This window comes from Ruegeria sp. BC3 (assembly GCF_056539265.1).
Genome location: NZ_JBQFUP010000002.1, coordinates 573068 through 630738 on the forward strand (window position 1 = coordinate 573068; position 57671 = coordinate 630738).

The window sequence follows — 57671 nt, forward strand, 5'->3', positions numbered from 1 at the left end:
CGCCGGCCACGCAAACCGAACAGAGCCATGCAATCGGCACAACTCTCACTGCCGTTGGAGGGCTGAAAACTGCGTATGAGGAAGAAATCCGACCTGCCCACCAAGATCTGCGCGACATGCGGACGCCCATTCAGTTGGCGCAAAAATGGGAAAAGGTCTGGGATGAGGTCCGCTATTGCTCGGACCGGTGCAGGCGCGCGTCATGAATACCCCTTCTCTGCCCGGCCTTGAACCGGTACCGCAGCCCGTGGAGTGGGCTCCCACCAGGGCCGCGGGTCTGGCGCGTCTCAGCCAGTTTGCGCCGCAAGCGGGTCGCGCGTACGCGGCAACGCGCAACTATGATTATGGGCCCGGAAACCGCAGCAACATCTCGGCTTTGTCCCCGTGGATCAGGCACCGCCTTGTAACGGAACAAGAGGTGCTGACAGCGGCCTTAGCCCGGCATAGTCCCGCGGTCTGCGAGAAATTCGTGCAAGAGGTCTTTTGGCGCAGCTACTTCAAAGGCTGGTTGGAGCAGCGTCCCAGCGTATGGGCCGCCTACCTAAACGGGTTGGATAGTGCACGCGCCACCATTGGCGCAGATTACCAAGACGCGATAGCAGGTCGAACCGGGATTGATTGCTTTGACGCGTGGACCCATGAGTTGCGGGAAACCGGGTATCTGCACAATCACGCCCGGATGTGGTTTGCCTCGATCTGGATCTTTACTCTGCGCCTGCCTTGGCAGTTGGGTGCAGAATTCTTTTTGCATCATCTGCTAGATGGAGATCCGGCCTCGAACACACTCAGTTGGCGTTGGGTCGCCGGGCTGCATACCAAGGGCAAGACCTACCTGGCCCGGCCCGACAATATCGCGAGATACACAAATGGTCGCTTTGATCCCACAGGCTTGGCCACTATGGCGGAGCCATTGACCGAACCTGAGGATCACCCGCTGAGACCGATTCCCCCATCATTCGCCCCGCCCGAGGGGCCGTGTATGCTGTTGCTCAATGCCGAAGACCTGTGCGGCGCAGCGTTGATGCCCCCTGACCCAGATGGGGTTCTTGGTCTGCTAACGCCCGACGGTAGTGTTCTGGCGAATGACTTCGTTGCCGCCGGCTTGGAAAAGGCTTTGGCAGACTGGGGACAAACGCCAATCACCAGCGAAAACTGGACCCAGCCGCTGGTCGAGGCCGCTGCGCGATCCGGCATCCGAAGGATCGTCACGGCCTACACACCGATTGGACCGGCCCGATCGCAGTTGGACGCTGCCGAACCAGTTCTGATGTCCGAGGGTATCGAGCTGGTTCGCGTCAGACGGGCCTATGACAGTCTGGTTTGGCCTCATGCCAAACGCGGTTTCTTTGGGCTGAAAAAACAAATCCCAAACCTGCTGAGGAACCTTGGCCTTTCAAATTAAATCCGCGCCAGCACCTTTTGGGCACTGTCCAGATACTCCTGCTGCTTGGCCTCGTTCATGCGATCCCAGGTCCGGTAGGCGTGTCCAAGACGCGGGTTACCGCGCAACTTGTCCGCGTTCCGCACCAAAAAATCCCAGTACAGAGGGTTGAAGGGACATGCGCCCTCGCCCGTCTTTTGTTTCACGTCGTACCGGCAGGCAGCACAATGATCGGACATCTTGTTTATGTAATTCCCACTGGCTGCATAGGGCTTGGACCCCAACAACCCACCATCAGCGAACTGGCTCATTCCGATCACATTTGGCGCTTCGACCCATTCATAGGCGTCTGCATAGACCGCCAGGTACCACTCGTGCACCTCGACAGGGTCAATGCCGGCCAACAAGGCAAAGTTGCCGGTCACCATCAACCGTTGGATATGATGCGCGTAAGCCTCGTCGCGTGTCTGGGCAATGGCTGCAGACATGCAGGCCATGTCCGTATCTGCGGTCCAATAGAAGGCAGGTAGCGGGCGTTTTGCTTCAAGGTAGTTTTCCTGAATATACCCCGGCATTCGCAACCAATAGATACCGCGCACAAATTCGCGCCAGCCAATGATTTGACGAATATACCCCTCTGCCGCGTTCAGTGGTGCATGTCCTTCATAGTAGGCCCGTTCGACGCACCGACAGATCTCAAGCGGTGATAACAGGCCTGCATTCAGGTATTGAGCCAGAACCGAGTGGTACAGAAACGGCTCGTCACTCAGCATCGCGTCCTGGTAGTCGCCGAACTGGGGCAACGCGACATCGACAAAATGGTCCAGCGCGGCCAATGCGCCCCGTCGCGTGACGGCGAACCAGAATGGGGTCAGGGTTCCGAAGTGATCCGCAAATTTCGCTTCGACAAGGCTCAGAACCTCTTGGGTTATCTCGTCCGGGTCCGCATACAGAGGTCGAGGCATAAAGAGATCGGATTTGGCAGGTTTACGGTTTTCGGAGTCAAAATTCCATCGTCCACCTTCCGGCGCGTCCCCAGACATCAAAAGCCCGGTCTTGCGGCGCATCTCGCGGTAAAAATATTCCATCCGCAACTGCTTTCGCCCCTCGGCCCAATCCCGAAACTCCTGATGGCTGGCCACAAAACGGTCATCTGGCAGCACGCTCAAACCCTCAGAGCCTGCAAAGGCCTGTGCCAATCGGTACTCTCCGGGTTCAGTCACAACCGCACGTGAAATGTTCAGGTCGCTTTGCGCGCGCGCGATTTCACCCGTCAGGCTGTGTGTATTGTCTGGATCGTCCAGCCGCACATACCTTACCGGCCACCCCGCAGCTTCAAGCTCGGCCGCGAAATGGCGCATGGCCGACAAAACAAACGCAAGCTTTTTCTTGTGATGCCGCACATATTGCGCCTCATCCATCACTTCGGCCATCAGGACCGTGTCGCGATCTGCTGAACCAGCGCGCAGTGCGGCAGAATTCATCGAAAGCTGATCGCCCAGTACAACGATCAATGTGGGGCGTTTTAACGGGTTATTGTCCATCCCGTGAAGGGTAGGTCCGGCCGATCCAAAACCAAGCCATTCGCACAGCCGTTTTCACGACAAAAAATCCGATCCAGCGTTTTGTTCAATGATCTCCTGAACCAGCGGGTTGGGAAAACGGCGACGCAGAGTGATGGCGTAGAAACTTTCCTTGATGCGCGGATGTTCCTTGGCCTCTTTCAACCGACCGGAGTTCAACTCGTCCGTCACAACGATCGGCGCTACCAACGCCAGACCGATATCCTCGCGCGCCAAAAGGCGCATCATGGCCATATCGTCCACTTCGGCAGCTATTTGAGGACGCACGGAATAGCGGCTGGCCATGGCGTCGAAGGCGGTGCGCACACTGCTGTCGGTTGTCGGCAGGATGAACGGTTGCTCGGCAAGCAACTCTTGGATCGGCAGGTCAGTTTCCAGCCGTTTTGGCGTTCCGACAATGCTGACATCCTGTTCGCCAATATGGTGTGTCTCATACGGTGTCAGGCTGTCATCCGGGGGAGGGCGGTTCATCAGAACCAGGTCCAGGTTCAAAGCCTCCAAGCCTTCCAGCAACTCGGCCGGACTGCCGGACCGCAGGATCACTTCGACGTCCAAACGGGACAAAATCGGCCTGAGGAAACCAATCTGAAAGTTGCGTGACAGGGTTGCCAGCGCACCGACACGCAACGCTTTGCGGGTTTGCACAGTGCCCGTCAGCGTTGCCACAAGTTCTTGACCAGTCGAGAATATCGCGTCCGCATGGTCTAGCGCGATGCGCCCTGCTTCGGTCAGGTGCAACTGGCGACCGCGTCGTTCAAACAACGGGTGACCTAGCCGTTCCTCCAGCTGTTTGATCTGAACCGACAGCGCGGACTGAGACAGGTTCAACCGCTGCGCAGTGCGCGTCAGGTTGCCGTCATGCGCGACGGCCCAAAAGTACCTCAGATGATGATAATTGAGCGGCATTCGTTCTTTTTAATAGAACAATAAGTCGCAAACAATGAATTTTTATTAGCAGACTTTCTGTCCTATCTGCGTCCAAAGGCTTTGGCCCAAGAAACGCAAGGAACCCAAACATGGCTTATCTCTTTCTACCGCTGATGGGTCCGTTGATCCTGATCGCTGCGGCGTATCTGGCGACGCGGAAACCAGGAAAATACCCCGGCAACATCCCGGCTATCACCGAGGCAGCCGCGTTTGCGGCTTTTGCAGTCTCAGCTCTGGCGGCTGCACTGGTTGCCGTTAACGGATCGGGGACCTCGGCGCTGATCGGGGTATTCGGAGTGGGCCTGTCCGTACGTCTGGATGCGGTCAGCGCGATCATGCTGGTTCTGGTCAGCTTCATTGGCTGGGTCGTACTGCGCTATTCCAAGACCTACATGGATGGAGAAGACCGCCAGGGTGCTTTTACCGGCTGGATGTCCGCGACCCTTGCTGCAGTCTTGCTGCTGGTGATGTCCGGCAACCTTGCACAGCTGTTCCTCGCATGGACTCTGACGAGCCTGTCGCTGAACAGGCTGCTGCTGTTCTATCCCGAACGCGCAACAGCCCGGCGGGCAGCGCGTAAGAAAGCCCTTGTCGCCCGGATGAGCGAGGGTGCCCTGGCTGTGGCCATCGTCCTGTTGATTGCCGCATCCGGAACGACCGACATCACAACCATCCTGACAACGGCCGAACCTAACTGGCTGACCATGGGTGCGGCCCTGCTGATCGCCATCGCGGCGGTGCTTGCATCAGCGCAGTTCCCACTGCACGGATGGCTGACCGAAGTGATGGAGGCCCCTACCCCAGTATCGGCCCTGCTGCATGCGGGTGTAATCAATGCGGGTGGTTTCCTGTTGATCCGGTTCGCGGATGTGATGCTGCTGGCCCCGGGTGTCATGGCGCTGCTGGTAATGTTGGGTGGTTTTACCGCTCTGTTTGGGGGGCTCGTCATGCTGACCCAGCCTGCGGTGAAGACATCTCTGGCCTGGTCGACCATCGCGCAGATGGGTTTCATGGTTATGCAATGCGGCCTGGCTCTGTTCCCGCTCGCGCTGCTGCACATCGTGGCCCACTCCCTGTACAAGGCGCATGCCTTCCTCAGCGCTGGTGAGGCTGTTCGCAATGTCGCTGCGATCCGCCGGCCGGGTCCGATCGCCGTACCCAGTGCGCGGAACGTTCTGCAGGCCTTTGTCACTTCGATCGTGATTTATGGCATCGTCGGCACCTTGGTCGGGTTCGACGGCAAATCGGTTCAGGCGATTGCCCTCGGTGTCATCCTGATTTTCGGCGTGGCCTACCTGCTGGCCCAAGGTTTCGCGGACTCAGCCCCGCGTGAGTTGATGCAGCGTACTGTGATCTATGCGCTGGTAACCTCAGTCAGCTATTTCGCCCTGCAAGTGATCGCTCAGCATCTGACCGCTGGCACACTTCCTGCAACGCCAAGCCCCGGACCCCTGGAATGGGCCCTGATCGTCCTCGCGCTGATCAGCTTTGGCTGTGTTGCCGTGGCTCAATCGACCTTTCCACTCTGGGCCTCGCACCCGGCCGCCGCAGGTCTTCGCGTCCACCTCACAAACGGCCTCTACGCCAATGCCATCTTCGACAAGCTTCTGGACGGTTGGTCCAAGCGGTCCGCAGCCTGAGAGGAACTCAAAGATGTTTGCAAAACTTGAAACCTACCCCGCCCCGCTGCTGGAACTTGTCACCGAAGCCAACCTGGCCGCCAAGGCTGTTCCGCCGCTGTTCCCGCTGTCCGCAAGCGTCGCAGTGAACCCGTTTCTGGGTCAGACCAGCGAGCCTCTTGCTGTGACCGCAGCCCGCCTGGCGCGCGTTGGCGGTGAACGGATCACGCCGACACGGGCGCATTGGGCCGCTAGGATCAACGCGGGCGAAATCACCGAAGCGGACCTGATCGATGCCGTATCAGCGTCGAACGAACCCTTCGCCCAGCCGACTTTGCAAGACATAAAGGATGCGCTGAACACCGACACGTCAGAGCCTCAAGCCCTGCCGACAGTTGCAGAACTTGCCGCAGACGTTTCCGGGATAGACTGGCCCGGTCTGATTGACGACCGGATCGGCGTTTGGGCCGCTGGTCATTTCGATCAGGGTCAGGCGTTGTGGCAACAAGCCAATGCAGGTGGCGCGTTCCAATCCTGGCGTGATTTTGCCTCGCGCGATCTGACACCCGAAATTCAAGGTCTGAAAGGGTTCTGCGCCTTTGTCGCCGAGACCAACCGCTCGCACTGGCGCGCCATCGGTCGCGCCTCGGAACGGCTGACCGTTGACACCGATGCGGCCTCTACCGCCTTTCACCGCTGGCTGATGACGTTGGGCGGGTGGGCGCAATACGGTCGTTTTCACCTTTGGCAGGCCGAGTTGAACGGCACAGAAGACAGCACCGTTACCGAGCTTTTGGCGGTGCGAATGGTCTTCGATGAGGCATTGTTCAACCTGTACGAAGACCAGATCGCCGCGCGGTGGGCCGAGGTTGTCGAGGCACACCGCACACCCGTGACCCCGTCCAAGGACTTTGTGATTGATGCGATCCTTCAGGATGCAGGTGAACGGTCGCAACAGCGGGTACTGGCCGACAAACTGGGTCAGGGCAAACCCCGGACAGTGAATGGGCGCTCGGACGTTCAGGCAGCATTTTGCATAGACGTCCGGTCCGAAGTGTTTCGCCGGGCGTTGGAAGCACAGGATGCAAACATCGAAACCATTGGCTTTGCCGGTTTCTTCGGTCTGGCCAGCGCGCACAAGGCTGCTGGTTCTGACGTGACCGAAATACGGGGTCCTGTGCTGCTGCAGGCAGGCGTGACCTCGCAAGCCAATGAACCCGTAAAGGCCGATCTGGATCGTCGATACACAGCGCGGGCCAAGCGCGCCTGGGGTCGGTTCAAACTGGCCGCGGTTTCGTCCTTTGCCTTTGTCGAGGCGACCGGGCCACTCTATGCAGGCAAGCTGGTCAAGGACTCTCTGGGTCTGAGCCACAACTGCAAAGCCGATCCCGCCCCAAAGCTGGACCCTGCAATTGACTTTGAAGCACGCGTGGACATGGCAAAATCGGTGTTGTCGGCGATGTCGTTGACCGACAACTTTGCCAAGATCGTAATGCTGACCGGCCACGGGGCACACGTCACCAACAACCCGCACGAAAGCGCGCTGCAATGCGGGGCTTGCGGCGGCTATGCAGGCGACGTGAACGCGCGCCTTCTGGCCGGGCTGTTGAATGATCGTGAAGTTCATGACGGTCTGCGAGACGCAGGCATCGACATCCCGTCGGATACGGTTTTCCTGCCTGCACTGCACCATACGACCACGGATGAGGTCACGCTGTACGACCAGGACTTGCCGATGGGCATGTCGACCCCGGGCGTTGCTCAGCTGCGCAAACACCTAGACGCGGCGGGCAGCCTTGCGCGCGCGGAACGGATGCAGCGTTTGCCGCGCGCGACGGATGCGACAAACGTCCTGCGCCGGGCGCGCGACTGGGCCGAGACCCGCCCCGAATGGGGTCTGGCCGGCTGCCGCGCCTTTGTTGCCGCTCCGCGCGGTCGTACAGATGGATCAGACCTGTCCGGGCAGGCTTTCCTGCACAACTACGATTGGCGGCGCGATACTGAGTTCGGCGTTCTCGAGTTGATCATGACCGCTCCGGTCGTGGTCGCCAGCTGGATCAGCCTGCAGTACTACGGCTCGACCGTTGCACCAAACCTGTTCGGCGGCGGCAACAAGCTTTTGCACAACGTGGTCGGGGGCATCGGTGTGCTGGAAGGCAACAATGGCGCGCCGCGCGCGGGTCTACCTTGGCAGTCTGTCCATGACGGCAACGCTTTCCAACACGATCCGCTGCGCTTGTCCGTGATTATCGAAGCCCCACGCGACGCCATGTCCGACATCCTGTCCCGGCATCCTGGAGTTCGCGAGCTGTTCGACAATGGCTGGCTCCACCTGATCGCAATGGACGACGAAGGTAAGCTAGCCTGGCGTTACAACGGAGATCTGAAGTGGGTCCGTTCCAATGATCGGACCGACAACGCGCAAGCCATCGCTGCGGAATAAATTCCGCACCGAATTCAACAACGGGTGCCATGCTTGATCGGCATGGCACCCGCAATTCGTTTTGCCAGTCATCAAACAGCTGGAGACTCCGACAGGAACACAGCCTTTGTCCGCAACACGCTACCCAATCCCAAAATGCACTCGCCCAGCACAAAACCCGTCGCCAGCGCCTTTGTTAGCGATCCGGAGATGTGTCCCCTGATAGTGTTAAGCCCGTGCTTGAATGAGCCGTCAGAGTACGCGGGACAGGAAAGCTTTGGTGCGCGCCTCGCGGGGTTCGGCAAAAAGAACCTCGGGCGGGCCTTGTTCCAGAATACGGCCAGCATCCAGGAAACAGACCTTGTCCGCCAGTTCCCGTGCAAAGCCCATCTCGTGCGTCGCCAGAACCATGGTCATGCCCTGTTGACGCAGATCACGAAGCACATCCAGCACCTCGCCCACCAGTTCCGGGTCTAACGCACTGGTGATTTCATCGAACAGCATAATCTGAGGTTCCATCGCCAGAGCGCGGATGATTGCCACCCGCTGCTGCTGGCCGCCTGACAACTGATCCGGGTAGTGTTCCATTCGTTCACCAAGCCCAAAGCGCGTGAATAATTCAGTGACCCGCGGCCTCAGATCGTCCCTGCTCAGACCGCGCACTCGGCGAGGGGCAAGCATGACATTCTCGACCGCCGTCATATGGGGAAACAGATTGTAGCTTTGGAACACAATGCCAATCTGCTGGCGCACCGGCTGAGGGTCCAGACCGGGTTCAGAGATGTCCTTGCCATCCAGCCAGATTGTCCCGTCATCAATCGGCTCAAGCAGGTTCATGCAGCGCAAAAGCGTGGACTTGCCCGATCCGGACGCGCCGATCAGGCACACCATCTCACCCTCGGCCACATCAAGGTCAATACCCTTGCAAACCTCGTGATCGTCGAACCGCTTGCGCACGCCGCGCAACGAAAGCTTTGCCGTCATGTGCGCGCCTTGTTCTGCTTGTTCATGAGGTAATCCGCGTATCGGGTTGCCGGAATTGTCAGGATCAGAAAAATCAACGCCGCGCCTACATATGGCGTGAAATTTGCATAGAGGGATTTGTAGACACCTGCCTGACGGAATACCTCGACCGGGCCAATAAAGGACAACAGGGCCACGTCCTTCTGCAGCGCGATAAACAGGTTCATATTGGCCGGAACGACGTTCCGAATGGCCTGCGGCAGAACCACATAACGCATGGTGTCACGATCGCTTAGCCCCAACGAAGCGGCTGCCGATCGTTGCGATTTGTGAATCGAGTCGATACCTGAGCGGATCACCTCGGCCACATAAGCCGAATACACCAGAACCAGCGCCAAAGTGCCCCAAATGTATGGGCTGTTCCACGGTCGTGGAAGTCCCAAACCGGGGATACCAAAGCCAATGATGTAGATAACCAAAACCACAGGAAGGCCACGGAAAACGTCCGTGTAGGCTATTCCAAACAATCGCAGGGGAAACAGCGCCGGCGCGCGCGTGTCGCGGCACAGTGCGATGGCCAGCCCTGTGATTGCGATCAAGGGGGCCGACCAGGCAAAGATCATCACGTTCAGAAAAAACGCCTCAAGCAACCCGGGGAAAGTCGCGACAAAGACCTTGCCGTTGAAAAAGGCGCGCTGAACAGCGTCCCACCCGGGGGCAAGCGGGACGAGAACAATCAGCGCCAACACCACACTGACCGTCGAGATCAGTGCGATGCGGTTCGAGCGTCGCCGGACTCCGGCCTCGTACAGCTCTCGGCGCGTGGGCACCGAGGCCACGTGTTCAACGGGCCTGTCTTGCACCGGCGATTTGTCCATTTACTTGATAACCGGAACGCCGGTTGCCTCAGACAGCCACTGCGCTTCAATGGCGGCCAGCTCACCGCTTTCGGTCAGCTCTGTGATGGCAGCGTCCACGCATTCCTTCAGCGGATTGCCCTGCTCCATCAACAGGCCGAACTGATCCGGGCTTTCCGATTGCTCAGGTGGGAACTGGCCCAGCAGCGTGCCGCCTTCCACAACAACCGCCGACAGATAGAGCGCGGTCGGCAGATCGTAGATCGCCGCATCGATCTGACCGGCCATGATGGCCGCGTTCACGTCGGCGTTGTCATTGTACAGAAGCGGCTCATCCGTTGGCTGGATGATGTCTTTCAGCATCGGGATCGCCGTGGTCGTGGCCACGCCGCCCCATTTCAGACCCTTAAGACTGTCCAGCGTCGCCTCTGCACCGCCGTCGACCACATTCTGCGTGGTCAGAACCGCCATGGCAGATGTGTAATACGGCAGGCTGAAATCGACCATTTCCTCTCGTTCGGGTGTGATCGAGTACTGCTGCATGTTGAAGTCAAAGTTCTTCGCGCCGGGCTGAATCGCCTCATCAAAGCTCGTGCGCACCCATGTGACGTTGTCCTGGCTGAAACCCATTTTATCAGCGATCGCGTATGCGACCGCGGCTTCGAACCCTTCGCCGCCTTCGGGGGCGTCGTTCATGACCCATGGGTAATAGGCCGGGTTCCCCGTGGCGATTGTCAATGTGCCGTCAGTCAGTGTCTTACCCGCAGCACAGGTTCCGTCACCGGCGGCAAGCACCGAGGTTGTCGACAACGTCAAGGCCAGAGCCATACCAGCAATCAGTTTCATCCAATCGTCTCCCTGTTTTCAATCGCCCACAGGTTCTTATGAGCACAGGGATTTGTCTAGGCCAACGTGGTCAAGCGAACAAGTCGAGAAAACTCAATTTGCCACAATTGCCCACCGCTGTACTGCGCAGGCTGCGACGTAAAAACTATTTTCTTCGAGGATGTTAAGTTAGCTGTCACGGATCGGAATCGCCCATCCCCGGACCCGGACCAAAGCTGGATTTGGCCGAGTTTTCAAAACCGTTGACCTACGTAAGTGTAGAGCTGATAATCCCCTTTGTCGTTCCGGGCCCAGGCTACGGAAAAATCAATCGGGAATTTCTTAGACACGCGATATCGCCAACACCATAGGCTGAATGAGCGCCACCGGTGGACAAGTTGAAAAAACTGTCCCCAGTTTGGCCAACACCATCAAAAACCGTGGCACCAAAACGACGCCATATCTGATGGCGGTACTCAATCTGCAGCGAAGCCGAGCGCAAATCCAGAAACTGGGTGACCGGGAACCCGCGAAAGGCATCAGTACCCCCAAGCAACACTGGTCAAAAAACGGAGTGTCCGCACTGGCGGCTCAGGTCGAGGCGCGCGCTGCGATGACCCCCTTGGGGACCGGGTTAAAGTACTTGGTGAAATTCACAAAAGCCTCGGAATAGTCACCCGTTATCCCTTCGAGAGTGAAGTTAAGTGAAGTCACGACCTTAAGGTTGAAACCCTCTATCGGATACAAGGTGTCATCTCGCATGTCCCAACGTACCACTAAAGCCGGCGAAACGATCCGTTCCGAAACCCGACCGATGTGTCCTCTTACGAGGCATCGAACGGTCCAAGGCTGCGTTCAATCGTCGTTGATCCCGCTGAGACCGAGTCAGAAAATCCAAAAATATGATTGTTGTCATTGCGATGACCACGAGCAAGACAAGCGCAGTCCATTCGTTTCGAACCCAGTTAAAGCAGGATAACCTGAAGTGAAACAAGACTAGAATTCGCCTGGTAATGCAGTGTGTTCAATGTGACAAGAACTCCGGCGAGAGACAGGCAGATCAACCAGCGTCAGAGAAGCCGGTTTCTACCATTCTACGCGCCCGCATCCAAATATGCAGAAGTACCCCGGCCAAATAGAAGACAGCAACACTCAGCAGAACGCCTTGCAGGTCTGCACGCGCAAGTATGAACAACAGGATCGGAGTGCCCAATAGATTCCCGATGTTTCCCATTTGGGCCATCGCTCCGTTCGCCATCGCGCGGTCGGCCAGAGTGGTGTTCAATTCCGGGATGGAAACAAAGCTTGCTCCTTGGACCAACCCCAGAACTGCGAAAAGCGCCACGCTTAGGACGGGCACTGGTCCGCCCAGAAACACGCCTGCAATCACTGCGATTGCCAGGGCAAAGCCGACAATAACAACGCTCACCCCAGTCAAGCGGGTCAGCAAAAACGGAACGAAAACAAGGGAAACCAGAATACTGACCAAAGGCATTAGCCCCGCGACCATCGCCCGAACATCCTGAGGCAACAGAGCAGGCAACAACGCCAGCAGTGACACAAAGGTCAGCGTATAACAAAGCCAACCCAAACCCGGCGCGGCAATCCGGGGGGACCGGTAGGCAGCTATGTGTTTGTGAGCAAAAGATTTCAGGCCAGTAGCCTCAGATTCAGACAGGCGTGGGGCGCTCGGCAAAACCATGGCGAGGCAAAGACCCAGTGCAACCATGGCGCCCCCGTGAAGAACGAACAATGCATCAAGCCCGTGCGCCGCGACAAACGGAGTTCCGAGCCAGGACACCAAGGCAAAGGCGACGCCAAAGAATGTACTCCAGAGTGCAAGGGCAAAGTTTCGAAACCGATCAGGGCTGATTTCGGCGATCAAGGTGGGCGCAGCAACTACAATCGCCAGATGGGACACACCCTCCAACAGCCTGCTGAACAACATCGTCGAAAACACTGGCATCTCGGCCTGCCAGACCGAAAGACTTCCGCCCAGAAGCAGTGCCAGAACCAGAACCGGTTTGCAGCCAAATCGGTTTACGACAACACCTGCGGACATTCCGGCGATAGCGCCAATGGCACTGATAAAGGTCAACACCCAGCCAATATGCGGCCCCACCCCCGCATATTGCTGACGAAACAGTTCAAACGGAACAGCGATTTTGGCGAACTGCGCTGCAGCGGCAAGCCCAGCCAGCCAAAGCAGTAAGATCAAAAAGAGAGCGCGGGGTGTTGCAACAGACATGCCCAACCGATACGCGCATCACCCCGTAGATGACCACGCCTAAATTATGCGCGAGGACGGTTTCTGATATCAAACCCGCTGACGAGACGGACCGGCGTACCATCTGCCAGGTAGAGCCGCTCGCACCGGAGTCCTCCGGCACTGATGCGGATATGGTCATGAACTGCTTCAGTTGTCACAAAGCAGACGGGCGCCGGGGTTTCTACAGCCCACCAATCAGACTGCTCGAGCGCACGTTCCGCCGAACGAATCTCGTCAGTGGCAAAGGTCAAATCACGCCCGGACTCTGTTCATTTCGCCAATTCGCGGAACTTGCCTCTTAATCCTGCTGCTACAGCCCGTTCTTGCCATCCAACCAATACTTCGCAACGGAATCTTCACAACTTCCCGCCGTGAGGCTCATCCTCCACATATCTGCGCAGCGCGTTGATATCCGAAATCTCAGCGTGGCTCCGATCGATCTTGACACCAACCGTCTTGAGCCTGGAAAACGCCCGACTAAGGCTTTCGGGTTTCATACCCAAACGACCAGCGATCAGCATCTTGTCATAGGGCAGCGATACATCACAGCGACCATCTACTTCGTCGCAAAGATTCAACAGAAATTCTGCAACCCGCTGTGCGCCTGTCTGCGCCTTAAGCTGTTCGAGCTGCGCTACCAAAGAATGCAGATGGGTGAAGGTCGACGCCAGAATCGAGATTCCGATTTCGGGATCCTCTTTCATCAACGAAATCAGGATCGGGCTGGGGATATGCATCACCTCACAGGCTGACACGGCCTCGGCTGAAACGGGATACGGTACGTTCCGCAGGGCGACAGCCTCGCCGAAGCTGTCACCGCGTTTGAAAACACTCACGACCGCCTCTGCACCGGTTGGCGTCATGCGAAAAAGCTTGACCCAGCCGGCCAGCACGACGTGAACGGCTTTTGCAGTCTCTTCCTGCAAAAATATTGTCTCGCCGCGATCATACTGTCGCCAGATCGCGTGACTCAGCAGTGTTTCGACATGCTGATCTGGCAAGCTGCGCAGCAGAAGCGACTGACGCGCGATCGCCTTTTGGGCTTCATGAGGCACGAAAACTCCCCCCGTATCTTTTCCGCAGCCGAGAAACCACGGCCCGTCCTTACCTGTCTTTAAGCTATGTCAAACCGGTCGAGACTGCACCAAGCTTTTGATGCCGTGTTTACTTGACAATAGTCATGTTGCGGCTCGTTTGCCTGACCTATCCTCGGTTCGAAGCCAGTAATCCGGGGAGCCCGCAAGATGGACTACGAGCGATTTTTTTCTCAGAGCCTTGATGGCCTTCGGGGTGAAGGAAACTATCGGGTGTTCATAGATCTGCAACGCCGCTGTGGATCCTTCCCGAATGCGCGACAAACCGATGGTGCGGTGCAAAGGGATGTGCGTATCTGGTGCTCGAACGACTATCTTGGCATGGGTCAGCACCCGGCGGTGATTTCGGCGATGCATGATGCGCTGGACCGTTGTGGCGCAGGCGCGGGCGGGACGCGGAACATTTCCGGCACCACCCATGACCATGTGATGCTTGAGGCCGAACTGGCCGATCTGCATGGAAAAGAAGCCGCGCTTTTGTTTACCTCGGGCTATGTCTCGAATTGGGCGGCGTTGGGAACACTGGCGGCGAAAATTCCCGGCCTGATTGTGTTCTCGGACGCATTGAACCATGCTTCGATGATCGAAGGCATCCGCCATTCGCGGGCGCAAAAGGTGATCTGGAAGCATAATGATCTGGATGACCTCGAGGCAAAACTGGCCGCCGCAGACCCGGATGCACCCAAGATAATTGCCTTTGAATCGGTCTATTCCATGGATGGCGACATCGCGCCAATCAAAGAGATTTGCGACTTGGCCGACAAGTATGGCGCGATGACCTATTTGGATGAGGTGCACGCGGTTGGACTTTACGGCCCCCGCGGCGGCGGCATTGCCGAGCGGGAAGGTCTAATGGATCGCCTGACCGTGATTGAAGGCACGCTGGGCAAAGCGTTTGGAGTGGTCGGCGGATACATCGCAGCGTCCGCCGTGTTGTGTGATTTCGTGCGTAGCTTTGCCAGCGGATTTATCTTTACCACCGCCCTGCCCCCGTCTATTGCCGCCGGGGCTGCGGCCTCGATCCGGCATCTCAAACAGTCGAATGCCGAGCGCGACCTGCAAAAGTCCCGCGTGGAGCAAGTCCGCGAACGGCTGGATGCCGAAGGTATTCCACATCTGCCCAATCCCAGCCACATCATCCCGGTGATGGTCGGCGATCCGGTGAAGTGCAAGTTCATCTCGGACACGCTGCTTGAGGAGTTCGGGATTTACATCCAACCGATCAACTACCCGACCGTGCCGAAAGGGACCGAACGTCTGCGGATCACCCCCTCGCCCGTCCATACGGATGCGGATATCGACCATCTGGTCGGCGCGTTGTCTGTCCTTTGGCAGCGCTGTCAGATTGCGCGGATGCCAATGGCGGCACAGTAACCAAAGCCTCCCTTTGCTTTGCAGACTGCCGTCCCTGTTTGGGGGCGGCTTTTTTTAGATCAGGTAGAGCCCGAAAATCAACACCGAGAAGATGGTGAGCACCATTGTGAACCCGCGCAGCCAGCTTGGTCTGCGCGCCAGGTCAAGGTATTGCGCGAGAATCACCCGCGCTTTGATCAGGGCGAGGGCTAACACACCGGCAGCCACCAACTTAGGGGAATGCAAGAGTGTTAACAGCGCCGACGTCAGGCTGAGCGCCAGCAACCCAAGCCAAGCGCTGGTGAGAGGGTCAGGACGCCTCCGGCGGCCGTATTTGACCCGAGAAGAAACACTGCGCATCGCGATTATCCCAACAGGTAGATCACAGGGAACAGCATGATCCAAACCAGATCGACCATATGCCAGAACTGAGCGCCCGCCTCGATGTTGTTTGGATCGTCACGCCACGTGATCAACAGCAAGACCGCAACTCCGGCCAGCACATGCGCGGCATGAAAGCCCGTAAGTAGATAGTAGAACAGGAAGAACGGATGGGTTTCATAGGTGATCCCCTGCGCGGCCTTACCCATGTATTCCACGCCTTTGATGATCAAAAACACAATCCCCAGCACCGCAGCACAAAGTAAGGCCAGCCGAGCTTTCAGGCGGAAATTGGTTCGTCGCCAGTGCAAGGCTTGCGCGGCCAGATAGCCCGAAGTGACCAGAACAGCAGTATTGAAGGCGGCCCCGGTGCGATAAAGATGCGATTGCGCCTCGGCAAAACCTGTGGGGTCGGTCAGCCGCACGCCCATGAATGCGATAAGGCCTGCGCCAAAGACCAGCAGTTCAGAGATGATCAGAACCCACATCAGCAACTCGCCCGGCAGCTCGTCAATGAGAGAGCTGTCGTTCATGCGCCGACCAATTGGCGGTAGATCTGCGGCAGAGCCATAGTCAGGCGGTGCGGGTCGGGTATGACAGCGAAACCACCCTGTCCGAACATGCGGGGGAACCAGCTTTTGCCGGTTTTGTCGATGGTCACGCCAAAGACCGATTGTCCGGCGCGGCGGGCCTCGCACACGGCTTGTCGCGTGTCTTCGATCCCGTGGCGGCCTTCGTAGTGGTCCAGATCGTTGGGTTTTCCATCGGTGATGACCAGCAGCAGGCGGCGCTTGCGGGATTGCTCCGCCAGATCGGCCGAGCAGTGGCGGATCGCCGCGCCAAGCCTTGTGTAATGGCCGGGGCGGAGGGATGCGATGCGTTGTTCAACCGTTGCACCCATCGGTTCATCAAACCGTTTGCAGCGTTGCACATAGACCCGTTGGCGTTTCAGCGAACTGAAGGCATGGATGGCGAAATCGTCCCCGCATGCGTTCAGACCCCAGGCGAGCGCGGCCAGCGCTTCGCGTTCGATGTCAATCACGGCGCGGCCCGTCACGGCGCTCTCGGTCGAGCGGCTGACATCCAGCAGGATCGAGACAGCCAGATCGCGGGCTTCGGGACGGGATTGCATCCAGATGCGCTCATTGCCTTCGCCGCTGGCGAGGCGGTCTGTTTCTGCGCGCACGGCAGCTTCGATATCCAGCTGATCGCCGTCCAGATGGCCGCGCGTCATGACGCGTCCGGGGCGCAGCGCTTCAAACTGGCGTTTGACGGCACGGATGCGGCGGGCGGTGGCGGGGTCTTTGCCAAACTCGGCGGCATCCTCTCGGATATCGGCGTCCGACAGAAGAACGTTGACGTGATCAGGCAGGTATTGACCGGTACGCACGTCCCATTCGGGATAGAGTATACGGCCTGAAAGGCGCTCACGATTCACATCCTCGGGTGCCAAATCCAAATGCAGTTTCAACTTGGTTGGCGGTGCCTTGGAGATTTGGCCCAACCCGATCTCTTCCTGATCGTCGACAGCCTTTTTGGCGTTGTCGGGATCGTCGTCGTCAATCCGACGATTGATGTTCAGGAACTCGGCCCAGCTGAGAATGGCTTCGAACTTGTGCAGGATGAAACTATCGCTGCGGCTAGCCTGATCCGACTTGCGACGACGTGCGCGGTGCGTCTTCTCACCGGACTCTTCTGGAGGCCCGTCGGTATCTGGGTTTTCCACCTCGTTATGTTCGGAAAAGCCGACGGGGCGCAGTTCGGGCCACAGGGGAACGGGACGAAAATGCTGATAGCCACGCGGGGCGATCAGATCACTGTCCAGCGACATCATTCGTTCGGCTTTTGCGGATAACGGTTTTGGATCACCCAGCATGTGGCGGACCAGTTCCTCAACCGCTGCTTCAACAGGAGGCAGGTCTGGAGTTTCACGGTGATGCAGAACGCCCTTGCACAGCTCGGTGTAAAGCGGGCGCATCCCGGGCGCGTTGCCCAGCGTAGCCTCGACCATCTGTCGGGCTGCGATCAACGCGCGCAGGTCAGCACGCAGGGGGTCTTTTTCGTCAATGCGGGTCCCGGCATGGGCGACCACAGCGGCCAGCCAGACGTAAAGCGCGCCATTGGCTTCCCGCGCGGGGAAAACCGCCAGCCGGTCTGGCAGGCGTAGAACCTCACCATCAAAGGAGGCGCGCGGCATCAGCTCGGCCTCGGTTCCCAAACGGCGGCGCCAGCCCAGCCGGTGGCGTGAAATCTCGGGTGAGACCGGGCGCAATTCGACGCCCGGACTACCCCCAAGTCCTCTAAAGAGGACGGCCAGCCGCCCCGCGACCTCTGAAAGGTCGACCGCGGCTCCAACATGCACCTGGGGTGCATCGAGACGGCTGGCAAGGGTGTGCCACAGTTTCCCGATCGTTTCTTCGGGTTCCCATGGCTCAAAGTCGATCTTGACCATCGGCCGGCCTCACCCAAAGACAGCCGTGACAAGATCGAGGAGCCCGCGTTTGATATCCTCGTCATCGGTCAGAGGTTCGATCATCGCGGCGAGGATGGCGCGGTCGGTGGACATGCCCTGTGCGATCAGCGTCGCGGCATAGACGACCAGACGGGTGGACACGCCTTCCTCAAGGTCCTGACCCTTGAGACCCCGCAGTTTGCCTGCAAGGCGCACCAGCGGCTTGCAGCGTTCCAGCACAAGCCCGCTTTCCTGCGCGACGACTTCGGCCTCCATCTGAGGCGACGGGAAATCGAATTCCAGCGAGATAAAGCGTTGCCGTGTCGAAGGTTTCAGGGTTTTCAGGATATTCTGGTATCCTGGGTTATACGAGGCCACCAGCATGAAGCCAGGGGTGGCCTCAAGCTCTTCGCCGGTGCGGTCGATCGGCAGAATGCGCCGGTCGTCTGTCAGCGGGTGCAGCACGACGGTCACGTCCTTGCGGGCCTCGACCACCTCATCAAGGTAACAGATCGCGCCTTCGCGCACCGCGCGGGTCAGGGGGCCATCCACCCAGACGGTCTCGCCGCCTTTCAGAAGGTAGCGCCCGATCAGATCGGCGGCGGCCAGATCATCGTGGCAGGCCACGGTGTAAAGCGGACGGCCAAGACGGGCAGCCATATGGGCCACAAAGCGGGTCTTGCCGCAACCTGTTGGTCCCTTCAGCAGGACAGGCAGGTTGTTTTCACTGGCGGCGGTGAATACGTCGCATTCATCGCCCTGAGCGAGGTAGAAGGGGGCGTTTGCCGCCCCCTCGTTCAGTTGCATGGAGCCATCCATTTCCATCACTCCGCAGGGGTTTCGGCGGCGCCGGGTTCAATGACCTCTTTCCGGGGAACCCAGATCGAGTAGATGAACAGCAGCGCGCCAAGGACCACGACCACACCAGATCCAAGCCGCATCCAGTAGAAGATCGCAATCTGGTCCTGTACGTCCATGAAGTAATCGCCGACCACACGTTGCATGTGCGTCTGAACGGTTCCACCGAAGGTCAGGACAAAGGTCATGAAGACCATGCCGCTGGTCATCAGCCAGAACGAGCCCATGTTCAGCACTTGGTTGTATGGATCACGGTTTTTCAGGATCGGCATGGCATAGGTGAAGATTGCCAGGTTGAGGCAGACATAGGCGCCATAAAAGGCGAGGTGACCGTGGGCCGCAGTGATCTGCGTACCATGGGTATAGTAGTTCACCCCGTGCAGCGTGTGCAGGAAGCCCCAGACACCGGCTCCGAAGAAGGCGAGCGTGGCACAGCCCAGCGACCACAGCAGCGCGGCCTTGTTGGGGTGGTCCCGGCGGCCCTTCCAGACCATGACGAAGGCAAAGGCCATCATTGCAAAGAACGGGATGACTTCGAGGCTGGAAAATATCGATCCGATCCACTGCCAATACGCAGGCGTGCCAATCCAGTAGTAGTGGTGGCCTGTCCCAAGGATGCCCGAGAACAACGCAGCCGCGACAATGACATAGAGCCATTTTTCGACCACCTCACGGTCAACACCGGTCAGCTTGAGCATAAGGTAGGCCAGGATCGAGGCCATGATCAGTTCCCACACGCCTTCGACCCACAGGTGGACGACATACCACCAGTATTGCTTGTCGAGCGATAGGTTGCCCGGGTTGTAGAAGGCAAACAGGAACAGCAGCGCCAGACCCCACAGACCCAACAGAAGGATGTTGGTGATGGCAGTCTTCTTACCCTTCAACACGGTCATCGACACGTTGTAGAGGAACATCAGCGCGGCAACGACGATGCCCGCCTTGACCCATTTGGGTTGCTCAAGGAACTCTCGGCCTTCTTTACCCAACAGCCAGTTGCCTTCGAACAGGTTGAAGACATAAGTGACCACCACGCCCAGCGTCCCGACCACAAGAATGATCAGCTGCAGATAGGCCAGCGTGGGTGAATGGATCTCCCGCTCGGATTCCTCGGGGATTAGGAAATAGGCCGCGCCGAAGAAGCCCAACAGTAGCCAGACGATCAGTGAGTTGGTGTGCAGCATCCGCACGATGTTGAACGGCAGAAGCTCACTCAGGAAGTTCGGGAAGACATAGATCAGACCGGCCAGCAGGCCGCCGATCACCTGTATCGCGAACAGGGCCATAGCTACCGCAAAGTAAGCATAGGCGATTTTTTGGGTTTCGTATTTCATTGCTCCGTTCCCTTTCTCAGCCAGCCTCGTTGGGCGGCCAACCCTGGGCGTCGATATTGTCCGTCCAGATCAGAAAGTTGGTCAGGTCACGGATATCTTCGTCGCTGAGGTTGAAGTTGGGCATCTGCCGACGACCGGGAACGCCGGTCGGCTGCGCCTCCATCCAGCCTTTGAGGGCTTCAAAGGCTGATTCCGGGTCGTCCAGCACTCCCCAACGGGTCATCACATTTGCAACTTCAGGCGCATAGTAGGCACCCTCGCCCATGATCGTGTGACAGTTGATACACGCGTGCTTTTCCCAGACATGTTTGCCACGGATCACACTTTCATCGAGCTTCGCCGAATTCTCGGAGTTCACGATATACAGGTGCGAATGGGCCGACAGGGCCAGAAAGATGAGGATAAAGAACAGTGACCCGCCATAGAATATGTTGCGCGCCATGCTCTTGGTCATGACTTCTCGCATTGCGCTCTCCTTTGCGCAGATTAGCTAGTGTGCTCAGCATGGCGGCTGGGGCGCAGTGACTCCTTAACGAAAGTCAAGACTATGGAAATGAAGTCAGATCAGCCCGATTTCACAGCCTTCGGGCCGGTTAACGCGGGCCACATGGAAATCAGGTACAGCGCGAAGGCTACGACCCATAGGCCGTCCGACAGCAGCATGGCAACCAGGTATCCGGCGTTCAGTTCAGCCCCGATCCAGCGAGACAACGCAGCCGCAGCCATCAACCCATAGGCCACTACCATCGGCGCAGGCGCAACAAGCGCGCGACCGCTATGTCCAAGAGCAGCGCGGCTCATGACGGCGAGCGTCATTCCGCCAACACAGCCGATACCAAGAATGTGAAGGGCGGCCACTTCGTTCCCAATGCCAAGCACGGCCACTCCCCAAAGAATCAAACCAAGCGCCAGCATGGCCAGACCGAGATGCAGCGCCAGCAGAATCGGTTGCCGGGCAGCCCAGACCGTACGCCAGCGCGCCATGCGCAGGAATTGCACAAAACCCAAGGTCAGCGCCAAACCACCGGCAACCGGCCCGATGCCCAATCCCAACGCACCCAGCGGCAACAGCAAGGCCAGACCCATGCCCAACCTGTCGAAAGCCGGGACCGAGACCGGCCAGCGGGCGTCAGGCACTTCGGCGCGTTTCATTGCGTTGCGGGTGAAGGCAGGAGTAATGCGGCCGCCCAATATGGCGATCATTGCGCAAAGGGTCAGAAGCCCCGCCCTCAGCCCGGGTTGCAACGTGTCATTGCTGGCCCCCATCCATTCCAGATGGGTCATCAGATTGCCAATCCAAAGGAAGCTCAGTAAAGCCAGAAAAACCATGTTCTGCGGCTTTGGGCGTTTGATCAGCTGCGTCAGTATCTTGGCAGCCAGAATCGGGACAAAAGCCAGATCGACCACGGCGACCATCGCCGGAGGAAGAGTGCCTGAAAACCACATCGCCATCCGACCAGCCAGCCAAAGCCCGGCAACAATGGCAATGAACGTCGCACGGGCCTCGGGCGCACCGGTCCAGTTTGGAACGGCGGTCAGGAAGAAACCACCCAGCGCAGCGGTGGCATAGCCAAAGATCATCTCATGCGCGTGCCACATAGGCGGGGTCATGCCGTAATCCGGTGCCAGATAAGGCACCGCCAGCCACAAGCCCCATACCAGCCCGACAAACAGGCCGTAGAGGCCGGCAGACAGGAAAAAAACTCGAAACCCCTCACCAAAAACGCGGGTGATGATTGCGGGCATGGCTGCTCTCCTTGGCGGTTTTCCCAGCCCTAGCATCCAGCCCGCACGCGTGACTTAACCAAAATCAAAAGCGCAAAAACATGTTTTCGAAACCCGAAATTTCCTAAGGTTTTTTGGCTCTTTTTTCCGATCCGCCAAAGGATTTGCATCCCCAGCGTTGACTTTCGTCAAGGAGCAGCCACGCGCAATGTCTCACCCTTGGACCTGCCTCACCAGCAAATGGAGAGTGATCATGTCACTTGGAATCAGCTACAACAAAACCGGCCGCGCCTTCGGGGTCGGTTTGGCGATGCTGCTGGGCAGCGTCGCTGCGCCAGTCTTCGCCGAAGAGCCAACCCTGAGCAAAGAAGCCTTTGAATCCTCAAAACAACTATACTTTGAACGCTGCGCCGGTTGCCACGGCGTGTTGCGCAAAGGGGCGACGGGCAAAAGCCTTGAGCCTTTGGTGGAAACAAAGAATGCCGATGGCACCGTGACCGAGTCCGGCACGCTGAAACTGGGTCAGGACCGGCTAGAAAAGATCATCGCCTGGGGCACCGAAGGCGGGATGAACAACTTCTCGGACGTTATGTCCGAGGACGAAATCCGCGATATGGCGACCTACATTCAAATGGAGCCGCCCAAGCCGCCAGAAATGTCGCTGGAACAGATGATGGCGACCCGCAAGGTCTATGTTGAACCCGAAGATTACCCGGCTGAGCCGCTGCATGGCCGGAACTGGGAAAACTTCTTCGTGGTCATCGAACGTGACGTGGGCAAGGTGGCCGTGATCGACGGTGACACGAAGGAGGTGCTTGCGCACATCCCGACCGGTTACGCCGTACACGTTCTGAAAGCGTCCGAGCACCATAAACTGGAAGAGCCTGAAAACCCGGGTCGCTTCTGGTACACTATGGGCCGCGACGGCAAGATGACCAAGATCGACCTGTGGCAGAACCCCGAAAACATGCTCGTGGCCGAGGTGACTATTGGTTACGACGCCCGCGACGTGGCCGTGTCAGGTGACGGTAAGTACGTGATCGGTGGGGCCTATTGGCCGCCGCATTTTGCAATCGTTGATGCCCACACGATGGAGCCAAAAAAGGTCGTCTCAACTCGCGGCTACAACGTGGACGGGGATTATGTGGAAGAGGCCCGCGTGGCCGCAATCTACACCACCCCGAACGAGCCCACATGGATCGTGGCGGTCAAGGAACTCGGACAGTTGTGGCAGGTAGATTACACCGACCTGGACAACCTGCGGATCGACAAGATCGACAGCGCCAAGTTCCTGCATGATGGGTTCTTCGATCCAACTGGTCGTTTCTTCCAGATCGCCGCAAACGCGTCGAACAAAATGGTCGTGGTCGATACCGAGACCCACAAGCTTGAAGCGCTGATCGATACCGCGCCGTTGCCACACCCTGGCCCGGGCGCCAACTGGGATGACCCGAATTGCGGTCCTGTTGCCGGTACCACCCACTTGGGGGAAGGCACCGTGACTGTTTGGGGCAACGACCCCGAAGGTCACCCGGACCAAGCTTGGCAGACCTGCTATGAAGTCGAAACGGACGGCCCCGGCCTATTCATCCGGACCCACCCTGAATCGGATTACATCTGGGCTGACCAGACCAAGCACCCCGAGCCTGAGATCCAGCAATCGGTGCAGGTCATCGACAAGGCCACCGGTGAAATCGTGAAAACGATCCAGATCACCGAAGAGGAAGGCAACGTCGCGGTCCACTTCGAGTTCAATCAGGATGGTTCCGAGGTCTGGGTTTCCAAATGGAACCGCTCAACCTCGAAAGAGCCGAACGGTGAGATCGTGATCTTCGACGCCAAGACGCTGGAAGAGATCGGCCGCGTGAAGGGTCTGTTTGCCCCGACCGGCAAGTTCAACGTCTACAACCGCTCGAACCACGTCACCTGACGAGTTCGCAGCCCAAATCGGAAAGGGCGGGCCCCTCGCCCGCCCTTTCCTTGTTTTCCCCATCAGCCAATCGCACCGGTCTGACACGCCGGGCCATTCAAGACAGCCATAACGGAGCCCGGATATGACCTCCGAACCGGAAAAAAAACCACCGATCTGGCGCCGGTATTTCCTGTGGGGAATGCCCCTAGCCGGGATCGCCGCAGCCTTCGCCGCCGGCATCATCTTCTGGGGCGGGTTCAACACCGCCATGGAAGCTACAAACACCAAGGAATTCTGCATTTCATGCCACGAGATGCGCGATTTCGTCTATGAGGAATACACCGGCACGATCCATGACGTGAACCGTTCGGGCGTGGGCGCGGTCTGTTCAGACTGCCACGTGCCCAAGGATTGGACCCACAAGATGATCCGCAAGATCAAGGCGTCCAAAGAGTTGTATGGCAAGATGGTCGGCAGCATCAACACGCGCGAAAAGTTCGAAGCCAAACGAGTGCATTTGGCCATGAATGAATGGGAGAGGATGAAGGCCACGGACTCGCGCGAATGCCGCAACTGTCACGATTTTGAATCGATGATGCCTGAATTCCAGAAACCTCGTGCGCGGCAGCAACACCTGAACGCGATGACCGTGGGACAGACATGCATCGACTGCCACAAGGGGATTGCGCACTCGGATGCCCGCGACCGGGCAGACGAAGACTATCTGGAACATTTAGAAGCCCCGAACCCCGCTTTCATTCGCGAAATCCCGGCCGAATACCTGGCAAGCCTGGAGCGGATCGAAGCCAAAGAAGCCGCCGAAGCCGAGGCCGAAAAAGCCGCGCGCGTGGCCCAACAGGAAGCTGTGCAGGCTCAGATCGCGGCAGCCGTTGATGCAGCGGTTGCAGAAGAGCGGGCCAAAGCCTCGGGCGAAGAAGCGGCTGCACCGGCTGGTGGCGGCACCGATGTCGGTACGAATGTCGATTGGGCTGCGGTGCCAAGTGCGGATATGAAGCTGTTCTATCCCGGTCAGGCCTCGTTCGAATGGGTCCAGAACGGCAGATCCCACGGCGGTGCGCGTCCTTTGACCAAAGGGGGCGATCAGTGCACGACATGCCACGCGGCAGAGTTGGATGCGATTGGCAACAAGATCGTTGCTGGTGGTGAACTTGAGCCTACCCCAATCCCCGGCAAACGTGGCGTGATCGACGCTACCGTTCAGGCGGCGCATGACGATGCGAACCTCTATATCCGCCTGCAATGGCCGGATGCCGCTCATAACCCCGCGCCGTTCGTGGACGGTGGAAAGATGGACCCCGACAACCAGATCAAGGTCGCCATGATGATCACCGGCACCGGGATTGAGTTGGGCGATCAGGTGGGTTGCTGGGCCTCGTGCCACGCCGACAACAGCTTTATGCCTTTTGATCCGGGCGCGGATGCGATTGCTGCAAATGGCGATGTATCCGGTCGTCTGACCAATCAGGACACGGTGACCAAATACATTAGCGAAAGCCGGACCGAGGTCGAAATAAAAGGTCGTCGCGGCAAACCGTTGGGCGGTTGGGACAAGCTGCAAGCCGCCGAACAGATTCAGCAATATCTGACCGATGGCACCTATCTGGACCTGATGCGCGTCTACGCGGACGGCAGCGCCACAAATGGCTACCTGCTGGAACAGCGTGTGGTCAATGATGGTGAGATTGCCGCCTCGGCGAGCCTCGACGCTGGCGTATGGACCGTGGTCTTCACCCGTCCGCTGAACTCGGGCGCGCCGGGGGATGTCCCGCTGGAGGCCGGCCAGACCTATACGGTCGGCTTTGCCATCCACGATGACTTTGCCGCCGCACGTTTCCACCACGTGACGTTGGATACCAGCCTGGCGCTGGACGACGACAGCGCCTTTATCAACGTTGTCAAACAATAATGGAGAGGGGCCGGGCGATCCGGCCCCTTTCGCATAGAAGAGGAGATTTGGACAATGAAACCCCAACACCTTCTTCCTGCTCTGCTGCTTCTGGCCGCGCCCACATGGGCAGATGAGACCGCCGAACTGTGCGCAGAGGCCGAAGAGCGTTATGTCGAGCTGTTTGGTCAGCCCTCATCCGCCGTTGAGGATGCCGAGGTGGTTCTGATGTACAAATACACCTTTTGCCCGGTCGAGTTGACCGTGAAACCGGGCACAACGGTGCGCTGGGTCAACGTGGACAAACGCACCAGCCATTCGGTCCTGTTGAAAGACGGCAGCGAACCCGAAAGTGACCGGTTGTTCCCTGAGGAAACCGTTGATCTGACCTTCCTTACCCCCGGCCCGCAACAATACCTATGCGGCCCGCATTGGGAGACGCAGAACATGATCGGCATGATCACCGTCGAACCCTGAGCAGAGACAAACACAGGCAAAACAAAGGAGCGTGGGGCCAAATCCCGCGCTCCTTAACTTTAGTCAAGGAGGTTCTTTTTTGGTTGCGGCAGTCTTGGCGCATGACACGCCCGGCTCACCCAGCAACGTCACCAGATCGCGCAGGACGTCCGGGATCCGAAGGCATTCAGACCAAGCGAGTTTGCACATGAGCGGTAAGGTTTTTCTGATAGGCGCAGGCCCCGGTGACCCCGAATTGATGACACTGCGCGCGCTGCGGATGCTGCAAGAGGCGGATGTGCTGGTTTATGACCGTCTGGTCTCGGCGGATATTCTCAATCTGCACGCTGATGGCGCGCGTCTGATCCCGGTCGGAAAAGCGCCCAAGTGCCATACGGTGCCGCAAGATCGCATCAATGAAATTCTCGTCGAAGAAGCCCGCGCAGGTCACATTGTAGCCCGCCTGAAAGGCGGCGATCCGATGATCTTTGGTCGTGGTTCGGAAGAGGCCGCGTTTCTGATGGCACACGGCATTCCGGTCGAATACGCGCCGGGGATCACCGCCGCGCAGGGCGCGTCCTGTTCCACCGGTGTTCCGCTGACCCATCGCGGGCTGGCGACTTCGGTCCAATATGTCACCGGGCATCGGCAGGCTGACAAGGTGCTGGACCTGGATTGGAAGCGGCTCGCCGACCCGGATTCAACGCTGGTCATCTACATGGGCGTTGCCAATATCGGCCAGATCGCCATGGGGCTGATGACCGAGAACCTACCCGGATCCACCCCAGCCTTGGCCGTCGGCAAAGCCACCACTCCTGATGAATGCCGATTGGTATCGCGGCTGGATCGATTGGCAGCGGATGTGCGCGAGGCCGGGCTGACAGCACCCACGCTCTTCATCATCGGCAAGGTCGTCTCGCTTTATGCCGAACGACCCGTGACCGAATTGCTGGAGCAAGCACATGGCTAGACTTGGCTCCGGAAGACCTTCGCAGACGCCAACTGTGCGAGGACGCAAGGGTTGGACTGCCCGCGCTGTTCTCACTTCTGTCGTGCTTTTGGCCACCACCGCTTTCGCTGCCGATACGCTCGACCCGAACGCCTTGAAACGCCTTGTCCATCACGATTGCGGCTCGTGCCATGGTCTGTCGCTGAAAGGTGGTCTTGGCCCCGATCTGAGGTCTGAAACGCTTGGACATTATGACGCCGAAGTTCTGACCGGGGTGATCCTGGATGGCATCCCCGACACCGCGATGCCCCCGTGGCGGCCGTTGATCAGTGAAGAAGAGGCCGAATGGATCGCCCACTACCTGCTGGAACAGGAGGAACAATGAGACACGTAATTCTCAGCCTCGCAGCCACGCTGCTGATGACAACAGCGCAAGCGGAACCTACCGCGACCGGAGACCTTGGGCTGGTGATCGAACGCGCCAAAGGCTCAGTCCTTCTTGTTGACCAATCAGACCGCGCCGCTCTGGCCCGGATCGAAGGGCTGGGCGATCTGTCCCATGCCTCGCTGGTCTATTCGCCGGATGAACGGTTCGCCTATGTTTTTGGGCGTGACGGCGGCCTGACCAAGGTCGATATCGTTGTCCGCCAGATCGTGAACCGCATCGTGCAGGCTGGCAACGCAATCGGCGGCGCAATTTCGGATGATGGAAAACTGGTCGCCGTGTCGAATTATGAGCCCGGCGGCGTCCGTGTGTTCGACGCGGAAACGCTTGCGATGGTCGCCGACATTCCCACCGACAGCAAAACCATCGGTCTGGTCGATGCCCCGGGCCGTCGGTTTGTTTTCACCATGTGGGACACGGGCGAGACATGGATCGCCGATTTCGCCAAAGGCGACCCCATGATCACCAAAATCCCCGACATGGGCAAAAACCCATATGACGCGCTGATCACCGCCAATGGCCGCACCTATATCACCGGCCTGTTCGGCGAGGACGGCCTGACCGCGCTGGACCTGTGGGCCGAGACGCCTGAACCCATCCGCGTGTTGCCCGATTACGGGCGCGGACAGGAAGAGATGCCCGTCTACAAAATGCCCCATCTGGAAGGCTGGGCCCTGACCGGGCGCGAGTTCGTCCTGCCCGCGATCGGCCATCACGAGGTTCTGTGGATCGACGCCGACACCCTGACCGAAACCGGGCGCACCAAAACCCACGGCCAGCCGGTCTTTGCCATGGCGCGACCCGACGGGCGGCAGGTTTGGGTGAATTTCGCCCACCCTCTGAACGACACCATTCAGGTGATCGACAGTGTAAGCAAAGAGATCATCCGCGAAATCAAGCCGGGCCCAGCGGTGCTGCATATGGAATTCACACCCCGTGGCCACGAGGTTTGGATCAGCGTGCGCGATGCCAACAGAGTCATGATCTACGACACTCAGACCTTTGAAAAGCTGCGCGAGATCGATGCGGACAGCCCCTCGGGCATTTTCTTTACCGCCCGCGCGCACAGAACGGGGTTATAGGCGATGGACCATATCACCGACCCGATCGACCGCCGACTGCTGGACGATTTTCAGCGCGACTTTCCCGTGACCGAGCGTCCGTTTCAGGTTCTTGCAGATGCGCTCGGGCTGGACGAGGCTGAAGTATTGGACCGCCTGACCAGAATGCGCGCGGCCGGGCGGATCACGCGTGTGGGTGCTACGATCGCGCCGGGCGCCGTATCCGCAAGCACGCTGGCCGCTGTCGCCGCCCCTGATGAACGATTAGAAGAAATCGCTGCCCTAATCGACGCGGAACCCGGCGTGAACCACAATTATCAGCGCGAGGACCGCTGGAATCTGTGGTTCGTCGCCACCGGCCCAGATCGCGCGCATGTGAACGATACGCTGGCCCGTATCTCACACCGCTCTGGCCTGCGCGTGCTCGACCTGCGTCTGGTGCGGCCGTTCAACGTCGATCTGGGGTTCCGTATGTCGGGCAAAACCAGCAACGTCCCAGGCCCGCGTCGGGTGGATCGGGATGCCATGCGCGAAGGCGACCGTTCGTTGTTGCAGGCGCTTAGCTCGGGCCTGCCGCTGGTCATTGATCCATACGCCACCCTAGCCCGTTCCTTGGATCGCGATGCGGGGCATCTGATGACCCGGATCGATGCCCTGCACGCCGCCGGCATCATCTCACGCCTTGGGGTGATCGTTCGGCACAGAGCGTTGGGGTGGTCGGCCAACGCTATGGTCGTTTGGGACATGCCAGCAGAACAGGTCGGCGCGGCGGGGCCGGCGCTGGCTGCTTATCCGGGCGTTACGCTGTGTTATGAACGCAACCCGGTCGAAGGGGTCTGGCCCTATCGCCTTTACTCGATGATCCACGCCCGTTCACGCAGTGAAGCGCGACAAACTCTGGCCGGTGCCGCCGCCCTGCCAGAACTGTTCGGCGCGCAGCACAAGGTATTGTTTTCCACCCGCTGCTTCAAACAGACCGGCGCGCTCATCCAACCGAAGGAGGCCGCCGCATGACGCTGGACAAGACAGACCGCGAAATCCTGAACCGGATGCAAGAGGATCTGCCTTTGGTATCGCACCCCTACGCTGTGATTGCCGAGGAACTTGGCATCCCGGAAAATGAACTGCTGAACCGTCTCAACCGCATGAAGGACAAGCGCATCATCACCCGTTTCGGCCCGTTCTTCGACGCCGCTGCGATGGGCGGCGCATTCTGCCTGTGCGCCATGGCCATCCCGCCCGAGGATTTCGAAACTGTCCTGACCAAAGTCAATGCACACCCCGAAGTTGCCCATAATTATCAACGTACGCACCGGCTGAACATGTGGTTCGTACTGGCAACCGAAACGCCCGAGGGGATCGAGGCCACCGCCGATGCGATCGAACGGGAAACGGGGATCGAGGTTCTCTGTTTCCCCAAACTTCAGGAATTCTTCATAGGTTTCCGGGTGGCGGCATGATCGACGCGAAAGACAGAGAGATTATCGAGGCACTGCAAGGCGGCCTGCCTATTGTGCCCTCTCCTTATGCCCAGGTCGCAGCAGATCTTGGTTTGGACGAAGACGACTTGCTGTTCCGTCTGGCCGACATGAAATCGCGTGGCGTGATCCGCCGCATCGCCGCCGCTCCAAACCACTACAAACTGGGGATGACATCGAACGGCATGACCGTCTGGGATGTTGAGGACAGGTGCGTCGCTGAACTAGGCGAACATATCGGCGCGCTGCCCTTTGTCACCCATTGCTATGAACGCCCACGCGCGCTGCCCGACTGGCCTTACAACCTTTTCGCCATGGTCCACGGCACAGACCGCAACGAGGTTGAAGAAAAGCGCGCGCAGATCGCCGCCATTCTGGGCGGTGCCTGCCGGGCCAAAGATATCCTCTATTCCACGCGCATTCTGAAAAAGACCGGGCTGCGTCTGAAAAAGAAAGGCTGAGATATGTTCCGCCTGACCGAATATATGCACCAACTCGTGAAACCGACCCCGGTCCGAAAACGCCGCCCCGGCCCGGCGAAACCGGTTGTGATCTGGAACCTGACGCGCCGATGCAACCTGAAGTGCCGCCATTGCTATACCGTGTCGGCGGATGTGGCCTTTCCCGGCGAGCTGAGCCACGAGCAAGCCATGGTCACGCTTGAGGATCTGGGCCAGTTTCGCATTCCGGCCCTGATCCTATCGGGAGGGGAACCGCTGGACCGGTTCGATTTCTTCGACATCGCCAATCGTGCGCGTGAATTGGTGCCGATGCTGGCGCTGTCGACCAACGGCACGCGGATTTACGACGAAACCGCAGATATGATCGCCGATGTGGGGTTCAATTACGTCGGTATCTCACTGGACGGGATCGGCGCCACCAACGACTGGTTCCGCGGAGTCGAAGGTGCCTTTGCCGACGCTCTGCGTGGGGTACGCGAATGCAAGAAACGCGGCATTAAGGTTGGATTGCGGTTCTGCCTGACCGAAGGGACCCAACACCACCTGCCCGACCTGTTGCAACTGTGCGATGACGAAGGAGTAGATAAGTTCTACTTGTCGCACCTCGTTTACGCCGGGCGCGGCGACAAGAACCGGGGCGAGGACGCAGAACATCAGCGAACTCGCAATGGTCTGGATCTGTTGCTGGAGCGCGCGTGGGAGGCCGCCTCGGGCGGGCGACCGCTGGATATCGTGACCGGCAACAATGATGCAGATGCGGGCTATTTTCTGAATTGGGCCCGTGCACGGTTCGATGCCGAAAAAACCAACCATGTGCGCAAACACTTGATTGCCTGGGGGGGCAACTCCAGCGGATTGGGTGTAGCCAATATCGACAATCTGGGGCGCGTGCATCCTGACACGTATTGGTCGGATTACACGCTCGGAAATGTGAAGACCCATCCATTTTCCGACCTTTGGACCAATGATGATCCGATGCTAGCGATGCTGCGCACCCGCCCGCGCCCGCTGAAAGGACGGTGCGGGGCGTGTCAGTTGAAGGATGTTTGTGGTGGCAACACACGCATCAGGGCCTTGCAACTGACCGGCGATCCCTGGGCCGAAGATCCGGCCTGTTATCTGTCAAATCAAGAAATCGGTGTGGATGATGCAGGCGAACGTCTGCAGGTCACGCCGTTCCGGGGGAAACGTCATGATCCGGCGCATCAATTCTTTTGACATTCTGAAAATCGGCTCACTGTGTTCCTTGTTGCTGGCCAGCACCGCATGGGCTGATGCCCTGTCGGACTACGCGGAACACTGCGCCTCATGCCACGGCGAAAACCGTCTGGGCGGGGTCGGACCAGCGCTGATCCCCGAGACGCTGAAACGGATGCGCGGCCCTCGCGTCGCGGCTGTGATCGCCGAAGGCCGGGCAGCTACTCAGATGCCCGCGTTTTCGCATGAGTTGGACGCGTTGCAGATCGAGGAATTGGCGGGCTGGCTGAAATCTCCGCTGGAGAATGATCCCGAATGGGGTGAGGTCGATATCATGGCCAGTCGCATTCTGGACGAAGACTATGTGGCCGTAGGCGCGCCCGTTTGGGACAGCGACCCGATGAACATCACATTGGCGGTTGAGACAGGCGATCACCATATCAGCGTTCTGGACGGTGATACGTTCGAAGTACTGGACCGGTTCGAGACCCCATTTGCCGTGCATGGCGGGCCGAAATTCAGCCCCGACGGCCGCTATGTTTTCATCATGTCGCGCGATGGCTGGGTTCAGAAATACGACATTTGGGCCTTGCAGCAGGTGGGCCGTGTACGCGCAGGTCTGAACAGCCGCAACATCGCCATGTCCGGGGATGGCAAATGGGTGGCTGTGGCGAATTACCTGCCGAACTCGCTGACGCTACTGTCGACTGACGATCTGTCGGTGGCCAAAGTCATTGATGTTAAGGGTAAAAAGGGTACGCCCAGCCGGGTTTCCGCCGTCTATCAGGCCCCTCCGCGCGAAAGCTTTGTGCTGGCGCTGAAAGATGTGCCCGAGATTTGGGAAGTCTTCTACGGGGCCAACCCTCCGCAATTCGGGCTGGGGCATGACTTCCGCATTGAAGGCCAGTTCAAGAACCCTGATCCCTTCCCGGTGCGCAAGATCACGACGCCCGATTATCTGGACGATTTCTTTTTCGACCAGAGCTATGAATACGTCATGGGTGCCTCCCGCGATGGCAAGGGCGGACAGGTGATTGATCTGGTGATTGGGCACAAAGTGGCTGATCTGGACCTGCCGGGAATGCCACATCTGGGCTCGGGGATTACCTGGAGACATGGCGACACGACCGTAATGGCCACGCCGCATCTGACTGATGGCACCGTGTCGGTGATCGATATGGAAAGCTGGGAAACGGTTAAACGGATCAAGACCGAAGGGCCGGGCTTTTTCATGCGCAGCCATGAGAATTCGCCTTATGTCTGGGCCGATGTCTTCTTTGGCCCCAACAAGGACGCCATGCATGTGATTGACAAGCAAAGCCTTGAGATCGTGAAGACTTTGCGCCCTGCCCCCGGCAATACCGTTGCCCATGTGGAGTTCACTAAGGATGGCAGCCATGCGCTGGTGTCGATCTGGGAAGATGACGGCGCGGTGATCGTTTATGACGCGCAGACGCTGGAAGAGGTTCGCCGCCTGCCAATGCGCAAACCGTCTGGGAAATACAATGTCTGGAACAAAATCACCTTCTCGGAAGGAACCAGCCACTGACGGCAAATGGCCGGTCTGGAAACTGGCTATCCTGCTTTATCCGGCGACGGCGTTGGCCGTCGCCATCAACCTTTTTCTGGCCGGATTGATCGCCCATGGCTTGGGGTTCGGCGTGATCGAACCCGTAACGGCATTGATCTGGTCAATCCCTCTGGGCCTCCCTGCAACCTGGCTGGCCGGGCGGTGGCTGCGCGGGTTGATGGATGAGGCAGACAGTTGATTTTGCGGGCAAACCCAGAATTTCGCTACACCTAACCTAAGTCAAGTAACGACTCGGTCGTTTCCCATAACACCTAGGCATAGCTTCCCGAGTCGGAGACTCCATGCCTGCCTTGATCCCTTTGCACAATCTCCCTGCCCGTGCGTTTCGCGCGGCGGCTGGGTTGGCGGGCATATTCCTAATGTTGTTGCAGACCTTTGGACCGGCGCTGGCGAGTCCCGGCGAAAGTGTCTGGGTGGAGATCTGCTCGGAAGGCGGCGCGGTCTGGGTCGAGGTTTCTCTTGAGGAGGATACCGACAACCAGACCGCGACCTGCCCAAAATGTGCCGATTGCGCGCTTTGCGCCATTACCAACGCGGCCCCTGTGCCCGAGTTGGCGCGGGTGGGACAATTCGGAATCGTCCGTATCGTACAATCTCAGACCGTTAAGTCTTGCGCAGTGCACAGCACTGATCTGCTTTGGCCCGAAACCCGAGGCCCCCCGCCCTCACCCCGAGAAATAACTGAACGCGCCCTGCGTGCGTCCATGGCTTCCACCCTAGATTTCGGAGGTGCGCCATGGTCGTAAATCGCGCATTCCAATGCCTGCTGGCCCTCGCTCTGTCCTGCCTGATGGCGATCAGTGCCCATGCCGACAGCCTTGCCAGCTTCCTGCCTGAAATAGAACCCGCCGATCTGGCCCCCGGTGCCGATGCCTTTGGTCCGGTCCGTGATGACATTCCGGTTGCCCCAGTCCTGAAGGACGGTGAGACCGTCGCCTGGGCCTTTCTGACCTCTGATTTCGTGGGCACCACCGGGTATTCCGGCAAGCCGATCCATGTCGTTTCTGGCATCGATCAGGATGCAGTGCTGACAGGCGTGCAACTGGTCAAACACTCTGAACCCATCGTGCTGATCGGCATCCCCAATTCGCGCATGGTCGAGCTGACCGAAGGCTATGCAGGTCTGGACCTGAAGCGTGAGGCCGAAACCGGCGGTGAGGGGCATGACCTCGACATCATATCGGGCGCAACGGTCACGATTATGGTGATCGACGACAGCCTTGTGCGCGGCGGCATCAAAGTCGCGCGTGCGCTGGGGCTGGGCGGGCTGTCACCCCTGCAGGCCGATGGGCCAAAGCGCGAGGTCGATCTGGCGCAGGATGCTGTTTACGACTGGAGCACCCTGTCCGGGGACGGCTCGGTGCGGCGGCTGACGTTGGACATAGGTCAGGTCAATGCGGCGTTCGAGGCGACAGGCGATCAGCGCGCCATCAAACGGCCTGAGCCGGGCGAACCAGATGACACCTTCATCGACATGCATATGGCGCTGGTCTCGGTGCCGTCGATCGGCAAATCGCTGCTGGGCGAGGCCGAGTACCAGAACCTTGTCGACTGGCTGGACGAAGGCGAGCAGGCCATTCTGGTTTTGGGTCGCGGAGCCTATAGTTTCAAAGGCTCGGGCTATGTTCGCGGTGGTATTTTCGACCGGATCCAGTTGATCCAGGGCGACAATTCGGTGCGGTTCTTCGACAAGCAGCAGCGCCGTCTGGGCGAGGTTGCAGCCCCCGATGCCCCGAGTTTCACGGAACTGGACATCTTCAAGATCCCCGCCGAGGCCGAGTTCGATCCGGCCGAGCCGTTCCGCCTGCAATTGCTGGTACAACGCGCGGTGGGTGCGGTCGAGAAAACCTTCCTGACCTTCGATCTGGGATACAAGCTGCCCGAACACTATCTGCTGCCAGTCACCGCGCCCACGCTGGTCGATGATGCCACTGGCGAGGCCGCCGCAAAGGCCGCCCTATGGCAGCGCATCTGGAAAGATCGCGTGGTCGAGATCGTGATCCTGGGCGCAATGCTGCTGGTGCTCACGGCCACTTTCTTCTTCCAATTCCATGCCACGATGAACGCACGGGTGTTCTACTGGTTCCGCATCGGGTTCCTGACGATGACGCTGTTCTTCATCGGCTGGTACGCCAATGCACAGCTGAGCGTTGTGAACCTTATGGCGCTGGCAGGCAGTTTGCGCACCGGGTTCTCATGGGACGCCTTCCTGCTGGACCCATTGGTGTTTATCCAGTGGTTCGCCGTCGCCGCGGCGCTGCTGTTCTGGGGGCGCGGGGCCTATTGTGGCTGGCTCTGTCCGTTTGGCGCCTTGCAGGAGCTGACCAACAAGATCGCTCGGGCGCTGAAGGTTCCGCAATGGACCCTGCCCTGGGGTCTGAACGAGCGGCTTTGGCCTGCGAAATACATGATTTTCCTCGTGCTCTTCGGCATAAGCTTTGTCTCGATCCCACTGGCCGAGAAATACGCCGAGATCGAGCCGTTCAAGACCGCGATCATCCTGAAATTCATGCGCGACTGGCCATTTGTGGTCTTTGCGCTGACCCTGCTGGGGATCGGGCTGTTCATCGAACGCTTCTACTGCCGCTATCTCTGCCCGCTGGGCGGAGCGCTGGCCATCCCCGCCCGAATCCGCATGTTCGACTGGCTGCGCCGCTACAAGGATTGCGGCACCCCCTGTCAGACCTGCGCCAACGAATGCCCCGTTCAGGCAATCCACCCCACTGGTGAGATCAACCCGAACGAGTGCGTCACCTGCCTGCATTGTCAGGTGCTCTACCAGTCCGAGGACAAATGTCCCGTCGTTATCCGCCAGCTGAAGCGGCGGGCCAAGACAGGGTCGGTCCAAATGAAGACCCCGCTCGGACAACCGCCGGCGAACCATCCGAACGCCAAACCGCAAACCGCTTCCTAAAAAGGAGGAACGATCATGTCGGACAACGAAAACAAACTGAACATCACACGCCGTGGGATGCTGGGGGCAACCGCCACTGGCGCGGTAATTGCCGGAACCGGGCTTGGCTCGACCCTGATGACCGCGCGCGAGGCCAGCGCTGCCGCGAACGCGCATCTGGAGCCCGGCGAGCTAGACGAATACTACGGCTTCTGGTCCTCGGGCCAGACCGGCGAGCTGCGCATTCTGGGTGTGCCTTCGATGCGCGAACTGATGCGTGTGCCGGTATTCAACCGCTGCTCGGCCACCGGCTGGGGTCAGACCAACGAGTCGTTGAAGATCCTGACCGAAGGCCTGCTGCCCGAAACCAAGGAGTTCCTGGCCGCGAATGGCAAGGTCACCTATGACAATGGCGACCTGCACCACCCGCATATGTCCTTCACCGATGGCACCTATGACGGCCGCTTTCTGTTCATGAACGACAAGGCCAACACCCGCGTGGCCCGTGTGCGCTGTGACGTGATGAAATGCGACAAGATCATCGAGATCCCGAACGCACATGACATCCACGGCCTGCGTCCGCAGAAATACCCGCGCACCGGTTATGTCTTTGCCAACGGCGAACACGAAGCACCGCTGGTCAACGACGGTCAAATCCTCGACGATCCGTCGCAATACGTGAACATCTTCACCGCCATTGACGGTGATACGATGGAGATCGCATGGCAGGTGATGGTGTCGGGTAACCTCGACAACACCGATTGCGACTATCAGGGCAAGTATGCGTTCTCGACCTCGTACAACTCGGAAATGGGTATGAACCTGGCCGAGATGACCGAGAATGAGCTGGACCACGTGGTCGTGTTCAACCTCAAAGGTATCGAGGACGCGATCGCAGCGGGCAACTATCAGGAGCTGAACGGCGTCAAGGTCGTAGACGGCCGTAAAGAGGCGGGTGGCAACCTGACCCGCTATATCCCGATCCCCAACTCGCCGCACGGTGTGAACGCAGCACCCGACAAGAAACACATCATGATCAACGGCAAGCTTTCTCCGACCGTGTCCGTGATCGATGTCGAGAAGGTCGACGCGCTGTTTGCCGACAACGCCGATCCGCGCTCCGCCATCGTTGCTGAACCGCAGCTGGGTCTTGGCCCGCTTCACACGGCGTTCGATGGTAAAGGCAATGCCTACACCACCCTGTTCCTGGACAGCCAGGTGGTGAAATGGGACATCGCCAAGGCGATCGAAGCTTATGGCGGTGCCGACGTCGATCCGATCCTCGACAAAGTGGACGTGCAGTATCAGCCGGGTCACAACTCGACCTCGATGGGCGAGACCGCCGAAGCTGATGGCAAGTGGCTGATTTCGATGAACAAGTTCTCGAAGGACCGCTTCCTGAACGTAGGTCCACTGAAGCCGGAAAACGAGCAGTTGATCGACATCTCGGGTGACAAGATGAAGGTGGTCCATGACGGCCCAACCTTTGCCGAGCCGCATGACTCGATCCTTGTACACCGGTCCAAGGTGAACCCGGTCAATGTCTGGGACCGCAACGACCCGATGTGGGAAGATGCCCGCAAACAGGCCGAAGCCGACGGTGTCGATCTGGATTACGGCGCGGAAGAGCCGATCCGGGATGGCAACAAGGTGCGGGTCTACATGACTTCCGTGGCACCCGTGTTCAGCATGGAGAAGTTCACCGTCAAACAGGGCGATGAAGTCACCGTCTATGTCACCAACCTGGATGACGTGGACGATGTGACCCACGGCTTCTGCCTGTCGAACTTCGGTATCGCGATGGAAGTTGCGCCGCAGGCCACCGCCTCGGTCACCTTCATTGCCGACCGCCCCGGCGTGCACTGGTTCTATTGCCAGTGGTTCTGCCATGCGCTGCACATGGAAATGCGCGGCCGGATGTTTGTTGAGCCGCGGAGCGCGTAATCATGCGTTGGCCCCTGCTCATACTGCTCCTGCTCGGCTCGCCCCTTTGGGCGGCGGATTGGGATGTGCCCAACCGGGCAGGGGCCATCAATGAAACACTGGCGCGGGCGGCGGATGGAGACACCCTCCGCCTGAGCCCCGGTGTTTACTCTGAGACGCTGGTTTTGGACCGGCCCATTATCCTTGACGGGCTGGGGCAGGCCACCATTGATGGACAAGGCCAAGGCAGCGTCATCACCGTAACCGGACCGGGTGTGATCGTGCGCGGGCTGACAGTGATCGGCTCTGGTTCGGACCATGACGGGATCGACAGCGGCATCCAGCTGACCAAGACGGCCCACGCACCGGTGGTCGAGGATAACGTGCTGCTGGGCAACCTCTATGGCATCGACATTCACGGAGCCAAGGACAGCATCGTGCGCGGCAACCGGATTGAAGGGCGGCAAGACCGGCGGATGAATGACCGCGGAAATGGCGTCTATGTCTGGAACGCGCCGGGGGCTGTGGTTGAGGACAACGACATTCGCTATGGCCGTGACGGGATCTTTGTGAACTCGTCGAAAAAGAACACCTTCACCGGCAACCTGTTCCGCGATCTGCGCTTTGCCGTGCATTACATGTATGCGGACGACTCGGTCGTCAGCGAAAATGTCTCGATCGGCAATGATCTGGGCTATGCGGTGATGTTCACGACAAATGTGAAAGTCGCAGACAACGTCTCAATCGGTGACCGCGAACATGGCGTGATGCTGAACTACGCGAACAAGAGCGTCATCACCGGCAACGTAGTGATAGGTGCCAAGGAAAAATGCACCTTCCTCTATAACTCGAACAAGAACAAATTCACCGACAACTGGTTCCAGGGATGCGGCATCGGCATTCACTTTACCGCCGGGTCCGAGCGCAACCGGATCTTCGGCAACTCATTCATCGGCAACCGGACGCAGGTGAAATACGTCTCGACCAAATGGGTCGAGTGGTCGGAAGACGGGCGCGGGAATTACTGGTCCGATTTCGCCGCCTACGATGTGGATGGCAACGGCATCGCCGATGCCCCCTATCGCCCCAATGACAGTATTGACCATGTGCTGTGGACCCAACCCGCAGCCAAATTGCTACTCGGCTCCCCCGCCGTGCAGTTGGTGCGCTGGTCGCAATCCGCTTTTCCTGCCCTGCTGCCGGGCGGCGTGATGGACAGCAACCCATTGATGCAAGCCCCTGAACCCCCAGCTATGAAAAAGGTGCCTCATGACGGATAAGGCCCTGACGATAAACAACGTCTGTAAGAACCGAGGGAAAACCCGCGTTCTCGACGATATCAACCTGTCTCTTGCCCCCGGCCAGCGCGTCGCGCTGCTGGGCCATAACGGCGCGGGAAAGTCTACCCTGATCAAATCCATTCTCGGCCTGACCCCAATCCACGGCGGAGCCATTCGGATCGGAGACGCAACCCCCGGCAGCGCTCAAGCGCGGCGCGAGACGGCCTATTTGCCCGAGGCGGTGTCGTTTCACCCGGCCCTAACTGGACGCGAGCAACTGACCCTGTTTGCACAGCTTTCCGGTGCCAATACCGATGTGATCGGCCTGTTGGATCGCGTGGGTCTGAGCGACGCACTGGACCGCCGGATCGGAACTTATTCCAAGGGGATGCGACAACGTCTGGGTCTGGCGCAGGTTTTGCTGGGCCAGCCGAAAGTGGCGCTGCTGGACGAGCCGACCAGCGGGTTAGACCCGATCTCGCGGCAAGATCTCTATGCCATCATTGACGAACTGGCCGCGCAGGGCACGGCGGTTCTGATCGCCTCACATGCCTTGACCGAAGTCGAGGCCCGCACCGACCGCATCGCCATCATGCACAAGGGTCGGATGGTCGCCGATGACACACTGGCCAACCTATCCGCACTGGCTGGATTGCCGATCCGCCTGCGAGTCCGCGCCAGCGCAAACCCCGAAGTGCTTGCCGTTGAATTGGGCGGCAACCGGATCAACGGCGCGTCGGTCGAACTGTTGTGCGCTCCGGATGACAAGATGGCGGCCCTTCGCCGCATCGCCGGGTTGGGCGACGCGGTGGCGGATGTGGAAATGACCCCGCCCAAGCTGGAAGACCTTTATCGCCACTACGCTCAGGAGGAGATGCAATGACTCGCTTCCTCGCCATCACCCGCACTGAAATGCTGATCCTGCGCCGCAACCGCTGGCTTTTGATTGCCACGCTGATCATGGTTCTTTTCGCGCTGGCCCTGACCTTTGCTGGCAGTGCTCCAACAGGCACGCTGGGCGTCGACATGCTGACCGTCTCGGTCGCCTCGATGACCACGTTGTCGGTCTACCTCGCGCCCTTGCTGGCACTTATGATTTCCTTCGACGCCATCGCGGGCGATGTGGACCGGGGCAGCCTGTCGCTGCTGCTGTCCTACCCTGCTGGGCGCGGAGAAATCCTGTTGGGCAAGTTCACCGCCCACCTTGCGGCGCTGGCCTTCGCCATGACCGTTGGTTTTGGCACCGCTGGCACGGTGGCCGCGTGGTTCGGTGGCGCGGGATCGGAAAGCCTGACGGCTTTGGTCCGCCTCATCCTCACATCCATCCTGCTGGGCGCCGTGTTTCTGGCGCTGGGATACCTGCTGTCCGCTCTGGCGAGGGGCGCAACGGCGGCGGCAGGTCTGTCGGCCGGGCTCTGGCTGGTCTTTGTCGTCCTTTATGATCTGGGCTTGTTGGGAGCCGTCGTCATGGATGAGGGCGGCACATTCACCCAATCCGTCTTTCCTTGGGTGATGGTTGCCAACCCGGCCGACGCGTTCCGTCTGTGGAACATTGCCGCGACCGAGGGCGTTGCGATGGCGTCCGGCATGACCGGGGTCGCGCAGGCCCTGCCGGTCTGGGCCGCGCCCGCATCGCTGCTGATCTGGCCCGTACTGGGCTTTGCCCTGGCGCGACTTGCTTTCCGGAAGTTTGAGCCATGAAACACCTTACCCTGATCGCGCTGATCGCGTTGAGCGCTTGTAAGGAAGAAGCCGCCGAGGCACCTGACCCAGTCGATCTGACCCCGGATGCGTTAAGCTTTTTCTGCCAGATGAACATCGCAGAACACGGCGGACCTAAGGGGCAGATCCACCTGGAAGGTTACCCTGCCCCACTATTCTTTGCACAGGTGCGCGACATGGTGGCCTATCTCAAAAGCCCTGAACGGGATGCCGAAATCACTGCCATCTATGTCAGCGATATGAGCGCGGCGCCCAACTGGCGACAGCCCGGCATTTCCAATTGGATTGCAGCCGACAGTGCGACGTTTGTCGTTGGCTCGAATGTCGCGGGCGGAATGGGCGCAAGGGAAGTGGTACCGTTTTCCAGCCCCGCTGACGCCACTGCCTTCATTGACCAATATGGCGGCTCCGCTCTGCCCCTGTCCGACATTCCCGACACCGAAGTGCTGGGCCCCGTTGATCTGAATCTGCAACTGGAGACCCCCGCATGAGCGTTCTCACACGTCGTCGTTTCCTGACGATCTCAGCCGCCTGCGCCGCAATGCCCACCACGACGGTTGCTGTCGCACAATGGCGCGGTATTGCACTGGGTGCACCGGCCAGCTTGCGGCTTGAAGGTTTGACCAACACCGAAGCTGCCCCGATCTTTGCTGCCGTTGAAGCCGAGTTGGACCGACTGGAGGCGATCTTTAGCCTTTATCGAACCGAGTCCGAATTGAGCCGTCTGAACGCTTCTGGACGGCTGAAACACCCTTCGCCCGAGCTGTTGGGCCTGCTTAGCCTCTGTGCCGTACTGCACGACGTATCAGAGGGCGCATTTGATCCGACAATTCAGCCTTTGTGGAACGCGCTCGCCAAAGGAGCTGGTGAATTGGAGCTACAAGCGGCCCAGGACGCGGTTGGCTGGAAGAAGGTGTCGGTGGCAAGTGATGAAATCAGGTTACATAGCTCGGGTATCGCTGCCTTGACGCTCAATGGCATCGCGCAAGGAGAAGTCACGGACCGCATCGTTGACTTGCTACGGTCGATCGGCCTGCAGAGTGTGTTGGTGAATATGGGTGAAATTGCCGGCCTTGGCTGGCAAAACGACGGCGCTGACTGGCAGGTAGGTCTGGCTGGCCCGAATGACGTAGTGCTCAGCAGCATCGAACTGCAAAACCGAGCCGTGGCAACATCAGTCCCCGGTGCGATGCGCATGGCGGAAATGTCGGGACATATCTTTGATCCAAGATCTCTTGTGGCGTTTCACGAGGCTGTTTCAATTTCAGCTCCTACCGCCGCCTTGGCGGACGGGTTATCTACCACTTTGTGCGTGACCCCGACCGAGCGGATCAATGCCATCATGTCCCGGTTTCCGGACGCCAAACTTGAAATGTTGGTTTGAGCAGCTTGGCCTGACGTGTCTAAGTTAAGTGTTAGGGATGTGTTGCAAAGAATTGTGCTCGTTGAGCGGTTTCAGCAATCACTTGTGAGATTTTTGACAAACTCAGCGAGTTGCTAAAATGGGCAGATTTTGGGCGACTATTTGCACTTGCGGGTCATATGCGGCACTTCGACTCCGTCGAGTATTACCGATGCAGAATTAAATGCTTTGAACCCCAGCAGTGATCGAGTGCGACGCTTGATAGATCAGTGATCCTGTTCGTCGATATCGTTCAAGTTTTTTCGCTTCACAGGCGCTAACGGCACGAAGGTCAATGGTCAAATCATAGCGATAGATCCCTGATCACACCAATCCCGGCTTTCAACTAATTTATTTCCCATTCGCAGTTGAAATGCATAAACCTCGTAATGCGCATTAACTTAACTAAATGCGCATTACATGACCTTGGCTTTTTTGGCTACGGTTGGTCTGCTGATGGATACAGTGTCTCCTTCGGCTTTCTTGACGGCGCTTCTCGGGCTACGTCAGATGCCTTGCGAGTTGGACTAACAACTCTTGAGCTTCCTCTTCAGACACACCTGAAAGTTGTATCTTGATGCGAACTTCGTCCGGTGAAAGCTCTCCGAGCAAAACGCCGCCTCCTTCCAGTCCAATTGGTGTCAGGGGTTTAACCTGCTGCGGGCGACCTCCTCGTGCCCTTTTAGCCGCGGGTTGCGAAGAAGAAGTCATCGCATTTTCCAAAACGGCCCATTCCGCCTTTGGATCAAGAACGTCCGCCTCTGCGAGGGCTTGACGAAGTTTCGTTTGCGCCCCAGCTCTCAGCGCGGACGCCAACTTCAACCCTGCTTTCTCGGAAAGAGCCACAGGGTGCTGCAGTAGGTCCCCCAACGCCTCATGAACCATTGCAAAGCTGCGCACCTTTGAGCGTTTGGCTTTCGATGCTGCCGCGAAAAGCACATCAACGGCGGCTTCTGTCGACTCGAATATCCCCTGCCCTACTGCCAAAACCGCGATGCGCCCTCGTTCATATGGGCTCAGGTTGGAACGCAGTTCGTTTTCTTCGACCATCGAGATGTAGGCGCCCTGCCCTGACCCCGCCTCTCGGACGAAAGCTGGGATCGACAAAAACCGATCATCGGTTTGTGCAAGGCGACGGAACGCGTCCAGGCGTCTGAAGCCCGAGATCAGCCCAAACCCCTCGCCATCTCTTGTCACTTCGATCGGTGTTCGCAATCCATGGGCCCGCAGCGACTCAAGAAGCTCCCCCATGGCCTCTTCATCTTCGACCATGCGATCCCGCCGGATGTATTCGGCATCGATCTGGTCCAAAGGCAACATTTCGGCCACTAAGCCCGCGCTCTGAGCATCTCTCCAAAGTGAAGCGTCATTTTGGTCTTTCGCCAACGCGACGCGATCTGTGACCGACGTCATACCGTTCAACGAAGCCGCTTCGGCCGCCACTTGTGCAATCGGTGGAGGTGTCGACGTTGCGTCGAATGGGTTGAGTGAGGGTTTCGCGGCGAAACCTGCCTCTAGTTCTTCCAACTTGGCCGTGTCGGGTGCCGTTAACCGTCTGCGTTTAGCCATCTGCCTGTTCTCCCAATTGAGCATCCCGCCACCAGCAACCAATCAATACCTCTTTGAACTCGGCATATGTTCGGTCAAAGGTTTCTCGTCCTCGCACATAGGTCTCGCGGTTAAAATCTCTGTAGTCCGCTTCGTAGATACCGTTCACTTGCTCACCCGCCTGCCCGACTAGAGCCGTGAAATCCTGTCGGTACGCATTCATAAAATCGCCAAAATAGGCCTGAATAACGTTCGCCATGTCAGTTTGCTGGCTTGCGTCGAAACGCGTGATAATAGCTCTCACGACGTCCCATTCGAATTTGAGCTCAGGAAGACCAGCAGCTCTCTGTGCTGCATTCTCTCCATCTTCGATACTTGCAAACGTCGTGTACAGCATATCGAAGAACCGACCAGTTGAGTCGAATTCCAGGAAGGATGCGCCGAGTGGCACCAGCAGAATATCCGCTGCCGCCAGCGCATTGATTGTTAGGTACCCAAGTGCAGGAGGCGTATCGAGGAAAACAATGTCGTAATCGTTCAGTACTCCACTATCTTCCAGGAAGTTCGTAAGCCCATCCCAAAGAGGCCAGCTTCGTAAACCCATCCGCCAGACGGGAATTTGAAATTCGGCCCAGTACAAATTCAACTGAGCGCCGATCAAATCGATGTTGGGCCAATGCGTTTTCTGAATAACGTCACTGGGGGTAGTCTTCAAAGCCTCTTCCAAGGTTTCGTCGAGAGGTATTTCTGATTGCCCATTTACCTGGCGCACGAGATTTTCCTCACGCACCGCTTGCGCGTAGTCCTTGGCGATGAGAGGAAAGACGGTTTGCCATTCATCCGCAACCGAACCCCCTAGGATCGAAGTCATTGATCCCTGGCTATCCAGATCGATGACGAGAACCTTATATCCGTCCAATGCCGACGACATTGCCAGATGCGCCGCTGTCGATGTCTTTCCAACACCACCTTTGAAATTTGCGACAGATACAACCTTTGCAGGTAAACTTTCTGGTCGGTACGGTAAGTATTCCTTAGTGCTGACGCCTTCTGCCGCGAAGTGCTTTCTAAGGGCCAATACATCCTCCAGGGTAAACCACTTCGATCCCGCTTCGCCTTCGCCCTGAGGAAGTTCCGGATTAGCCTTCAGAACACGCCGCAGGTGTGCAGGTGCGACGGGAATAAGATACTTTGTGATTTCCCAGATGGAAAAGCGGCGCAGGCGCTTCTCTCCGTTCGGAGCGTAGCCGCGCCGAGCCAAATCCTCACGTCCTTTAGCGCAGAAGGTAGCTGCTTTTGCGAATCGAGATGTCCCGATAGGATCGGGAAGCTTTTTCGCTGCGTTAGCTGGATCAAGATTCAGATAAGGGGGCAGGGGAGGTTGGGTTGTTTTACTCACTGTCGATGCCTCAAGTAATGTTCGCCTTCTCGGCGTATATGTTTCTACATAGCGAACATTATTTGCGAAGGCTATCATTACAAGCGAAGTTTTCCACAGAAATGCTGAAATTTTCGGGTTTCGCGGCGAAACTCAAAGAAATAAAGGAAAAACAGACAACAAAGCGTTTATTTCTTTTATGTAGTTTAGAAGGTTTGGGCGGAAATATACTATATATTTCAAGCCATTAAAGGGAGTTCGGTACCCATTACCAGGTTTAAAGGCACCTGTTTACAGTACCTTAGGCACCCAGATACGGGGTGATAGGCGCCAGAGTCCGGGAGTGAGGGTGCCGATTCTCGGTATACTGAAATTCGTTGGAAAATAGACCCTATTTAAGCGAGCAAAAGGTGACCGAGTGAGCAGTGTACGTCCGAAATGATTCAAATCTTGGGGCCTTCTGGGGATAACTTTATCCGAAGCACAATAAGGTACCCGTATCCGGGATAGGGGTCATCCCGTATTTGGGCACCCAATTGAGATTGCATCACGGGTACCTTTCATGCCAAGAATAAAGCAAAAGAGCAGTCAGGCAGAATCATGCCCGAACCAAAGACCAATATGGACAACCTCGCTGGAGCATTGCGTCGCGAGACTGTAAAAAAGAATGTCGCTGCAATTCACATCAGCGGCAAGCTTTCACTTCTGCAGCGCAAGTTGTCCAATGTGCTTTTGCTGAATGCCTATGATGCGCTGACTTCGGCGCCGACTCACACGATCGATGCGCGGACTTTGGCGATGATGGTTGGGTATAACTCGAACGATTTTGACACCTTGCGTACAAGTCTGCGCGCACTTGCTGAAACAGTCGCCGAGTGGGATATGCTGGATGAGCAGGGACGTCAGGAATGGGGCGTTTCGTCTTTGTTGAGTTTCGCCAAGCTAAAAAATGGGGTCTGTGAATATGCATATTCTCCCGCATTGGCACAAAAGCTCTATGACCCAAAAATCTATGCCTTGATAAATGTGCAGATCCAACGGAACTTCAGTTCCGGCCACGGATTGGCGCTTTATGAGAACTGCTATCGCTTTGTCAGAACGGGATCCACTGGTTGGTGGGCGCTTGACGTGTTTCGCAAACTTATGGGCGTCGATGGAAGTGACTATTATGCTAGTTTTAAGCATCTCAACGCGAAGATCATCAAACCGGCCGTTGCTGAGGTTAACAAAAGCTCTGACATTTTGATCGAACCCGAGTTTCAGAAGAAGGGTCGCACCGTTACGGATATTCGGTTCCTGATCAAAGGAAATCCGCAGAAAGCCATGTTCGAAATTGACGACGAAGACGGCGTTCGCAATCTCGAAACTTACAAGACGCTCCGTAAACAGGGTGTTTCCGACAGATTGGCGCGTCAGTGGATTTCTGAACATGGTGAAGACTATGTGAGGGAAAAGCTTGACTATGTCAGCGGCAAGGACGGCGTGAAGTCGACGGTCGGATTTCTTTCTGCTGCGCTACGAGATGATTATCGTTCGGCGGCGAAAGAAACATCACCCAGTCCAGAGGCCATCAAGGCCGCGCAACTCAGATCGGCTGAGCAAGAGAAGCAGGACAGGGAATACGAAGCCAGAGCTGCGATAAGAACGGAACGATCTCGCAAACTTGCGATCGTGGAGGAGGTGGTTTCGCGGCGAAACCCAACTCAACGAGACGCGGACAAAAGACTGTTTATGTCCGGCCTCGATAACGATCTAGACCGAGAACACTTTCGAGCACATGGCTGGCGTTCAGGGTTGAACGCAGCCAAGATTTTTGAATTCTGGGAGGAGTTGGAACCAGACGCATTTACCTAAGCTGTTCACCCTGACGGTTCAGCGCCGTTTCATAGCCGCCTTCAAAGCGTCACCCATAGCGTTGTTGTGCGCATTTTGTCTATTTTTTGAGTATTGCGCATCATTTCCTTTTGATGAGTAAAGACGCTTCTGTTGTGGCTTATGCCCGCTATCTAGCCGTGCAGACTTTCCTCCGTCTTTTCGCATGGTCAAGCCGATGCGCTTACGGGGTACGTCTACATCAACGACAGTCACTTTCACGACTTGCCCCGTTTTGACCACTTCGTGCGGATCCTTAACAAATCGGTCGGCCAGTTGGCTGACGTGAACTAACCCATCCTGATGGACGCCAATGTCGACAAACGCACCAAAGGCGGCGACGTTCGTGACTGTTCCTTCCAACACCATTCCAGGCTTCAAATCTGTAATGTCGTCGACGCCATCCGCAAAAGAAGCAGTCGCAAAACTGGGGCGTGGATCGCGGCCGGGCTTCTCTAGTTCAGTGAAAACATCCCGCACGGTGGGCAGACCAAAGCTCTCATCCACAAAATCCTCAGCGCGCAAATTCTTGAGCGCCCCGTCATGACCCATGATGTCCCGAATATCTCGGCCGCATGCAGACACAACCTGTTTCGCCAGGCCATAGGCCTCTGGGTGGACTGAGGACGCGTCCAGAGGTTCGGATCCATCCAGGATTCTCAGGAAGCCCGCGCATTGCTCATAGGTTTGTGGCCCAAGGCGGGCGACATCCAAAAGCTGATTTCGATTTTGGAAGGCACCATTCAGATCGCGGTGCATAACGATTGCTTCGGCCAGTCCGGGCCCAAGACCCGAAACATGAGAGAGTAGGGGGGCGGAAGCCGTGTTCAGATCAACCCCGACCGCGTTCACAACATCTTCGACAACCGATGCCAATGACTGCGACAACCGATGTTGATCAACATCGTGCTGGTACTGGCCAACGCCGATAGACTTGGGTTCGATCTTTACAAGTTCCGCCAAGGGGTCTTGTAAACGCCGGGCGATCGAGACAGCCCCACGCAGCGACACATCCAGATCAGGGAATTCTCGCGCGCCCAGTTCTGATGCCGAATAGACCGAGGCCCCAGCCTCGGACACGACAACCTTGGTTGGCGCTTTGACGGATTTTGGCAAAAGCTTCAAAGTTTCCGCGACCATTTTCTCCGTCTCGCGGCTCGCTGTCCCGTTGCCGATGGCAATCAGCTCAATCTTGTGCGCTGAGATAATGTTCAGGATAGTTGCTTGTGCGCCCCGCAGATCGTTTTTCGGCTGAAAAGGATACAGCGTGTCGGTCGCAACCACCTTGCCGGTGGCGTCAACGACGGCCGCTTTAACACCTGTGCGAATTCCGGGGTCCAAACCCAGAGTTGGCCGCGCTCCAGCAGGCGCAGAAAATAATAAGTCTTTGATATTGCGAGAGAAAACCTGAATAGCCTCTTCCTGCGCCCGGCTGCGCAGGTCCGCCATAAGCTCAACCATCATTGAAAGTGACAGTTTTACCCGCCACGTCCAGCCGGCCACCTTTCGGAGCCACTTATCTCCTGGTGCGTCGCTGCGTGTATGCAGATGAGCGGCCACCATGGCCTCGGCGCGCGCGGCTCCGGCTTCCGGTTCCGGGGCAATATCCAGCGTGACGATACCCTCTTTCGAGGCTCGCAACATGGCAAGTGCTCGGTGTGATGGAGTTTTGGCCCAAAGCTCAGTGTGGTTGAAATAGTCGCTGAATTTTGCGCCTTCCTGTTCCTTGCCCTCAATCACTTTGGACGTCAACAAGGCCTCGCGCTGCATGAAATCACGCAACTCACCCAGCAATGCGGCGTTTTCTGTCAACCGCTCAGTTATGATGTCGCGTGCACCATTCAACGCGTCTTTGGTCGTCGGGACAGCGTCCGAAACATAATCTTGTGCCATCGCTTCCGGATCAACGGACCGGTCTGCCAGGATTGCGTCCGACAGCGGCTCCAACCCGTTCTCGCGCGCAATCATTGCCTTGGTGCGACGCTTGGGCTTGTAAGGCAGGTAAATGTCTTCCAGTTTCGCTTTGGTGTCGGCCTGCGCAATGGATTTTGCCAGGTCATCCGTCAATTTGCCCTGATCCTTGATCGAGCCGAGGATCGTTTCGCGCCGCGCCTCAAGCTCGCGCAGATAGGTCAGCCGATCCGACAGAGTCCGCAGCTGCGTGTCGTCCAGCCCGCCGGTCACCTCTTTTCGATACCTTGCCACAAATGGGACGGTGGCCCCTTCGTCCAACAACTTTACCGCGGCACCGACTTGTTCCGGGCGGGCGTTGATTTCGGTGGCGATGGTGCGGGCGATGCGGTCCAAGGGGGCCTCCTGAAGTCTGTTCGGAGGATCTTCTTAGCCAGCCCCATCGCCAAGGGAAAGAGGAGATAGGAGAGTTACATCTGTTCGGCCAAATCCAGCAGATCATCATGCAAGGTTTTCGCCACTTCCACATACCCACGTGCGGTATTCCGTGCCCGTGCAGCGAACCGTCTTTGAGAGGGCAGGCGGGCCCCTTGATCTACAATATCGGCGAACAGTCGCTCGGCACGGGCGTCATTTTCGGCGGTTCGACCGCCGCTGAACTGGGCCGGGTCAAAGGCCAGAATGATTTCGCCATGATAGGGCGCGCCGCCCTGGCCTTCGGCATATTCCATGCTCTCCAGGCTCGTCAGATCGTCGATCAGCGGGCCGGCCAGCAGTTCGATCATGATGGACAGGGCCGAGCCTTTGTAGCTGCCAAACGTCAGCATCGCTCCGTCCATAGCGGCCTGGGGATCGGTGGTTGGGTTCCCGTCCTTGTCGATAGCCACGCCTTCGGGCAGGGGCTTGCCCGCGCGGCGATACAGCTCGATCTCGCCGCGGGCAAACGCGCTGGTGGCGAAGTCAAACGTGAACGGGTCTTTGCCTTGGCGCGGCCAGCTGAACGCCAACGGGTTTGTCCCGAGGCTGCCTCGCGTACCTCCGGCTGGCGCAACCCAGCTGTGGCTGGGCACCATTGCCATCGCGGCCAAACCTTCTGAGGACAGGCGTTCCACCTCTGGCCAAAGGGCTGAGAAATGAAAGCAGCGATTGATCGCCATTGCCGCGATCCCGTGGGTGCGGGTCTTTTCGATCAGAATGGGCAGAGCCTCACGAAACGCGAGCAGCGACATGCCGCCCTGCGCATCCACCCGCACAATGGCATTGTTCGAAGGCGCAACGACGGGCGCGATATGGCCGTCGATCTTGCCGGCTTTCATAGTGTCATTGCACATGAACAGGCGAAATAGGCCATGAGACTGGCAATCGTCGATCTGGCAGGATGTCAGCATTTCGGTGATTGCGGCCGCATGGCCGGGGCCAAAACCGGCTTTGGTCAGAATGGACAGGCTCAGATCTCGGATCTCGTCCAATGTCAGTTTGACCGTCTCGCTCATGCTCAGCTTCCCCCTTATCCGAAGTCAGATAAGGGATAGCGTGGTCATGTGGGAAAAGGGAACCCGGTTTGGAGTTATCCCTGAGTCTCGGCTTGCAGATACGCAATAACGTTGGCGATATCGGCTTCTTTCTTCAGGCCCGGAAATTGCATTTTGTTCCCCGGGACTGTGCCTTTAGGGTCGGTCAGGAATGCGGCCATCGTTTCAGGCGTCCAGACGATCTCGGATTGTTGCAAAGGGTCGGAATACCGAAATCCGTCCGCTTGTCCGGCTTTTGCTCCGAAGATGCCGTGCAGCGAGGGTCCGACAGTGTGGCGATCTGCATCCAGCTTGTGACAGGCGCTGCATTTGCGGAATACTTTCTTCCCGGCTTTAACGTCGCCCTCTACGGCGGCAGCTAAAACGGCAGTTTCCGCGACGGGTGCAGCCTCGGCCCTTTTGTCATCGAGATTGAAGATAAAGCGCGCGGTGACCGGGACTGTTCGGGTGATGCCGGGCAGGTCAGCCAATTGCATCAGCTTGTCGACACCTGCGTCAACGCCTGCATCCTTGGTGCTGATGAAAATCATATCATTGGTCGATACCATGACCGAAGTTTCAGACAAACGCGCGACAAACATCTCGGCATCGAAACCAACTTCTGCGCCCGCAAGCGAAAGCTGCGCTTCGGTATCGACGGTCGTTGTCTCGCCAACGCCTAGCGCTGAAACCTCTGCCATGTCGAACTGAGCGGAAAAAGATGCGGTCCCGGCCTTGCGGAACACAAACTCGATCATGCGTTCGTTTCGAATGTCGATGTTTGTTTCTACCGAAGACAGATCAATCTCGATCTCGGCCTTGCCATCCTGGCCTACGTGGCCAGAGAGTTTCGTGAAGGAATTGACCTCACCCACGGTGTCTTTCTTGATCGAGCCATAGGCCAGATGCGAGTTTTCTGGGGCCAGCGTCCAAGTCTGTGCCAGAACCGGGGTTGCAACAATTGCCGACGCAATCGTTACCGCTTTCAACAGAAGTTTCATTTCATTCCTCCTAAAGGTGTGTAAATCCTGACCACACGGGCCCGGTCCGTGAATGACAAACACACACAGGTCGCGATTTATTCGATGGGTGTCCAAATAAGCTCAGAACAGGCCGTGCGCGGCGCAATCCAGACGCACTCGAAACGTGTCTGGCGGTTTGGGCTGGCGCTTTCGGGGGCGTCGGATGTGGCGGACGATCTTTTGCAATCCACCTGCCTGCGTGCTCTGGAGCGTCACCATCAGGTTACTTCGCATGATCGGCTGGACAGTTGGCTGATGACGATCTGCCGCTCGATCTGGTTGAATGAGGTGCGCGCGCGGTCGGTGCGCAAGGCCCAGGCGTTGTCGGTAACGCCAGAAGCTGAATTAATTTCGGTCGGACCGGATTCGGAAACGAATATTTTCGCCGCTGAGGTGTTTTCACAAGTGATGCAGTTGCCAGAGGCGCAGCGAGAAACGGTTATGCTTGTGTTTGTAGAGGGCTACAGTTACCGCGAAGCCGCTGCGTTGCTGGACGTACCGATAGGAACAATCATGAGCCGGTTGTCAAATGCCCGGCAGAAACTGAAAAACGTGATGCAGCATGATGCGGCAGACGCCGTTCGACGGAGTGGCAAATGAAGTTTTCCGACGAGACGCTCAGGGCGTATCTGGAAGGCAATGCGGACGCGGCCGAGGCCGCCGCCATCGAGGCGGCGATCGAAACTGATCCAGAATTGGAACAGCGTCTGATGGCGTTGGACTCTTTCGCGCCCGTTGTGAAAGCAGTATTTGACGACATTCCCGCCGAAGTGCCGCAGGTGAACTTGCCAGAGGCGGCGGCCAGCCAGCCTCAAACCTCGGGCGGACCTTGGCGATTGCTAGCGGTTGCGGCCTCGGTCGCTGTTCTTGCCGTGTCCGCCACGATCTGGGCTACACGCCCCCAACCGATGGGGTGGGCGGAACAGGCTGCTATTTACCAATCGCTTTATTCGCCAGACACAATCGCATCCCTCGACAACTCTCCGGTGGCGCTTGATGCGCAATTCGCGCTGGCCGAGGCGCAGTTGGGTCGACCCTTGAATCGGGCGACGCTTGAGGCGCTGCCCGGGTTGGAGCTGAAACGCGCGCAAGTTCTGTCATTCAAGGGCAAGCCGTTGATACAGGTGGTTTTTGCCGATGATCAGGGTCAGCCGCTGGCTTTCTGCGTGATCCGTCAGGGTGAAGGCGCGCCGGCAAAGGACGTCAAGCTTGCCGCGCTCAGCGGTCTGGCGACGGCGACATGGGCGCAGGATGGATATGGCTATATGCTCATTGGCAGCAATGAGCAGACCGATCTGAAACAAGAGCTGGACATTCTGACCGCAACTTTCGCGGGGTGATCTGCTTGGCGGTAGAAAACGCCTTGTGAACCGGCCGAAATCACCGAAATATAGCGGGTATGACAACGAAACCCGTGATCCCGGACCCGGATGAGGACGCCGACGAGCTTGGTCCTCGCAGCATCTATGATGCGGACCCATCCGAGGATGACGACCTTTGGTTTCTGCCCCCAGATGAGGAGGTCACGCAAGAGGCCTTCTTGCCGCCCGGGCCAATGGCCGATCGCCGTCTTCTTTTTGATCCAAGAGATTGGCGCGCGGCACAGGCCGATCTGTCCTTGGAACTCGCGGAACTGACAGCCACATTTGGGGCGTTGGATGAACGGTTGCGGGCTGGCCCGAAAGGGTGGGGGCATCGACTGGCGTTGATGGATGTGTCCGATCTGGGTTGGTGGACGGGCGACAGGATTGGCGTTGACCGTCTCGCACTATGGGTCGGATTGCGGATTGGCGCGACGGGTGATGATGTTCAGGCGTTGTTTCGTGCGGGTTGGGCCGTACGCCGTCTGACGTCGGGCGCTGGCCCTTCCGATGGAGGGTGGGAGCCTGGCCTGACTGCATTCCTGGATCGCATGGCGCAGGGCATCGAAGGCACACCCGAGACCATTGCCGACCTCGCTGAGGTTATGCGCAACGCCGAGGGCCTACATCCCGTAACGCAGGCCGCGATCGGGTTTCACGCATGGCGCGCCCTCTCGCAGGGCATCGGTCAGGATACCGAGGCCGCGATCATCGCAGCGCGTCACGCCGCCACGATGGGGCGGGGCGGGGCGATTTTCATGCCGCTGGCACTGTCTGGACCGGGCGCATTGCGCGGGGTTGGGGAGCCGCAGGAAAAGCTGTCGGCATGGATCAGAGGGGCAGGGCAGGCCGCGTTGGCCGCGTTACTACATCTGGATCGGGTCAGCGCGTGGGACCAGCGTGCCCGTGAGGCGACCAGTGACCTGAGCGGCCGGACGCCGCCACTTTTGATCGACACGTTGACGGCATGGCCAATGGTGTCGGCACCGCTTGCCGAAGAACTGACGCAAGCCTCGCGCGCGGCGGTTCAGCGCAACATAGACCGCCTCATGAGCCGCGGCCTGATCCGAGAGGTCACGGGGCAGGGGCGTTACCGGGCCTGGACGGCCGCGCTGTAATCGATGATCCAATCGCGGAATGCCTTGGCCGCAGGGCGCAGCGCCGAGCGGGATTGGTAGGTCAGGTGATAGGCTTCCTGACCTGGGATATCGATATCGGGCAGGCAAGGAACCAGCCCGGACAACTTCATGATACGGTCTGACGCCGGGGCGCGCGCCAAAGCGATTCCGCCGCCACTGGCGGAGAGCTCAGCTGCCATCAGTGAATTGTCGGCAAAAAAGTACCGCGCTTGTCCTGCAGGCAAACGCAATTGTTGAAACAGATGCGGCCAGCCCGCGCGGTGCGTCGAAACCTCGATCAAGGTAAATCGGAACAAATCCTGAGGTTGCTTGATCTGATCCGCTACCTCTGGTAGGGCCATTGGATATAGACGCTCCCGCAACAACTCGTCACTTTCGGTGCTAAAAAGGGTTGGGTTTCCAAAAACGATTTGAAGATCGGTGAAGCGGTTTGAAAAATCCGCCATCTGGTTTCCCGTCGACAAAGACAGGTTGATTTGGGGGTACGCGGCCTGAAACGCTGTTAACCCGTTGGCGAGAATCCCATGAGCGAACAACAAGACAGACTGCACAAAAAGCCGTTGCTCGCGTGTTTCGCCAAACAACCCTGTTGTCGCGGTTTCAAGCATCAGCAACGATTGCTGAACCGACGGCAAATAGGCGCGCCCGGCCTCGGTCAGAGTGACCGAATGCGCATGGCGGTGGAACAGGGGTGTGCCTAACCGAGTCTCCAATGCCTTAACCTGTTGGCTGACCGCCGCGGCCGACATATTCAACTGTGCCGCAGCCCGGGCGAAACTTTCGGTTCTGGCAGCAGCCTCAAAAACGCGAAGCCAGTTCAGAGAGGGAATGCGTGACGACATACTATGCAGGCTAAGCTGAACTTAGCCTGACGGGCAAGACTTAGCGTTCTGCGGTGTGGGCAGGACGTATTACTCTGGGCTGAGGAAACGTGACACAGGTAAGCCCGATGCCCGAAAAAAACCAAAAGCGCGACACCGCCCTGACTAAGGCGCAATCGGACAAGTATTGGGAGGATGGATTCCTCTTTCCCTTGACCATCTTTTCGAAAGACGAAGCCGCAGAAATGCGGGCCGCGTTGGAACAGATCGAACGCGACTGGCTTTCGGCTGAATTGCCGCTACCGCTGAATACTTACAAACGGGTCAACGCGCATCTGGTGATGCCGCTTGCGTCGCGCGTCGCGATGGACCCTCGCGTTTTGGATGCCGTCGAGGGGGTTCTGGGCCCGGATATCATGGTCTGGTCGGCCGAGTTTTTCATAAAGGAACCCAATACGGCTCATACAGTTGGGATGCATCAGGATCTGACCTATTGGGGGATGGGTGAGACGCCAGATCAGGTCACCGCCTGGATCGCGCTGTCACCTGCCACGGTCGAAAGCGGATGTATGGATTTCGTGCGCGCCAGCCACAAGAACCCGATCCTGCCGCACAATGACACCTATTCGGACACCAACCTGTTGTCGCGCGGGCAAGAGATCGCGGTGGATGTCGACGAAACCGATAAAACACATATCGAACTGGCGCCTGGGCAGATGTCTTTGCATCACGGGCTGACGATACATGGTTCCGGTCCCAACCGATCCAACGACCGCCGTATCGGCCTGGCGATCCGCTATCTCAATCCGAATGCCAAGCAGTTGGTGGCCGAAAGAGACTATGCCATGTTGGCACGCGGTCAGGATGGGCAAAGCAACTTTATACATGTGACGCCGCCGACCCGGCTGTTCTCTGACGAGGCGCTGGCTCTTTATGAAACGGTTCGCCGCGATCAAAGCAAGGCTTTGGCAGAAGGTGCCGCCGGCGAGGTCCCGCTTTATGGGTCGACCTGACACGTAGGCAAAAGGACGCCGTCCGGGGCCAAACCTGCTCGGCAGTTTGGCCTAGGGTTGCATTCAGGCAAATATTGCTGTTTCAGAGGCTGAAAACGCATTCAGTGAACATCTTGGAAATCAGCCATGACAAAAACAGCACTCATCACCGGCATTACGGGACAGGACGGTTCGTATCTGGCCGAGTTTTTGCTGGAAAAAGGCTATGAGGTTCATGGCATCAAGCGGCGGGCGTCGTCGTTCAACACGCAACGGATCGACCATATCTACCAGGATCCGCACGTGCCCAACCCGCGTCTGCACCTGCACTACGGTGACCTCAGCGACACGTCTAACCTGACACGCATCATCCAGGAGGTTCAGCCGGACGAGGTCTATAACCTCGGTGCGCAGTCCCACGTGGCGGTCAGCTTTGAATCGCCGGAATACACCGCTGATGTTGATGCGATCGGAACCCTGCGTCTGCTCGAGGCAATCCGCTTCCTAGGTCTTGAGAAAAAGACCCGGTTTTATCAGGCTTCGACGTCCGAGCTGTATGGCTTGGTCCAGGAAACGCCGCAGCGTGAGACCACGCCGTTCTACCCGCGTTCGCCCTATGCAGTGGCCAAGCTGTATTCCTACTGGATCACGGTGAACTATCGCGAGGCCTATGGGATGTATGCCTGCAACGGCATTCTGTTCAACCACGAAAGCCCCCGCCGCGGCGAGACTTTTGTGACTCGCAAAATCACCCGTGGCCTGTCCAACATCGCCCAAGGTTTGGAAGAATGCCTATATATGGGCAACATCGACAGCCTGCGCGATTGGGGCCACGCCAAGGACTACGTGCGGATGCAGTGGATGATGCTGCAGCAGGATGCGCCCGAAGATTTCGTGATCGCGACTGGTGTGCAGTATTCGGTGCGCCAGTTCATCGAATGGTCGGCGGCTGAGTTGGGCGTAACGCTCGAGTTTTCGGGCACGGGTGTTGATGAGATTGCGACGGTCAAATCGGTCCAAGGCGACAACGCGCCAGCCCTGAAACCGGGCGATGTGATCATGCGCATCGACCCGCAATACTTCCGCCCGGCCGAAGTTGATACGCTGTTGGGTGATCCTTCGAACGCCAAAAACAAACTGGGTTGGGAGCCCGAGTTGACCGTACAGCAAATGTGCGCTGAGATGGTTACAGAGGACCTCAAAACCGCCAAACGTCACGCTTTGCTGAAAGAGCATGGCTACGATCTGCCGGTTACGTTGGAAAATGGCTGAGGCGGCGATGCGCAAGATCTATATAGCCGGTCATCGGGGTATGGTTGGCGGCGCTATTCTGCGCCGTTTGCAGAATCGTAAGGCCGCAGGCGAAGCGTTGGAGCTTGTGACCCGCACGCATGCCG

The 57671-nt window shown here is 58.1% G+C and carries 54 protein-coding genes (2 of these 54 running past the window's edge); 33 read left to right on the forward strand and 21 right to left on the reverse strand.

Annotated features, from left to right (window positions below; genetic code table 11):
- The 3 genes in view from ACR0MV_RS07890 to ACR0MV_RS07900 are tightly spaced (at most 50 nt apart) and all read left to right on the forward strand, a layout consistent with a single transcriptional unit that may run on beyond the window.
- Positions 1–66: the 3' end of an FAD-binding domain-containing protein gene (locus ACR0MV_RS07890; RefSeq protein ID WP_480701676.1), read on the forward strand. Its footprint begins 1434 nt before the window's first position; the window shows 66 of its 1500 coding nt (coding positions 1435–1500); its start codon lies off the left edge, out of view; it ends in the stop codon at positions 64–66.
- A gap of 50 nt (positions 67–116) precedes the next feature.
- Positions 117–206 (forward strand): DUF2256 domain-containing protein, encoded by a 90-nt coding sequence (locus tag ACR0MV_RS07895; protein WP_480701677.1) that lies wholly within the window; start codon positions 117–119, stop codon positions 204–206.
- The gene (locus tag ACR0MV_RS07900) at positions 203–1402 is read left to right on the forward strand and encodes an FAD-binding domain-containing protein (RefSeq protein WP_480701678.1); all 1200 of its coding nucleotides are present in this window, start codon (positions 203–205) and stop codon (positions 1400–1402) included. Before ACR0MV_RS07895 ends, ACR0MV_RS07900 begins: the two co-directional genes overlap by 4 nt.
- On the opposite strand, the gene ACR0MV_RS07905 is transcribed toward ACR0MV_RS07900, so the two are convergent.
- Positions 1399–2925, reverse strand: coding sequence for a cryptochrome/photolyase family protein (locus ACR0MV_RS07905; RefSeq protein ID WP_480701679.1), 1527 nt, complete (start codon positions 2923–2925; stop codon positions 1399–1401). The two genes, ACR0MV_RS07900 and ACR0MV_RS07905, sit on opposite strands and share 4 nt — an antisense overlap.
- A gap of 54 nt (positions 2926–2979) precedes the next feature.
- Positions 2980–3870 (reverse strand): LysR family transcriptional regulator, encoded by an 891-nt coding sequence (locus ACR0MV_RS07910; protein ID WP_170423873.1) that lies wholly within the window; start codon positions 3868–3870, stop codon positions 2980–2982.
- Positions 3871–3980: 110 nt separating this feature from the next.
- Here ACR0MV_RS07910 and ACR0MV_RS07915 point away from each other — a divergent pair, with 110 nt between their 5' ends.
- The gene (locus ACR0MV_RS07915; protein ID WP_480701680.1) at positions 3981–5531 is read left to right on the forward strand and encodes a proton-conducting transporter transmembrane domain-containing protein; all 1551 of its coding nucleotides are present in this window, start codon (positions 3981–3983) and stop codon (positions 5529–5531) included.
- A gap of 13 nt (positions 5532–5544) precedes the next feature.
- A complete protein-coding gene (locus tag ACR0MV_RS07920) occupies positions 5545–7953 on the forward strand; it encodes a YbcC family protein (RefSeq protein WP_480701681.1) in 2409 nt (802 codons plus the stop codon).
- A gap of 231 nt (positions 7954–8184) precedes the next feature.
- Here the strand turns inward: ACR0MV_RS07920 and ACR0MV_RS07925 are convergent, their stop codons facing one another.
- From ACR0MV_RS07925 to ACR0MV_RS07950, 6 genes are all read right to left on the reverse strand, one after another.
- Entirely contained in the window at positions 8185–8916 is a 732-nt protein-coding gene (locus ACR0MV_RS07925) for an amino acid ABC transporter ATP-binding protein (RefSeq protein WP_209225143.1), read from the reverse strand.
- A complete protein-coding gene (locus tag ACR0MV_RS07930; RefSeq protein ID WP_170423881.1) occupies positions 8913–9773 on the reverse strand; it encodes an amino acid ABC transporter permease in 861 nt (286 codons plus the stop codon). The genes ACR0MV_RS07925 and ACR0MV_RS07930 overlap by 4 nt, the downstream gene beginning before the upstream one ends.
- Positions 9774–10598, reverse strand: coding sequence for an ABC transporter substrate-binding protein (locus tag ACR0MV_RS07935; RefSeq protein WP_480701682.1), 825 nt, complete (start codon positions 10596–10598; stop codon positions 9774–9776).
- A 570-nt stretch (positions 10599–11168) separates the two neighbouring features.
- Positions 11169–11339: a hypothetical protein gene (locus ACR0MV_RS07940; protein ID WP_170423884.1), complete on the reverse strand. Its 171-nt coding sequence runs from the start codon at positions 11337–11339 to the stop codon at positions 11169–11171.
- Between the two features lie 298 nt (positions 11340–11637).
- Complete coding sequence (locus ACR0MV_RS07945) at positions 11638–12825, reverse strand: MFS transporter (protein ID WP_480701683.1); 1188 nt, start codon at positions 12823–12825, stop codon at positions 11638–11640.
- Positions 12826–13202: 377 nt separating this feature from the next.
- Entirely contained in the window at positions 13203–13901 is a 699-nt protein-coding gene (locus ACR0MV_RS07950; RefSeq protein ID WP_170423888.1) for a Crp/Fnr family transcriptional regulator, read from the reverse strand.
- A gap of 189 nt (positions 13902–14090) precedes the next feature.
- Here ACR0MV_RS07950 and hemA point away from each other — a divergent pair, with 189 nt between their 5' ends.
- Positions 14091–15314 carry a 5-aminolevulinate synthase gene (hemA, locus tag ACR0MV_RS07955; protein WP_480701684.1) on the forward strand — a complete coding sequence of 408 codons (1224 nt, stop codon included), beginning with the start codon at positions 14091–14093 and terminating at the stop codon, positions 15312–15314.
- A gap of 54 nt (positions 15315–15368) precedes the next feature.
- On the opposite strand, the gene ACR0MV_RS07960 is transcribed toward hemA, so the two are convergent.
- The 7 genes from ACR0MV_RS07960 to ACR0MV_RS07990 all read right to left on the reverse strand — a co-directional run bounded on the left by ACR0MV_RS07960 (position 15369) and on the right by ACR0MV_RS07990 (position 22064).
- Positions 15369–15653, reverse strand: coding sequence for a cytochrome C oxidase subunit IV family protein (locus ACR0MV_RS07960; protein ID WP_480701685.1), 285 nt, complete (start codon positions 15651–15653; stop codon positions 15369–15371).
- A 5-nt stretch (positions 15654–15658) separates the two neighbouring features.
- Entirely contained in the window at positions 15659–16207 is a 549-nt protein-coding gene (locus ACR0MV_RS07965; RefSeq protein ID WP_480701686.1) for a cytochrome c oxidase subunit 3, read from the reverse strand.
- Positions 16204–18126 carry a nitric oxide reductase activation protein NorD gene (locus ACR0MV_RS07970; protein ID WP_480701687.1) on the reverse strand — a complete coding sequence of 641 codons (1923 nt, stop codon included), beginning with the start codon at positions 18124–18126 and terminating at the stop codon, positions 16204–16206. The genes ACR0MV_RS07965 and ACR0MV_RS07970 overlap by 4 nt, the downstream gene beginning before the upstream one ends.
- Positions 18127–18135: 9 nt before the next feature.
- Positions 18136–18945 carry an AAA family ATPase gene (locus tag ACR0MV_RS07975; RefSeq protein ID WP_480701688.1) on the reverse strand — a complete coding sequence of 270 codons (810 nt, stop codon included), beginning with the start codon at positions 18943–18945 and terminating at the stop codon, positions 18136–18138.
- A 5-nt stretch (positions 18946–18950) separates the two neighbouring features.
- Positions 18951–20318: a cbb3-type cytochrome c oxidase subunit I gene (locus ACR0MV_RS07980; protein ID WP_170423900.1), complete on the reverse strand. Its 1368-nt coding sequence runs from the start codon at positions 20316–20318 to the stop codon at positions 18951–18953.
- A gap of 16 nt (positions 20319–20334) precedes the next feature.
- Complete coding sequence (locus tag ACR0MV_RS07985) at positions 20335–20784, reverse strand: c-type cytochrome (RefSeq protein ID WP_170423902.1); 450 nt, start codon at positions 20782–20784, stop codon at positions 20335–20337.
- Between the two features lie 98 nt (positions 20785–20882).
- Entirely contained in the window at positions 20883–22064 is a 1182-nt protein-coding gene (locus ACR0MV_RS07990; protein WP_480701689.1) for an NnrS family protein, read from the reverse strand.
- Positions 22065–22296: 232 nt separating this feature from the next.
- Between ACR0MV_RS07990 and ACR0MV_RS07995 the strand changes: the two genes are divergently transcribed.
- The 20 genes from ACR0MV_RS07995 (at position 22297) to ACR0MV_RS08090 (ending at position 42701) form a co-directional block, all read left to right on the forward strand.
- Complete coding sequence (locus tag ACR0MV_RS07995; RefSeq protein WP_475206124.1) at positions 22297–23973, forward strand: cytochrome D1 domain-containing protein; 1677 nt, start codon at positions 22297–22299, stop codon at positions 23971–23973.
- Between the two features lie 124 nt (positions 23974–24097).
- Positions 24098–25882: a NapC/NirT family cytochrome c gene (locus ACR0MV_RS08000; protein ID WP_480701690.1), complete on the forward strand. Its 1785-nt coding sequence runs from the start codon at positions 24098–24100 to the stop codon at positions 25880–25882.
- Positions 25883–25936: 54 nt separating this feature from the next.
- Positions 25937–26338, forward strand: a complete 402-nt coding sequence (locus ACR0MV_RS08005) for a cupredoxin domain-containing protein (protein WP_480701691.1) — start codon at positions 25937–25939, stop codon at positions 26336–26338.
- Between the two features lie 187 nt (positions 26339–26525).
- On the forward strand, positions 26526–27287 hold the full coding sequence (cobA, locus tag ACR0MV_RS08010) for a uroporphyrinogen-III C-methyltransferase (RefSeq protein WP_480701692.1): 762 nt from the start codon (positions 26526–26528) through the stop codon (positions 27285–27287).
- Positions 27280–27651 (forward strand): c-type cytochrome, encoded by a 372-nt coding sequence (locus ACR0MV_RS08015; RefSeq protein WP_480701693.1) that lies wholly within the window; start codon positions 27280–27282, stop codon positions 27649–27651. The genes cobA and ACR0MV_RS08015 overlap by 8 nt, the downstream gene beginning before the upstream one ends.
- Entirely contained in the window at positions 27648–28793 is a 1146-nt protein-coding gene (locus tag ACR0MV_RS08020; protein WP_480701694.1) for a cytochrome D1 domain-containing protein, read from the forward strand. The genes ACR0MV_RS08015 and ACR0MV_RS08020 overlap by 4 nt, the downstream gene beginning before the upstream one ends.
- Before the next feature lie 3 nt (positions 28794–28796).
- A complete protein-coding gene (gene ahbB, locus ACR0MV_RS08025; RefSeq protein WP_480701695.1) occupies positions 28797–29786 on the forward strand; it encodes a siroheme decarboxylase subunit beta in 990 nt (329 codons plus the stop codon).
- Positions 29783–30232 (forward strand): Lrp/AsnC family transcriptional regulator, encoded by a 450-nt coding sequence (locus ACR0MV_RS08030; protein WP_480701697.1) that lies wholly within the window; start codon positions 29783–29785, stop codon positions 30230–30232. The genes ahbB (ACR0MV_RS08025) and ACR0MV_RS08030 overlap by 4 nt, the downstream gene beginning before the upstream one ends.
- Positions 30229–30711, forward strand: a complete 483-nt coding sequence (ahbB, locus tag ACR0MV_RS08035) for a siroheme decarboxylase subunit beta (protein ID WP_480701698.1) — start codon at positions 30229–30231, stop codon at positions 30709–30711. The genes ACR0MV_RS08030 and ahbB (ACR0MV_RS08035) overlap by 4 nt, the downstream gene beginning before the upstream one ends.
- Positions 30712–30714: 3 nt before the next feature.
- Complete coding sequence (nirJ, locus tag ACR0MV_RS08040; RefSeq protein ID WP_480701700.1) at positions 30715–31929, forward strand: heme d1 biosynthesis radical SAM protein NirJ; 1215 nt, start codon at positions 30715–30717, stop codon at positions 31927–31929.
- On the forward strand, positions 31904–33457 hold the full coding sequence (locus ACR0MV_RS08045; protein ID WP_480701701.1) for a cytochrome D1 domain-containing protein: 1554 nt from the start codon (positions 31904–31906) through the stop codon (positions 33455–33457). Before nirJ ends, ACR0MV_RS08045 begins: the two co-directional genes overlap by 26 nt.
- A complete protein-coding gene (locus ACR0MV_RS08050; protein WP_480701703.1) occupies positions 33414–33677 on the forward strand; it encodes a hypothetical protein in 264 nt (87 codons plus the stop codon). Before ACR0MV_RS08045 ends, ACR0MV_RS08050 begins: the two co-directional genes overlap by 44 nt.
- A gap of 103 nt (positions 33678–33780) precedes the next feature.
- Positions 33781–34245, forward strand: coding sequence for a DUF2946 family protein (locus ACR0MV_RS08055; RefSeq protein ID WP_480701704.1), 465 nt, complete (start codon positions 33781–33783; stop codon positions 34243–34245).
- The gene (locus ACR0MV_RS08060) at positions 34236–36413 is read left to right on the forward strand and encodes a 4Fe-4S binding protein (protein WP_480701706.1); all 2178 of its coding nucleotides are present in this window, start codon (positions 34236–34238) and stop codon (positions 36411–36413) included. Before ACR0MV_RS08055 ends, ACR0MV_RS08060 begins: the two co-directional genes overlap by 10 nt.
- Before the next feature lie 15 nt (positions 36414–36428).
- Positions 36429–38336, forward strand: a complete 1908-nt coding sequence (nosZ, locus tag ACR0MV_RS08065) for a TAT-dependent nitrous-oxide reductase (protein WP_480701707.1) — start codon at positions 36429–36431, stop codon at positions 38334–38336.
- A 2-nt stretch (positions 38337–38338) separates the two neighbouring features.
- On the forward strand, positions 38339–39595 hold the full coding sequence (locus tag ACR0MV_RS08070; protein WP_480701708.1) for a nitrous oxide reductase family maturation protein NosD: 1257 nt from the start codon (positions 38339–38341) through the stop codon (positions 39593–39595).
- Complete coding sequence (locus tag ACR0MV_RS08075; protein ID WP_480701709.1) at positions 39585–40478, forward strand: ABC transporter ATP-binding protein; 894 nt, start codon at positions 39585–39587, stop codon at positions 40476–40478. The genes ACR0MV_RS08070 and ACR0MV_RS08075 overlap by 11 nt, the downstream gene beginning before the upstream one ends.
- Positions 40475–41296 (forward strand): ABC transporter permease, encoded by an 822-nt coding sequence (locus ACR0MV_RS08080; RefSeq protein WP_170423937.1) that lies wholly within the window; start codon positions 40475–40477, stop codon positions 41294–41296. The genes ACR0MV_RS08075 and ACR0MV_RS08080 overlap by 4 nt, the downstream gene beginning before the upstream one ends.
- Positions 41293–41808, forward strand: coding sequence for a nitrous oxide reductase accessory protein NosL (locus ACR0MV_RS08085; protein WP_480701711.1), 516 nt, complete (start codon positions 41293–41295; stop codon positions 41806–41808). The genes ACR0MV_RS08080 and ACR0MV_RS08085 overlap by 4 nt, the downstream gene beginning before the upstream one ends.
- Positions 41805–42701, forward strand: a complete 897-nt coding sequence (locus tag ACR0MV_RS08090; protein WP_480701713.1) for an FAD:protein FMN transferase — start codon at positions 41805–41807, stop codon at positions 42699–42701. The genes ACR0MV_RS08085 and ACR0MV_RS08090 overlap by 4 nt, the downstream gene beginning before the upstream one ends.
- Positions 42702–43220: 519 nt before the next feature.
- On the opposite strand, the gene ACR0MV_RS08095 is transcribed toward ACR0MV_RS08090, so the two are convergent.
- A complete protein-coding gene (locus ACR0MV_RS08095) occupies positions 43221–44288 on the reverse strand; it encodes a ParB/RepB/Spo0J family partition protein (RefSeq protein ID WP_480701714.1) in 1068 nt (355 codons plus the stop codon).
- Positions 44281–45666: an AAA family ATPase gene (locus ACR0MV_RS08100; protein WP_170423945.1), complete on the reverse strand. Its 1386-nt coding sequence runs from the start codon at positions 45664–45666 to the stop codon at positions 44281–44283. Before ACR0MV_RS08100 ends, ACR0MV_RS08095 begins: the two co-directional genes overlap by 8 nt.
- 579 nt (positions 45667–46245) lie before the next feature.
- On the opposite strand from ACR0MV_RS08100, the gene ACR0MV_RS08105 reads away from it, so the two are divergent.
- A complete protein-coding gene (locus ACR0MV_RS08105) occupies positions 46246–47499 on the forward strand; it encodes a replication initiation protein (protein ID WP_170423947.1) in 1254 nt (417 codons plus the stop codon).
- Positions 47500–47517: 18 nt separating this feature from the next.
- On the opposite strand, the gene ACR0MV_RS08110 is transcribed toward ACR0MV_RS08105, so the two are convergent.
- The 3 genes from ACR0MV_RS08110 to ACR0MV_RS08120 form a co-directional block, all read right to left on the reverse strand.
- A complete protein-coding gene (locus ACR0MV_RS08110; RefSeq protein WP_480701715.1) occupies positions 47518–49824 on the reverse strand; it encodes a Tex family protein in 2307 nt (768 codons plus the stop codon).
- A gap of 74 nt (positions 49825–49898) precedes the next feature.
- Positions 49899–50921, reverse strand: a complete 1023-nt coding sequence (locus ACR0MV_RS08115) for an Ldh family oxidoreductase (protein WP_480701716.1) — start codon at positions 50919–50921, stop codon at positions 49899–49901.
- A gap of 74 nt (positions 50922–50995) precedes the next feature.
- Entirely contained in the window at positions 50996–51940 is a 945-nt protein-coding gene (locus ACR0MV_RS08120; RefSeq protein ID WP_480701717.1) for a c-type cytochrome, read from the reverse strand.
- A gap of 48 nt (positions 51941–51988) precedes the next feature.
- On the opposite strand from ACR0MV_RS08120, the gene ACR0MV_RS08125 reads away from it, so the two are divergent.
- From ACR0MV_RS08125 to ACR0MV_RS08135, 3 genes are read left to right on the forward strand one after another with little or no spacing between them, the layout of a single operon-like run.
- Positions 51989–52561 (forward strand): RNA polymerase sigma factor, encoded by a 573-nt coding sequence (locus tag ACR0MV_RS08125; protein WP_480701718.1) that lies wholly within the window; start codon positions 51989–51991, stop codon positions 52559–52561.
- A complete protein-coding gene (locus tag ACR0MV_RS08130) occupies positions 52558–53301 on the forward strand; it encodes an anti-sigma factor (RefSeq protein WP_480701719.1) in 744 nt (247 codons plus the stop codon). Before ACR0MV_RS08125 ends, ACR0MV_RS08130 begins: the two co-directional genes overlap by 4 nt.
- Before the next feature lie 59 nt (positions 53302–53360).
- The gene (locus tag ACR0MV_RS08135; protein WP_480701721.1) at positions 53361–54440 is read left to right on the forward strand and encodes a helix-turn-helix domain-containing protein; all 1080 of its coding nucleotides are present in this window, start codon (positions 53361–53363) and stop codon (positions 54438–54440) included.
- On the opposite strand, the gene ACR0MV_RS08140 is transcribed toward ACR0MV_RS08135, so the two are convergent.
- On the reverse strand, positions 54413–55303 hold the full coding sequence (locus tag ACR0MV_RS08140; protein WP_480701722.1) for a LysR family transcriptional regulator: 891 nt from the start codon (positions 55301–55303) through the stop codon (positions 54413–54415). The genes ACR0MV_RS08135 and ACR0MV_RS08140 overlap by 28 nt on opposite strands.
- 107 nt (positions 55304–55410) lie before the next feature.
- On the opposite strand from ACR0MV_RS08140, the gene ACR0MV_RS08145 reads away from it, so the two are divergent.
- The 3 genes from ACR0MV_RS08145 to fcl all read left to right on the forward strand — a co-directional run.
- On the forward strand, positions 55411–56295 hold the full coding sequence (locus ACR0MV_RS08145) for a phytanoyl-CoA dioxygenase family protein (protein WP_480701723.1): 885 nt from the start codon (positions 55411–55413) through the stop codon (positions 56293–56295).
- Positions 56296–56421: 126 nt separating this feature from the next.
- A complete protein-coding gene (gene gmd, locus ACR0MV_RS08150; protein ID WP_170423963.1) occupies positions 56422–57546 on the forward strand; it encodes a GDP-mannose 4,6-dehydratase in 1125 nt (374 codons plus the stop codon).
- A gap of 7 nt (positions 57547–57553) precedes the next feature.
- Positions 57554–57671, forward strand: partial view of a GDP-L-fucose synthase gene (gene fcl / locus ACR0MV_RS08155; RefSeq protein WP_170423965.1) — the start only. The gene runs 860 nt beyond the window's last position; only the first 118 of its 978 coding nucleotides appear in the window; the start codon lies at positions 57554–57556; the stop codon falls past the right edge of the window.

Bases quoted from the DNA above. Each gene is read 5' to 3' on its own strand.
- ACR0MV_RS07895 (WP_480701677.1), top strand. From the start codon at position 117: ATGCGGACGCCCATTCAGTTGGCGCAAAAATGGGAAAAGGTCTGGGAT.
- ACR0MV_RS07900 (WP_480701678.1), top strand. From the start codon at position 203: ATGAATACCCCTTCTCTGCCCGGCCTTGAACCGGTACCGCAGCCCGTG.
- ACR0MV_RS07905 (WP_480701679.1), bottom strand. From the start codon at position 2,925: ATGGACAATAACCCGTTAAAACGCCCCACATTGATCGTTGTACTGGGC.
- ACR0MV_RS07910 (WP_170423873.1), bottom strand. From the start codon at position 3,870: ATGCCGCTCAATTATCATCATCTGAGGTACTTTTGGGCCGTCGCGCAT.
- ACR0MV_RS07915 (WP_480701680.1), top strand. From the start codon at position 3,981: ATGGCTTATCTCTTTCTACCGCTGATGGGTCCGTTGATCCTGATCGCT.
- ACR0MV_RS07920 (WP_480701681.1), top strand. From the start codon at position 5,545: ATGTTTGCAAAACTTGAAACCTACCCCGCCCCGCTGCTGGAACTTGTC.
- ACR0MV_RS07925 (WP_209225143.1), bottom strand. From the start codon at position 8,916: ATGACGGCAAAGCTTTCGTTGCGCGGCGTGCGCAAGCGGTTCGACGAT.
- ACR0MV_RS07930 (WP_170423881.1), bottom strand. From the start codon at position 9,773: ATGGACAAATCGCCGGTGCAAGACAGGCCCGTTGAACACGTGGCCTCG.
- ACR0MV_RS07935 (WP_480701682.1), bottom strand. From the start codon at position 10,598: ATGAAACTGATTGCTGGTATGGCTCTGGCCTTGACGTTGTCGACAACC.
- ACR0MV_RS07940 (WP_170423884.1), bottom strand. From the start codon at position 11,339: ATGCGAGATGACACCTTGTATCCGATAGAGGGTTTCAACCTTAAGGTC.
- ACR0MV_RS07945 (WP_480701683.1), bottom strand. From the start codon at position 12,825: ATGTCTGTTGCAACACCCCGCGCTCTCTTTTTGATCTTACTGCTTTGG.
- hemA (WP_480701684.1), top strand. From the start codon at position 14,091: ATGGACTACGAGCGATTTTTTTCTCAGAGCCTTGATGGCCTTCGGGGT.
- ACR0MV_RS07960 (WP_480701685.1), bottom strand. From the start codon at position 15,653: ATGCGCAGTGTTTCTTCTCGGGTCAAATACGGCCGCCGGAGGCGTCCT.
- ACR0MV_RS07965 (WP_480701686.1), bottom strand. From the start codon at position 16,207: ATGAACGACAGCTCTCTCATTGACGAGCTGCCGGGCGAGTTGCTGATG.
- ACR0MV_RS07970 (WP_480701687.1), bottom strand. From the start codon at position 18,126: ATGGTCAAGATCGACTTTGAGCCATGGGAACCCGAAGAAACGATCGGG.
- ACR0MV_RS07975 (WP_480701688.1), bottom strand. From the start codon at position 18,945: ATGGATGGCTCCATGCAACTGAACGAGGGGGCGGCAAACGCCCCCTTC.
- ACR0MV_RS07980 (WP_170423900.1), bottom strand. From the start codon at position 20,318: ATGAAATACGAAACCCAAAAAATCGCCTATGCTTACTTTGCGGTAGCT.
- ACR0MV_RS07985 (WP_170423902.1), bottom strand. From the start codon at position 20,784: ATGCGAGAAGTCATGACCAAGAGCATGGCGCGCAACATATTCTATGGC.
- ACR0MV_RS07990 (WP_480701689.1), bottom strand. From the start codon at position 22,064: ATGCCCGCAATCATCACCCGCGTTTTTGGTGAGGGGTTTCGAGTTTTT.
- ACR0MV_RS07995 (WP_475206124.1), top strand. From the start codon at position 22,297: ATGTCACTTGGAATCAGCTACAACAAAACCGGCCGCGCCTTCGGGGTC.
- ACR0MV_RS08000 (WP_480701690.1), top strand. From the start codon at position 24,098: ATGACCTCCGAACCGGAAAAAAAACCACCGATCTGGCGCCGGTATTTC.
- ACR0MV_RS08005 (WP_480701691.1), top strand. From the start codon at position 25,937: ATGAAACCCCAACACCTTCTTCCTGCTCTGCTGCTTCTGGCCGCGCCC.
- cobA (WP_480701692.1), top strand. From the start codon at position 26,526: ATGAGCGGTAAGGTTTTTCTGATAGGCGCAGGCCCCGGTGACCCCGAA.
- ACR0MV_RS08015 (WP_480701693.1), top strand. From the start codon at position 27,280: ATGGCTAGACTTGGCTCCGGAAGACCTTCGCAGACGCCAACTGTGCGA.
- ACR0MV_RS08020 (WP_480701694.1), top strand. From the start codon at position 27,648: ATGAGACACGTAATTCTCAGCCTCGCAGCCACGCTGCTGATGACAACA.
- ahbB (WP_480701695.1), top strand. From the start codon at position 28,797: ATGGACCATATCACCGACCCGATCGACCGCCGACTGCTGGACGATTTT.
- ACR0MV_RS08030 (WP_480701697.1), top strand. From the start codon at position 29,783: ATGACGCTGGACAAGACAGACCGCGAAATCCTGAACCGGATGCAAGAG.
- ahbB (WP_480701698.1), top strand. From the start codon at position 30,229: ATGATCGACGCGAAAGACAGAGAGATTATCGAGGCACTGCAAGGCGGC.
- nirJ (WP_480701700.1), top strand. From the start codon at position 30,715: ATGTTCCGCCTGACCGAATATATGCACCAACTCGTGAAACCGACCCCG.
- ACR0MV_RS08045 (WP_480701701.1), top strand. From the start codon at position 31,904: ATGATCCGGCGCATCAATTCTTTTGACATTCTGAAAATCGGCTCACTG.
- ACR0MV_RS08050 (WP_480701703.1), top strand. From the start codon at position 33,414: ATGTCTGGAACAAAATCACCTTCTCGGAAGGAACCAGCCACTGACGGC.
- ACR0MV_RS08055 (WP_480701704.1), top strand. From the start codon at position 33,781: ATGCCTGCCTTGATCCCTTTGCACAATCTCCCTGCCCGTGCGTTTCGC.
- ACR0MV_RS08060 (WP_480701706.1), top strand. From the start codon at position 34,236: ATGGTCGTAAATCGCGCATTCCAATGCCTGCTGGCCCTCGCTCTGTCC.
- nosZ (WP_480701707.1), top strand. From the start codon at position 36,429: ATGTCGGACAACGAAAACAAACTGAACATCACACGCCGTGGGATGCTG.
- ACR0MV_RS08070 (WP_480701708.1), top strand. From the start codon at position 38,339: ATGCGTTGGCCCCTGCTCATACTGCTCCTGCTCGGCTCGCCCCTTTGG.
- ACR0MV_RS08075 (WP_480701709.1), top strand. From the start codon at position 39,585: ATGACGGATAAGGCCCTGACGATAAACAACGTCTGTAAGAACCGAGGG.
- ACR0MV_RS08080 (WP_170423937.1), top strand. From the start codon at position 40,475: ATGACTCGCTTCCTCGCCATCACCCGCACTGAAATGCTGATCCTGCGC.
- ACR0MV_RS08085 (WP_480701711.1), top strand. From the start codon at position 41,293: ATGAAACACCTTACCCTGATCGCGCTGATCGCGTTGAGCGCTTGTAAG.
- ACR0MV_RS08090 (WP_480701713.1), top strand. From the start codon at position 41,805: ATGAGCGTTCTCACACGTCGTCGTTTCCTGACGATCTCAGCCGCCTGC.
- ACR0MV_RS08095 (WP_480701714.1), bottom strand. From the start codon at position 44,288: ATGGCTAAACGCAGACGGTTAACGGCACCCGACACGGCCAAGTTGGAA.
- ACR0MV_RS08105 (WP_170423947.1), top strand. From the start codon at position 46,246: ATGCCCGAACCAAAGACCAATATGGACAACCTCGCTGGAGCATTGCGT.
- ACR0MV_RS08115 (WP_480701716.1), bottom strand. From the start codon at position 50,921: ATGAGCGAGACGGTCAAACTGACATTGGACGAGATCCGAGATCTGAGC.
- ACR0MV_RS08120 (WP_480701717.1), bottom strand. From the start codon at position 51,940: ATGAAACTTCTGTTGAAAGCGGTAACGATTGCGTCGGCAATTGTTGCA.
- ACR0MV_RS08130 (WP_480701719.1), top strand. From the start codon at position 52,558: ATGAAGTTTTCCGACGAGACGCTCAGGGCGTATCTGGAAGGCAATGCG.
- ACR0MV_RS08135 (WP_480701721.1), top strand. From the start codon at position 53,361: ATGACAACGAAACCCGTGATCCCGGACCCGGATGAGGACGCCGACGAG.
- ACR0MV_RS08140 (WP_480701722.1), bottom strand. From the start codon at position 55,303: ATGTCGTCACGCATTCCCTCTCTGAACTGGCTTCGCGTTTTTGAGGCT.
- ACR0MV_RS08145 (WP_480701723.1), top strand. From the start codon at position 55,411: ATGCCCGAAAAAAACCAAAAGCGCGACACCGCCCTGACTAAGGCGCAA.
- gmd (WP_170423963.1), top strand. From the start codon at position 56,422: ATGACAAAAACAGCACTCATCACCGGCATTACGGGACAGGACGGTTCG.